The organism is Nocardia beijingensis NBRC 16342 (assembly GCF_001612785.1).
Taxonomy (GTDB): Bacteria; Actinomycetota; Actinomycetes; order Mycobacteriales; family Mycobacteriaceae; genus Nocardia; species Nocardia beijingensis.
The window spans coordinates 1-57,671 of record NZ_BDBC01000035.1 but is presented as its reverse complement, the minus strand read 5'-3'; the positions used below and the strand labels follow the sequence as shown (position 1 = coordinate 57,671).

48 protein-coding genes and 3 pseudogenes (1 of these 51 running past the window's edge) are annotated in these 57,671 nt (G+C 67.0%); 28 read left to right on the top strand and 23 right to left on the bottom strand.

What is annotated here, in order from left to right:
* The 5 genes from NB3_RS20935 to NB3_RS20915 all read right to left on the bottom strand — a co-directional run.
* Window positions 1-227, bottom strand: the 5' end (the start) of a protein-coding gene (locus NB3_RS20935; RefSeq protein ID WP_244892007.1) for a dihydrofolate reductase family protein. The gene continues 355 nt to the left of window position 1, outside the view; only the first 227 of its 582 coding nucleotides appear in the window; it begins with the start codon at window positions 225-227; its stop codon lies off the left edge, out of view.
* A gap of 68 nt (window positions 228-295) precedes the next feature.
* Entirely contained in the window at window positions 296-709 is a 414-nt protein-coding gene (locus NB3_RS20930; protein WP_067806036.1) for a hypothetical protein, read from the bottom strand.
* An 89-nt stretch (window positions 710-798) separates the two neighbouring features.
* Window positions 799-1,473, bottom strand: coding sequence for a response regulator (locus NB3_RS20925; protein WP_067806033.1), 675 nt, complete (start codon window positions 1,471-1,473; stop codon window positions 799-801).
* 4 nt (window positions 1,474-1,477) lie between these two features.
* Window positions 1,478-2,656, bottom strand: a complete 1,179-nt coding sequence (locus NB3_RS20920) for a sensor histidine kinase (RefSeq protein WP_157111924.1) — start codon at window positions 2,654-2,656, stop codon at window positions 1,478-1,480.
* A 568-nt stretch (window positions 2,657-3,224) separates the two neighbouring features.
* Window positions 3,225-4,178, bottom strand: coding sequence for an NmrA family NAD(P)-binding protein (locus NB3_RS20915; RefSeq protein ID WP_084823532.1), 954 nt, complete (start codon window positions 4,176-4,178; stop codon window positions 3,225-3,227).
* Between the two features lie 134 nt (window positions 4,179-4,312).
* Between NB3_RS20915 and NB3_RS20910 the strand changes: the two genes are divergently transcribed.
* Window positions 4,313-4,825 (top strand): winged helix-turn-helix transcriptional regulator, encoded by a 513-nt coding sequence (locus NB3_RS20910; RefSeq protein WP_067806026.1) that lies wholly within the window; start codon window positions 4,313-4,315, stop codon window positions 4,823-4,825.
* Between the two features lie 792 nt (window positions 4,826-5,617).
* On the opposite strand, the gene NB3_RS20905 is transcribed toward NB3_RS20910, so the two are convergent.
* Both NB3_RS20905 and NB3_RS20900 read right to left on the bottom strand, forming a co-directional pair.
* Entirely contained in the window at window positions 5,618-6,070 is a 453-nt protein-coding gene (locus NB3_RS20905; protein ID WP_244892006.1) for an FKBP-type peptidyl-prolyl cis-trans isomerase, read from the bottom strand.
* Window positions 6,071-6,199: 129 nt separating this feature from the next.
* Window positions 6,200-6,379 carry a DUF2786 domain-containing protein gene (locus NB3_RS20900; protein ID WP_067806023.1) on the bottom strand — a complete coding sequence of 60 codons (180 nt, stop codon included), beginning with the start codon at window positions 6,377-6,379 and terminating at the stop codon, window positions 6,200-6,202.
* Window positions 6,380-6,973: 594 nt separating this feature from the next.
* Here NB3_RS20900 and NB3_RS20895 point away from each other — a divergent pair.
* On the top strand, window positions 6,974-7,351 hold the full coding sequence (locus tag NB3_RS20895) for an RDD family protein (protein WP_067806020.1): 378 nt from the start codon (window positions 6,974-6,976) through the stop codon (window positions 7,349-7,351).
* A gap of 368 nt (window positions 7,352-7,719) precedes the next feature.
* Here the strand turns inward: NB3_RS20895 and NB3_RS20890 are convergent, their stop codons facing one another.
* Together NB3_RS20890 and NB3_RS20885 are read right to left on the bottom strand one after the other, a co-directional pair.
* The gene (locus tag NB3_RS20890) at window positions 7,720-7,902 is read right to left on the bottom strand and encodes a hypothetical protein (RefSeq protein WP_067806018.1); all 183 of its coding nucleotides are present in this window, start codon (window positions 7,900-7,902) and stop codon (window positions 7,720-7,722) included.
* Complete coding sequence (locus NB3_RS20885) at window positions 7,899-8,558, bottom strand: class I SAM-dependent methyltransferase (protein WP_067806016.1); 660 nt, start codon at window positions 8,556-8,558, stop codon at window positions 7,899-7,901. Before NB3_RS20885 ends, NB3_RS20890 begins: the two co-directional genes overlap by 4 nt.
* 85 nt (window positions 8,559-8,643) lie before the next feature.
* Between NB3_RS20885 and NB3_RS20880 the strand changes: the two genes are divergently transcribed.
* From NB3_RS20880 to NB3_RS20865, 4 genes are all read left to right on the top strand, one after another.
* Window positions 8,644-9,282, top strand: a complete 639-nt coding sequence (locus NB3_RS20880) for a TetR/AcrR family transcriptional regulator (RefSeq protein WP_169810725.1) — start codon at window positions 8,644-8,646, stop codon at window positions 9,280-9,282.
* Window positions 9,283-9,719: 437 nt separating this feature from the next.
* Complete coding sequence (locus NB3_RS20875) at window positions 9,720-9,923, top strand: cold-shock protein (protein WP_067806012.1); 204 nt, start codon at window positions 9,720-9,722, stop codon at window positions 9,921-9,923.
* 487 nt (window positions 9,924-10,410) lie between these two features.
* Window positions 10,411-10,725 carry a hypothetical protein gene (locus NB3_RS20870; RefSeq protein WP_157111922.1) on the top strand — a complete coding sequence of 105 codons (315 nt, stop codon included), beginning with the start codon at window positions 10,411-10,413 and terminating at the stop codon, window positions 10,723-10,725.
* A 317-nt stretch (window positions 10,726-11,042) separates the two neighbouring features.
* On the top strand, window positions 11,043-11,504 hold the full coding sequence (locus NB3_RS20865; RefSeq protein WP_157111921.1) for an LLM class oxidoreductase: 462 nt from the start codon (window positions 11,043-11,045) through the stop codon (window positions 11,502-11,504).
* Between the two features lie 204 nt (window positions 11,505-11,708).
* On the opposite strand, the gene NB3_RS20860 is transcribed toward NB3_RS20865, so the two are convergent.
* Entirely contained in the window at window positions 11,709-13,034 is a 1,326-nt protein-coding gene (locus NB3_RS20860) for a cytochrome P450 (RefSeq protein WP_067806004.1), read from the bottom strand.
* A 254-nt stretch (window positions 13,035-13,288) separates the two neighbouring features.
* On the opposite strand from NB3_RS20860, the gene NB3_RS20855 reads away from it, so the two are divergent.
* Genes NB3_RS20855 through NB3_RS20845 form a run of 3 tightly spaced genes read left to right on the top strand, consistent with a single transcriptional unit; the run spans window position 13,289 to window position 26,852 of the window.
* Entirely contained in the window at window positions 13,289-23,386 is a 10,098-nt protein-coding gene (locus tag NB3_RS20855; protein ID WP_067806001.1) for a type I polyketide synthase, read from the top strand.
* Window positions 23,383-25,779, top strand: coding sequence for a thioester reductase domain-containing protein (locus NB3_RS20850; RefSeq protein WP_067805998.1), 2,397 nt, complete (start codon window positions 23,383-23,385; stop codon window positions 25,777-25,779). The genes NB3_RS20855 and NB3_RS20850 overlap by 4 nt, the downstream gene beginning before the upstream one ends.
* A complete protein-coding gene (locus tag NB3_RS20845; RefSeq protein ID WP_067805996.1) occupies window positions 25,776-26,852 on the top strand; it encodes an alpha/beta hydrolase in 1,077 nt (358 codons plus the stop codon). The genes NB3_RS20850 and NB3_RS20845 overlap by 4 nt, the downstream gene beginning before the upstream one ends.
* Here NB3_RS20845 and NB3_RS20840 read toward each other — a convergent pair.
* Complete coding sequence (locus NB3_RS20840) at window positions 26,835-27,824, bottom strand: Gfo/Idh/MocA family protein (RefSeq protein ID WP_067806069.1); 990 nt, start codon at window positions 27,822-27,824, stop codon at window positions 26,835-26,837. The two genes, NB3_RS20845 and NB3_RS20840, sit on opposite strands and share 18 nt — an antisense overlap.
* A 116-nt stretch (window positions 27,825-27,940) precedes the next feature.
* Between NB3_RS20840 and NB3_RS20835 the strand changes: the two genes are divergently transcribed.
* The 13 genes and pseudogenes from NB3_RS20835 (at window position 27,941) to NB3_RS20775 (ending at window position 40,947) form a co-directional block, all read left to right on the top strand.
* On the top strand, window positions 27,941-29,230 hold the full coding sequence (locus tag NB3_RS20835; protein ID WP_067805993.1) for a glycosyltransferase: 1,290 nt from the start codon (window positions 27,941-27,943) through the stop codon (window positions 29,228-29,230).
* A 3-nt stretch (window positions 29,231-29,233) separates the two neighbouring features.
* Window positions 29,234-30,475: a glycosyltransferase gene (locus tag NB3_RS20830; RefSeq protein ID WP_307695195.1), complete on the top strand. Its 1,242-nt coding sequence runs from the start codon at window positions 29,234-29,236 to the stop codon at window positions 30,473-30,475.
* Between the two features lie 288 nt (window positions 30,476-30,763).
* Window positions 30,764-31,579, top strand: coding sequence for an SDR family oxidoreductase (locus tag NB3_RS20825; RefSeq protein WP_067805990.1), 816 nt, complete (start codon window positions 30,764-30,766; stop codon window positions 31,577-31,579).
* 91 nt (window positions 31,580-31,670) lie between these two features.
* The gene (locus NB3_RS20820) at window positions 31,671-32,897 is read left to right on the top strand and encodes an acyl-CoA dehydrogenase family protein (protein WP_067805987.1); all 1,227 of its coding nucleotides are present in this window, start codon (window positions 31,671-31,673) and stop codon (window positions 32,895-32,897) included.
* 2 nt (window positions 32,898-32,899) lie between these two features.
* Window positions 32,900-33,117: pseudogene (locus tag NB3_RS36705) on the top strand (SDR family NAD(P)-dependent oxidoreductase); the annotation flags it as partial.
* Between the two features lie 110 nt (window positions 33,118-33,227).
* Window positions 33,228-34,271, top strand: coding sequence for a phosphotransferase family protein (locus NB3_RS20810; RefSeq protein ID WP_067805982.1), 1,044 nt, complete (start codon window positions 33,228-33,230; stop codon window positions 34,269-34,271).
* Window positions 34,264-34,706 (top strand): annotated as a pseudogene (locus NB3_RS20805) (alcohol dehydrogenase catalytic domain-containing protein); the annotation flags it as partial. The gene NB3_RS20810 and the pseudogene NB3_RS20805, both read left to right, overlap by 8 nt.
* 147 nt (window positions 34,707-34,853) lie before the next feature.
* Window positions 34,854-35,543, top strand: a complete 690-nt coding sequence (locus tag NB3_RS20800) for a TetR/AcrR family transcriptional regulator (protein WP_067806063.1) — start codon at window positions 34,854-34,856, stop codon at window positions 35,541-35,543.
* A 642-nt stretch (window positions 35,544-36,185) separates the two neighbouring features.
* Window positions 36,186-37,070, top strand: a complete 885-nt coding sequence (locus NB3_RS20795) for an SCO6745 family protein (RefSeq protein ID WP_084823533.1) — start codon at window positions 36,186-36,188, stop codon at window positions 37,068-37,070.
* A 34-nt stretch (window positions 37,071-37,104) separates the two neighbouring features.
* Window positions 37,105-38,028 carry an alpha/beta fold hydrolase gene (locus NB3_RS20790; RefSeq protein WP_169810724.1) on the top strand — a complete coding sequence of 308 codons (924 nt, stop codon included), beginning with the start codon at window positions 37,105-37,107 and terminating at the stop codon, window positions 38,026-38,028.
* Window positions 38,029-38,161: 133 nt separating this feature from the next.
* Window positions 38,162-38,875: a DUF8020 domain-containing protein gene (locus NB3_RS20785; RefSeq protein ID WP_067805977.1), complete on the top strand. Its 714-nt coding sequence runs from the start codon at window positions 38,162-38,164 to the stop codon at window positions 38,873-38,875.
* A gap of 209 nt (window positions 38,876-39,084) precedes the next feature.
* Complete coding sequence (locus NB3_RS20780) at window positions 39,085-40,614, top strand: long-chain-fatty-acid--CoA ligase (protein WP_067805974.1); 1,530 nt, start codon at window positions 39,085-39,087, stop codon at window positions 40,612-40,614.
* Between the two features lie 147 nt (window positions 40,615-40,761).
* Window positions 40,762-40,947 (top strand): hypothetical protein, encoded by a 186-nt coding sequence (locus NB3_RS20775; protein ID WP_067805972.1) that lies wholly within the window; start codon window positions 40,762-40,764, stop codon window positions 40,945-40,947.
* Window positions 40,948-41,024: 77 nt separating this feature from the next.
* Here the strand turns inward: NB3_RS20775 and NB3_RS20770 are convergent, their stop codons facing one another.
* Together NB3_RS20770 and NB3_RS20765 are read right to left on the bottom strand one after the other, a co-directional pair.
* Complete coding sequence (locus NB3_RS20770; protein ID WP_169810723.1) at window positions 41,025-41,600, bottom strand: hypothetical protein; 576 nt, start codon at window positions 41,598-41,600, stop codon at window positions 41,025-41,027.
* A 133-nt stretch (window positions 41,601-41,733) separates the two neighbouring features.
* Complete coding sequence (locus NB3_RS20765) at window positions 41,734-43,089, bottom strand: MFS transporter (RefSeq protein ID WP_067805968.1); 1,356 nt, start codon at window positions 43,087-43,089, stop codon at window positions 41,734-41,736.
* A 129-nt stretch (window positions 43,090-43,218) separates the two neighbouring features.
* Between NB3_RS20765 and NB3_RS20760 the strand changes: the two genes are divergently transcribed.
* The gene (locus NB3_RS20760; protein ID WP_067806058.1) at window positions 43,219-44,436 is read left to right on the top strand and encodes an NAD(P)/FAD-dependent oxidoreductase; all 1,218 of its coding nucleotides are present in this window, start codon (window positions 43,219-43,221) and stop codon (window positions 44,434-44,436) included.
* Between the two features lie 115 nt (window positions 44,437-44,551).
* Here NB3_RS20760 and NB3_RS20755 read toward each other — a convergent pair whose 3' ends face one another.
* The 3 genes from NB3_RS20755 to NB3_RS20745 form a co-directional block, all read right to left on the bottom strand.
* On the bottom strand, window positions 44,552-45,706 hold the full coding sequence (locus NB3_RS20755; RefSeq protein ID WP_067805965.1) for an MAB_1171c family putative transporter: 1,155 nt from the start codon (window positions 45,704-45,706) through the stop codon (window positions 44,552-44,554).
* A 1-nt stretch (window position 45,707) separates the two neighbouring features.
* Window positions 45,708-46,220 (bottom strand): zinc metalloprotease, encoded by a 513-nt coding sequence (locus NB3_RS20750; protein WP_067805962.1) that lies wholly within the window; start codon window positions 46,218-46,220, stop codon window positions 45,708-45,710.
* A gap of 179 nt (window positions 46,221-46,399) precedes the next feature.
* Window positions 46,400-47,185 (bottom strand): SDR family NAD(P)-dependent oxidoreductase, encoded by a 786-nt coding sequence (locus NB3_RS20745; RefSeq protein WP_067805960.1) that lies wholly within the window; start codon window positions 47,183-47,185, stop codon window positions 46,400-46,402.
* A 79-nt stretch (window positions 47,186-47,264) separates the two neighbouring features.
* On the opposite strand from NB3_RS20745, the gene NB3_RS20740 reads away from it, so the two are divergent.
* Window positions 47,265-47,840 (top strand): TetR/AcrR family transcriptional regulator, encoded by a 576-nt coding sequence (locus NB3_RS20740; RefSeq protein ID WP_067805958.1) that lies wholly within the window; start codon window positions 47,265-47,267, stop codon window positions 47,838-47,840.
* Window positions 47,841-48,000: 160 nt separating this feature from the next.
* Here the strand turns inward: NB3_RS20740 and NB3_RS20735 are convergent, their stop codons facing one another.
* Window positions 48,001-48,741: an ABC transporter permease gene (locus tag NB3_RS20735; protein ID WP_157111920.1), complete on the bottom strand. Its 741-nt coding sequence runs from the start codon at window positions 48,739-48,741 to the stop codon at window positions 48,001-48,003.
* A gap of 538 nt (window positions 48,742-49,279) precedes the next feature.
* Complete coding sequence (locus tag NB3_RS20730; protein WP_067805956.1) at window positions 49,280-49,918, bottom strand: hypothetical protein; 639 nt, start codon at window positions 49,916-49,918, stop codon at window positions 49,280-49,282.
* A gap of 183 nt (window positions 49,919-50,101) precedes the next feature.
* On the opposite strand from NB3_RS20730, the pseudogene NB3_RS36315 reads away from it, so the two are divergent.
* Window positions 50,102-50,237, top strand: a pseudogene (locus tag NB3_RS36315) (type 1 glutamine amidotransferase domain-containing protein); the annotation flags it as partial.
* A gap of 165 nt (window positions 50,238-50,402) precedes the next feature.
* Here the strand turns inward: NB3_RS36315 and NB3_RS20725 are convergent.
* Complete coding sequence (locus NB3_RS20725) at window positions 50,403-50,978, bottom strand: TetR/AcrR family transcriptional regulator (RefSeq protein ID WP_067805952.1); 576 nt, start codon at window positions 50,976-50,978, stop codon at window positions 50,403-50,405.
* 87 nt (window positions 50,979-51,065) lie between these two features.
* Here NB3_RS20725 and NB3_RS20720 point away from each other — a divergent pair, with 87 nt between their 5' ends.
* Complete coding sequence (locus tag NB3_RS20720; RefSeq protein ID WP_067805950.1) at window positions 51,066-51,986, top strand: NAD-dependent epimerase/dehydratase family protein; 921 nt, start codon at window positions 51,066-51,068, stop codon at window positions 51,984-51,986.
* A gap of 210 nt (window positions 51,987-52,196) precedes the next feature.
* Here the strand turns inward: NB3_RS20720 and NB3_RS20715 are convergent, their stop codons facing one another.
* From NB3_RS20715 to NB3_RS20705, 3 genes are all read right to left on the bottom strand, one after another.
* A complete protein-coding gene (locus NB3_RS20715) occupies window positions 52,197-53,279 on the bottom strand; it encodes a fatty acid desaturase family protein (RefSeq protein WP_067805947.1) in 1,083 nt (360 codons plus the stop codon).
* 169 nt (window positions 53,280-53,448) lie between these two features.
* Window positions 53,449-53,763 (bottom strand): hypothetical protein, encoded by a 315-nt coding sequence (locus tag NB3_RS20710; RefSeq protein WP_157111919.1) that lies wholly within the window; start codon window positions 53,761-53,763, stop codon window positions 53,449-53,451.
* A 9-nt stretch (window positions 53,764-53,772) separates the two neighbouring features.
* Window positions 53,773-54,852, bottom strand: a complete 1,080-nt coding sequence (locus tag NB3_RS20705; RefSeq protein WP_067805943.1) for a zinc metalloprotease — start codon at window positions 54,850-54,852, stop codon at window positions 53,773-53,775.
* Between the two features lie 495 nt (window positions 54,853-55,347).
* Between NB3_RS20705 and NB3_RS20700 the strand changes: the two genes are divergently transcribed.
* Complete coding sequence (locus tag NB3_RS20700) at window positions 55,348-55,566, top strand: hypothetical protein (RefSeq protein ID WP_157111917.1); 219 nt, start codon at window positions 55,348-55,350, stop codon at window positions 55,564-55,566.
* Window positions 55,567-55,814: 248 nt separating this feature from the next.
* On the opposite strand, the gene NB3_RS20695 is transcribed toward NB3_RS20700, so the two are convergent.
* Window positions 55,815-56,729, bottom strand: a complete 915-nt coding sequence (locus NB3_RS20695; RefSeq protein WP_067805937.1) for an SDR family NAD(P)-dependent oxidoreductase — start codon at window positions 56,727-56,729, stop codon at window positions 55,815-55,817.
* A 494-nt stretch (window positions 56,730-57,223) separates the two neighbouring features.
* Here NB3_RS20695 and NB3_RS20690 point away from each other — a divergent pair.
* The coding region (locus NB3_RS20690; RefSeq protein WP_067805932.1) for a hypothetical protein at window positions 57,224-57,671 on the top strand (448 nt) is incomplete at its 3' end.

Sequence of the window (57,671 nt, the reverse complement as noted above, 5' to 3'; positions counted from 1 at the left end):
CCGGCGAAGTCGCCTGTCCGTCTACCTGTGATCACGGCGCCGGTTGCCATGGCTTCGTCGAACACGACTTGACTGTTGGGATGTTTGGGCCGGAATGCGTTGACTCCTTCCGCGCCGGGCTCGGCATCGCCGTCGAGCCAGTTCATCAGGCGCATGCCGTCGGTGCCTGCCGGGTTCTCGGCGTTGTCGTCGGGTCCGGTGATGAACCCGTCCAATGACATTGCCATGGTCAGAAATACTTGGGACATTCTTTACCCACTTCGTTATTGAGCGAGAGGTATTCGGGTGGTCAGGCCTACGCGTCATGGACCGGCGATGACCGCCATGTATTCAGGGCGGTGGCCCATGCCTCGTTGTCGTTGGACTCCATGAACTCTTTCCGGTCGATGAGCAGATAGATCTCGCCGACCGCGGTCGTGGTCGCCACGATAAGCGGTTTGCCGGAGTTGAGCAGGCCACCGATGAATCGGCCGTAGAGATCGGTGTACTTACGGGTTATCCCGGCTATATCGTTGCGCCGTATCACCAGGTCACTTCCATCGCTGTGCCATGGCGACAGTGTCAGCGCGTGCTCGGTGAGAGCGATCTGCCCACGATGGCGGAACAATGCCTTCTGGCTGACCGTTCCGGCGGCTTTGTCCGCAGTCGTATTGGCGTGCAGGTCGGTGGCGGTAGCACCGACGTAACTGCCTGCCCTGAGTACGGTCATGAGCGGATTCCTTCCGGCTGGCGAACTGCTGTACCGGATCAGTCTGTTCGTCACGGCGCAGACCTCGCATCGGACGAAAGGATATGCGCTTAGCGACCTTCGGATATTTCGGCGTCGTGGACGAGGATGGCGAGCTGCACGCGGTTGTTCACGCCTGTTTTGCTCAGGATGTGAGAGACGTGGGCCTTGATCGTGGGCAAGCTCAAATACAGTGCTGCAGCGATGGTCGCGTTCGATTCCCCCTGCCCGATGCGCATGGCGATCTGGAGTTCGCGATCGCTGAGCTCGGCCAGCCGGGCGCGCGCGAGGTCGCGTCGTGCGGTTCCGCTGGTGTCGTGAGCGGCGTGCAAGGCGGAAAGCACGGTGCGCGTGACCGCCGGTGAGAGTACCGAGTCACCGGCGGCGACTGCGTGGATGGCGGTGACGATGTCGGCGGGAGCGGTGTCTTTGACGAGAAATCCCGCCGCGCCCGCGGCGAGAGCATCGAGCACCAGCTCATCATCGGCGAAGGTGGTCAGCATGATGATCTGCGGTGGACGCGGTCCGCCATGGATCTGCCGAGCAGCGTCGATCCCGTTGCACACAGGCATCCGGATGTCCATCAGCACCACATCCACGCTCAGCGCGGCGACCGCAGCGACAGCCTCGACTCCGTTTGCGGCTTGGCCGCGGATTTCGATCTCATCGTGCCCGCCGAGCATGAACGCTAGTCCGGTCCGTACCAGCGGATCGTCATCGACGAGCAACACCCCGATCGGTGCCATAGCGTCAGTGGTTCCTTTCGATGGACGCGGGTGTGAGTGGAGTGGCGGGAAGGCGCGCGGCGATTCGGAACCCGCCCGCGTGCGCTGGGCCGTGCTCGAAGCTCCCGCCGACCAGCTCAACCCGTTCCCGTAGCCCGACGAGCCCTGCGCCGGCACCGGGAATCGATGGTCGGAGCATGCCTGGCGGCGCTGAATTTGTCACCGTGAGTTCCATCCATCCCGGTCCAGCCGACTCGAGCCGCACCTGTACGCGACTCTTCGGGGCATGCTTGCGAATATTGGTCAGCGCTTCCTGCACTATTCGGTAGATCGTCAGGCCGACCCGAGGGGCAACGTCATCGAGCGGCACCGCAGTGACGAGTTCGATTTCGTCGCCCTGCTCGGCCGCGGTGGCGATGAGCGTTCCCAGGTCGGCCAGTGTCGGCTGCGGCCTACGCCCATCGGACTCGTCGTCACGCAGTACGTAAATCGCTGCGTGAACTTCATCGAGCCCCTCGTGGACAGTGCGACGAATCGCAGCTGCCATCGCAGTGACCTGCTCCGGTGGTGCGTCGGCACGGTACTCGAGTGCACCGGCCTGCACTGCCAGTAACGAGAGTCGATGCGCCAAGATGTCGTGCAGCTCACGGGCGATACGCCGCCGCTCGACCAGGCGGGCATGCTCAGCGGTGGTTTTCCGGGCCCGCTCAGCTTCGTCGATCCGCTCGACCAGCACCGTGACGAGCTCACGACGGGCGCGAACAAACATCCCCCATCCGGTGAAGGAGAAGATCATAAAGGTGGCAATACCTGTGTCGACCCACAAATCTGATCCAGTGGAGCCGTACAGCGCCAGATTCGGAACCGACATCACCGAAAACGCCACAGCGACCCAGAGGGCTGTGCGCCAGCGACGGTATTCAGCCACTGTGAAGACCGCTACCAGCACAAGTCCGCCACTGAGTGTGGTGAATGTCGACACCACCAAGATGTAGAGGGCGAACCACATAGCGTGTCGACGGCGCCACCAGAGAGCAACGAATCCGATCACCCCCAGCATCCCATCGGCGTACCGCAACGCGATGGGATAACCAGCGATCCCCTGCACCAGGGAATCCTGCACCACCAGGCCGAGCGACAGTGCCAGGATGCTCATCACGACATTGATCGCCGCAGCGGTCAACGCTGATCGCGTCTTAACCACTCGCGGACCCTAACCCACCACGAAGCGGCGGCGGGCACCGCTGGCTGGTCGGGCAGTCAACCTCATGACTACCGGGCTGCCGACCGCCGACGCCTCAGAGCAGCGTGGCCTGGCCTCAACCGACTACAGCGAATAGACCAGGCCTACCGGCCATCATGACCGACCCCGACTACCGCCGATCACAGACGGACAGCGCTCAGCAACCCACGCACCACGCGATAAGCCTGAGCCCAGCCGGAGGAAGCCGTCGCGGATGTCTTCGTCGGGACCACCCAGACCTTGGAGGACGCCATCCAGACTGATGTGGTTCGCGACCAGTACGCGCATGTGAGTCTTTCGAATCGTTGGACGACACAACGTTTGATGCCGGTCGTGTTCCGAACTCATCGGTCCGTCGCTGTTCGACCTCGCAGCTCCCACACCACCGCGGCCCATCCCCATCTGTAACGCGGGTTCCCGGCCCGAGCACGTGCCTGGCGGTCAGACGGCGGTGTCGAGCTGGGTCAGCCCTCCGCGGCGGTCGCACGCCGTTCACTCTCGGCGCGCACACGCCCGGATCCGATGTGGATCAACGACCGGGGGCCGCAACGAATTGGTGACCGTGTTCGCGGACGAACTCGGCGAACGTCTGCGGCGAACGGCCGATGGCCTCGGCGAGTGCGGTGGTATCGACCGGCGGGGCCGAGGGCAGCTGGGAGAACACCGCGCCGATGGCCGAAATGTGCTGCGCCATCGCTGGATTGACAGATGGTTCGGTGCCAATGTGCGCGAGGGCTTCCAGTTCGCGCTGCCATTGACCAGCAGGGATGGAGGTGTATCGGACCGGTGTTCCCGTTTCTGCTTCGATGAGAGCGGCGATCTCGGCGTGGCTGTGCACGGTCGCCCCCTGCGGGTAGAGCGTGGTGCCGCGAGGGTATCGGACCGGGTCGGTCAGCGCGGCCACAGCGAGATCGGCGGCATCGAGACCGCTGATCCACGGCACCGCACCATCGCCGAAACTGTTGGCGAAGCTGTGGGTCTCGCGGATGGATCCGGCGTGCAACAGCACGATGTTCTCGTAGAACAGGGCCTTGATCCGCAAGATCGTCGGTTCCAGTCCCGCCCAGGAAAGCACCTGCTCGGCGGCCCATTGCGCGCGTCCAAGCCCACTGGGGTTGTCGGGGGCCGAGACCGCCATGGACATCACGACCAGTCGCGGCGTGTTCTCGGCGTGCCGGATCGCGGAGGCCAGATTGGCGGCGGCCTGCACGATGCCGGGAGCGACCGGATAGGTGAAATACACGGCGTCCACGTCCCGCACGGCCGCATCCAGCGTCCGGCGATCCAGCAGATCGCCCACGACGATTTGCGCGCCGAGAGCGCGAAGATGTTGTGCGCGTTCGTCATCAGCGCGGACAAGCACGCGTACCGCGTGGTCATGTTCACGAAGACGCCGCACGACATGTGAGCCGGTGCCGCCGTGTCGTCCGCCCGCACCGATGACCAGCGTGGTGGTTCGGGGGCTGTCGGAGGAGAAAGTCACAAGTGCGCCTTCCGGTCGTTCACCAGGGTGAGATGTGGCAGCTCGTGGTCCGGCCGCGACGCCCACGCTAGAACCAGTAACTACTATTATGCAAGTTACTGTAGGGTCACTATGGATGGCGAAAGGATCAGCAGGTGCGGCGAACGAGTTTTCAGGCGATGGGGTGCCCGATCGCGGGCGCTCTGGAGTATGTCGGCGACTGGTGGACGCTGTTGATCGTGCGTGATGCGCTGGACGGGTTCACCAGATTCGACGAGTTCGAACGCAACCTCGGCATCGCCCCGAATATGCTGACCAGGAGATTGCGTACTCTGGTCGAATCCGGGCTGCTCGAACGCAGGCGCTACAGCCAGTCCCCGCCCCGCTACGAGTACGTCATCACCGACAAGGGGCGAGACCTTTCTCCGGTCCTCGTCGCCCTGTACGCCTGGGGCCGCAAACACACGGGATCGGATGCGCCGAGCGTGGTCCTGACCGATCGCGACACCGGGGAGGAGATCATGCCCGGCCTTGTGGACCAGCGCAGCGGGCGCCCTCTCTCGGCCGTCGACCTCGCCTTCCTCGCCGGTCCAGGGGCCGACGGTTTCATGCGTGAACGTCTCGACCCCGAGTTACGGGCGGCGCGGCGCCGACGCGGCACCAACTGAGCGCACGTCTCCTTTGAAGGACTGCTGCCGGACGGAAAGGACCGCGCACTGTTCGGCAGCACCATCGGGGCCTGGAGGTTCACCGCTGTTGACCTCCCGCTGCAATTCACGACTGCGCAGGTAGCGGCACAGGAAGATCGTCTACTGGACCCGGTAGCGGTGGGGGAGTTGGAGATGTTTTGACGAGTATGAAGTGGCGGGCGTTGTTGGCAATGAGTGCGGAGGAGCGGGCGCGTCCGTGGGCGGAGCATCGGGAAGCTGTATCACGCGGCAGCGGTGTGAGGGCCATGATCGGTTCGGTGCCGTCAGCGATTTGCCGCGCGTGGGCGCACCGGATTGTTCCGGGCTCGCCGGTGGACTGACGTCTGGGTGACTGCGAACGGTCCCACGGGGTTCGGACTTGTTTCGCCATGCTTGGTTAGAGGAATTGTGACCCGCCTCGAGAAGTGCGGCGGGGTTGTGGGCTGGTCGCCTGGGACTTCGGGTCTCTGGCTCCTCGGTGTGGTCTGTGGCGTAGCCGCCTTGCCACCATCGGCGCACAACGATCGCTACCGGGGCCGACATCGATTCACGGTCTTCGAACGAGTCCCATTGCGTGAGTTGCCACGTCCCACGGTCCGCAAGATCGCCGTGGTCGTAGCCGAGGTGATCGGTGATCTCGCCGTCGAGGGCGGACTCGACCACCAGCTCGGTCAGCTGCTGCAATCCACCCTCGGCGCTGAACTGCAGCCCGCTCGTGCCGGCCTGGGCCGCCAACTGGGCCACCAGCTCGGATACGACATTCGGACAGGTTCAGGTCGCGATCAAATCGATCACGAAGACGAGCGTCTCCCCCGGCGCGACGGTGTCCGCGGCGCCTCGGTCGCCGTATGCGAGGTGGGGCGGGATGATCAGCTTCCTGCGGCCGCCGACTCGCATGCCTTGCACACCCTCGTCCCAGCCCTCGATGACCTGCCCGGCGCCCAGGGTGAATGCGAACGGTTCGCCGTGCTCCCAGCTCGAATCGAACTCCGTTCCGGTGGAGAATGTGACGCCCACGTAGTGGACTTCGACGAAATCGCCCCGTTCGGCCTGCGGACCGTCGCCGTCCCAGATCTCCACGATCACCAATTCGCTCGGCGGCGGGCCAGCGGGGATCTCGATCTCCGGCTTCCGCCGTTTCCCTACACCGCGCTCGCCGGGACGACCCAGGAGCCGGGTGATCCACCGCTGCCAGGACTTCTGCTTCATCTCTTCGTCGGACACCGCAACATCATGCCCAAAAGCATTGCGCTGCCACGAATGCGAGGCTGTGCGGCGTCCGCGCGCACGTCGTTGGCCGAGGCGATCGCGACGAACAACCGCACATACGTCGCCAGCCCACGGGTGCCGCGCTCACCGATCGAGATCTGCCGCGTCACCGGCATCGCCTTCGCCAGCCCCCGCGATCGAATGCTGGGTGGCCAGCCGTTGCGGCATCGTGAAGTACGCCTCGGCATCGTATTGGTTGTAGGTGCCCTCGGCTTTGCGTAGCAGCGCGCCGATGGGGCCGAGCATCTTCTGCGAGGTCGCCACAGCCGCAGGCCCCCGTCGCCGAACATGGCTGCGAACGCGAGATGAGCGCGCAGCAGGTCGACCGGGTGAGACGTCCCGTCGGCGGCGGGTGCGGCGTCGCGGACCTTCCGGATCTTCAGCAGTTTCGCGCCACGCAGCTTGATACCGGTCACCGGTGGTGGTGTGGTGCCGGGCCACGCACGCTGAAGCCCACGCCGTTCGCTGCGAAGACCCCGATCGAACACGTTGTGCAGAGGGAGACCAGAGTTGCTGTAAAAGCCGATCTGACCTCGAAGCAAGTATGAACCGATGGGACGGTCGGGCCATCTCTTCCGTTGAAATACCACTTTGACCACGGCCCGGCTCAGTGGTTGGTTGCGGCATGGTCAGGGGGCGAGGCGGTCGACGAAGTACTCGACGCTGCCGGTTTCCCCAGTCCCGCACGCGAGCCAATCTCCGCATCACTGGGGAGAGCTGCTGCGCTGCGCCACAATACGTCGCGTGAACGCAACACGCCCAGGTCCTCACCAAAGCCGATCACCCGCCCAGTCGCCTGAGCCTCGGCAGGTCGGTGTCCCGGCGGAGGCGGGAGAGAACCGCCTGGCCTTGGCTGCGATGACCGACGCCCTCGTCGCTTTGGTCGTGGGTTTCGCGTTGTCGCAACGTGTCTTTCATGCCTTCGACGGTGTCGCGGAGTTCCTGGGCACGTTCATTCCGTGTGTGCTGGCGGTGTCGTTCGCCAACCACGTCCTCGGCACGCTGCTGTTGCGGGGCAGTTTCGCGAAACTGCTATTCGGAATGCGGGTCCTCCGATGGAAGGACGGCCGCCGCCCGCGGCTGTGGCAGACCGTCGCACGATGGCTGTTCGGGTTCGTGGTGATCGGCCTGCAGTACCTGCTCGAAGGCGCGAGCGTCGGCCAGGCCTGCGGATTGCGCACGGTACGCCGACGCGACCAGCGCTACCCGGCCGACCAGTCGGCAGCGAATCGCTGAGCGCAGGTCGGCGGTGGTCGGTGAGGCGTTGACCGCCAGTATCTCGGCAGTCTCACGTGACCGTAGATCGCAGTAGTAGGTCTCCTGGTGCTTGCGATCGCGATGAGTCATGTGCGATCTGATGTCGATCGGAACGCCTGACGGCGCCTATCGCCGCAGGCACAACCGCGATGCCAGTGCCGGCGCATGCCGCAAAACCTCGATCACGCCCCACCTCCCCGAACTCGTTTCAACTAAGGGCGACCTTATGCCAATATGTGCGCAGATGCGAACCTATTGGCGAGTAGGTGTCGCGGACGATCACACGTCTCTGGCCGGTCGTGGCGGATGGGATGGATCGCGGTTCATCTCCGAGCGCGTTCTCGCGGCTATCTCGAGTGGCGGTGCAGCCATCGGCGGCCGACAGCGGCGAGCAGCAGATGCCCGCCCAGGATCAGGCCCACAGCGGTGACTCCGAGCCCGGCGATGCTGCCCACCCCCACGTGCACGGACAGGCCGATGACGATCAACGCACCAGCGAGGGCGCGCAGGATGCCTGTCGAGTGGCTCATCGAGTGGCTCCGGGTTTGCGGGCTGTGATGTATCGGATCCAGGGATGCAGGTCGCCTGAGCCGACCTGCTCGAATCCCGCATCGGCGACCATCGGCTCGAGCAAATGGATGGGATTGTGCTGCATCGAAGGACCGGTCAACGCGCCGACCAGGTGGCGGCCCAGAGGGTTGGCCGGTGGCCGGAACTCGCCGATCAACAGGTGGCCCCCAGGACGCAGTACCCGCCACATCTCCGCCAGCGCTGTCGCGCGCACATCCTCCGTAAGGTGATGCAGCATCAAGCAGTTGGTCACCACATCGAACGAACTGTCCTCGCCGGGAAGCGATTCGGCGACGCCGACGGAGTAGGTGCAATTCGGCTCTGCGGTGATCTTGCGGGCGCGCTCGAGCACCGCGGCCGACGCATCGACACCGACCACCGTCCCCGCGTCGGCGACCGCGGCCAAGCGGCGCGTCAAATACCCGGTCCCACAACCGATATCGAGCACCTGGTCACTCGGGCGGGCGTCGCTCAACTCCGCGAGGCGGCGATAGACCCGGTCGCGTCGTCCGCCGAAGAATACCGCGCCGAACAGATCGTAGGTACCGCCGTGGTCGATGGTGAGTCCCGCGGTGTCCGGGTTCGGGGTGTGATGCATCAAATGTCCGAGGCCCATGGCCCCTCCTTAACTTAGTGACGACTAAGATATCCATAACTTAGTCGCAACTAAGTTGATGGGCAAGGGCGGATACGATGACTGCATGACACGCGCATCCTCCGATCCCGCCGAAGGGCGGCGCACTCGATTGCGCGCCGCCGACCGGCGCGCGTCGATCCTCGGCGCCGCCACAGTGGTGTTCGCCGAGTCGGGATTCCAGCGCGCCACCATGGCGCAGATCGCCGCCCGTGTCGGTGTCACCGAGCCGGTGCTGTTCCAGAATTTCGGCTCCAAAGCCGCGCTCTACGCCGCTGTCGTGGCACACGCCTCCGAGCAGATGTGCGCCATGATGCGCACCCTCGCCTGCGAAACCGACTCCGTCGCCACGTTGCTGGCCCACCTGCTCAGCCCCGGCCACATCGATGAACTACACGCACCCGGCTCGCTCGGAGTGATCTTCGCCGACGCCATGACCATGACCGCCGAGCCCGCGGTCGAGCAAGCGGTCCGCCACCACATGGGCGAACTCGCCGACGTCTTGGCCGAGGTGATCACGCAAGGCCGGCGAGCCGGGGAATTGCGCGCGGACCTCGACCCGCAAGCAGCCGCGTGGGCGGTGCTGTCCTTCCTGGCCGGACACCGCTTCCGCGCCGCCGTAATGCCCGACCGGCAACGACTCGAAACCCACATCGCCCACCTGACACTGCTCGCACTACTCGACGACGGCGCCGGCAAAGTCTGATACCGGCCTCCCCGGCTGTCTCGATCGGTGCGAGGCGTTGCGGCCGCGGATGGCCTCGAGTCCTGCGGCACCACCGGGCTGGGCGGTGTTTCGCACCGTAGCCTTGCCGCTGTGGCTCCTATTCGCCCAGGGACATCGGCGCGGTGAAAGGGCCTCCGCCGTGATGCGATTCGAGACGTGTCGCAGTTCCGCTCGATCGTCGAACGAGGCGTTGTGGCGGCCGGTTGAGGAGCATTGCCGACGTCTCGGACCCGAACTCCGCTTACGCCCCTCAGCGGGCGCGCCGAGCAGCCGCGGCTGCGGCTGCCGTAGGCCGGACCCTCTGATCACTTCGTGATGCGAGCGAACGGCGACGGTCGTGGCATAGTAAGAGGTTGAGTACGGGCTTCTCACCCAGAATTTGCTCGGCTCACTACAGAAAAGAAGTTGTTTACAGCATGGCTCAAGGCAGTGTGAAGTGGTTCAACGGTGAAAAAGGCTTCGGCTTCATCGCTCAGGACGGAGGCGGCCCGGACGTCTTCGTGCATTACTCGGCCGTGAGCGGCTCGGGTTACAAGTCCCTCGACGAGGGGCAGCGTGTCGAGTTCTCGGTGGAACAGGGGCAGAAGGGCCCTCAAGCCCAGGACGTCCGCGCCATCTGACGCGCGATCGCGTGATCGTTGGTGAAGAGCTTCGCACCGAGGTCGGTGCGAAGCTCTTTTCGTTGAACCAGTACACATTGCCCCGTGTCCGCGGCGATGTCTGCGAGAGCCGCAGTTCGACCTGGATTCCTACACCGACTGACCGGTGGCCCACCACCCCGTGGCTGTTGGTCGCGGGCTATGGAGCAGTGCCCTGAGTCGCCGTGTGCACTCAAGCTTGGAAAGCCACTGCTCGAGGGTGATGGCGGCCTGCCTCCCGGCTGCTGTCGCGCGGCGAGTCGCAAACCTACTGCCGTCGGGCTCTGTCCGTCATCTACGACGGCGGTTGTCCACGAATCGCGACAGCACCTTATCGACCGGAAGGCGTTGTCCATAAACGCCGACGGCACCGCTTGGTGACTCTGGCGAACGCGCGCCCAGCGGCAATATAGGACGTTTGCCAGGCGCCCAAGCGACTGTCCCTCGCCCCGCATAGCATATGGTCATTATGAACGGCCGGGAGATCGTAGCTGCGGGTTCGTGGCTGTATGCCGACTCCGTCTACATGCCGGTGTTCGTCCTCCGTCTCGACTACGACTTCTGGTACGAGGTGGCCCGAGAAGAGGGCACACTCGCGGCCGACGAGGAGCCGTTGCTTGATTCGGCCGGGCATGCCTACTACGTGTCGTTCAAGGGTCTCGGCAACGATGCGTCGTTCTGGCCTGATTCCGGGCCGCACCGTTCGCTTGATGAGGCGCGGATCACGGCAGAATCGCGGGTACCCTCTCCGATCACTTGGCAGTCTGGTGAATCACTTCCATGAAAGATCATTGCTTGAAGCGGCGCGATCCGTCTGGCACACGTGCCGCAGCCCTCTCTGAAATCGGCTTCACAGCGCGTGGGATGAAGCGGAAGCCCGGCGGGGTGGTTCCCTGCCGTCATGATTTCTGAAGATCTCCGAAGAGTGTAGGTGACAATACGCCACCAGAATTGGCGAACAAGTGACGTCACAGTTCGCGGACGAAGCCAGCCGTCGCTCTACTGATGTGCTCTGCGCCTCAACTCTGTTCGATATCGCAGCCCGATACATGACGACGGGGGCGCAGGATCGGCGCGGCAGTTTGTGGACCAGGGCCGAGGATGCTGGAACTGGCGGCGCGACGGACGTGGGGTGCGCACCCGTACTTCGTTCCGGTAGCGCATACGGCAAGAGCCAGAGAGGTGCTGGGGCACAAGCCATTTCTTGGCGTGGAGCAACCGGTGGTTCTGGACACCGATGTCAGCCGTGCTCGGGAAGTAGCACGCGCCTATGTCGCGGCATATGCGTCGGGCGCGCCGCACCAGGCCGCCAACCTGCGCAGGCTCGGCTTCGGCGACGACGACATCAGCGAACCCAGCGGTCGGCTGGTCGATGCGAACATGGCCTACGGCGATCTGTCCGCGATCGAGGAACGGATAGGTCAGCACCTGGCGGCAGGGGCTGACCACGTGTGCTTGCAGGTTGTGGGCACCGATCCGACCACGCTGCCGTTGGCGGCATGGCGCGAGCTTTCGGCAATAGTGCCGACCCAATCGGCACGTCGGACCGCTGTCCGACTGTGATGGTTTCGCCGGAAGAATCCCAGTGCAGCTAGATCTGCGCCTTCGCCCGAACGCGCACGTCGCTGCGGAGATGGAGGTCGCGCGCCGGCGAGCACGCGCATCGCGGCCGCCCGAAACACCCGCTGACTCGGTACGAAGCCACCCAGTCGTATTTCCCAGGTGACGGTCTATGTACAGGTAACCGCGTTCGCGTGCATCCATCCCTCAGCGCGGGCGGAGTGTGATGCGGGCGTTGTGGGCGGGGCTGAGGCCGGTGTGGTATCGGCGCGGTGGTTCGACGGATCCGGGTGTGGAGTCGATGCGGCGGTGCTGCAGGACGGTGCGGAAGAGGATACGAGCTTCCAGGAGAGCGAAGTTGGCACCCAGGCACCGGTGCGGGCCGGCGCCGAAGGTCAGCCAGGTGTGTCCCTTGGGTCGCTCGTCGAGGAAGCGTTCGGGCCGGAAGACCATCGGATCCGGGTAGTGCCGTGGTGATTCGTGGATGAGCAGGATCGGGACTATGACGATGGTGCCCTTCGGGATGTGGACACCGTTGATCACGGTGTCGCGCAGCGCTCTTCGTCCCGTGAACGGGGACACCGGGCGCAGCCGCATCGTTTCGGCCACCACGGCGTCGAGGTAGGCGTCGAGGCGGGCCTGGTCTCCCGCGTCGGCCGCCGCGTCCAGTTCCGCCATGGCGTGCGGGTGGCCGGCCAGCATGGCGGCGATCCAGCCGAGCGTGATGGCGGTGGTCTCGTAGGCGCCCAGCAGGATGCCGCGCATGTTGCGGGCCAGCGCGGGGTCGTCGTGCTGATCCAGTGCGGTGCCGACATACCGGGACAGCACGTCTTTCCGTTCACCGTCCCCGGGCATGGCCCGACGCGCGGCGATCTCTTCGATGATGACGGCGTCGACCTCGGACTGGCGGCGACCGAGGGGCGGGTAGGGCGGGGTGTAGCCGCCGAGCAGCGGGGTGAGCAAGGTGACGGCGAGAAAACCGCGACTTTCGATCTCCCCGAACCACCGGCGCACCGCCTGCTTCAGCCGGTCCCGGCGGGCCGGAGCCGCGTCACCGAAGACGACCCCGAGCAGCACACCGATGGCCAGGTCGTAACCCACCTGCAGGAATTCGAACGGTGTACCGATCGGCCAGCTCGGAAGTTCGCGTTCGACCACCTCCACCATGAGATCTTCATAGGACTGGAGTGCTTTGTGCTGGAACGGCGGAGCGAACAGCCGGCGTTCGCGGCGGTGCTCGTCACCGTCGAGGAAGATCAACGTCTGCTTGCCGAACATCACGTCGTGGCTGGAGAGCCGGCTCAGCACCTGCCCGATCGAGAAGTCGTCGTGGTTGGCGAACACTTCTCGTACATCGTCCATATCGTGAGTGACCAGCATGGGGGGAAATCCCGGCGGCGAGACGACGAAACGATCCCCGAATTCCAGCAAGGGAGACCGGTGGGTGCCGGGGCGCATCAGTCCACCGATCTGCGCAATGCGGCCGGTGCGGAGTCGGGGAAGTTCGCGAAGCGATACAGGGGCGTGTGACACCCAGCCATCCTCACCGTCTGCTCGACGACCCGCAAATGTGAAATTCCCACAGCCTCAGAGGGTCTCGCGCGACCCGGTGCCCCCAGAATTCGGGGCACGCGGCGACGGCGCCGATATTGCCAGCGGCGGCAAGAGGCGTAACGATGGCTATATTGTGTGCGCTTTCATTCAGAATGCGCCGTCTGCCGTTCCTCCCTACGCCAAGGAACCAGGACCGGCTGAATCCCGAGTCTTACCGTCAGAGGAAGTAGTTCGTGCGCAACACTGTCGTCGAGACACTCTTCGCCCAGGTCGAGAGCCGGTCGGCCGAGTTGGTGTACCGGTTCCTGGACAGCGGTGACGTCGACGGTGTGGTCCGCGAAATCCGGTATGGCCACCTGGGTGTGCGTGCCCGGGCGATCGGCGCCGCACTCCAGGACTCGATGCCGCGGCGGGCGCTGTTGCTGTATCCGGCCGGCCCGGAGTTCATCGAGGCGTTCTTCGGCTGCCTGGCGGCCGGAGTGGTCGCGGTTCCCGCGCCCCTGCCGGAATGGGAGAACCGGTCACTGCACCGGCTGCGCCGGATGGTGGCGCATGCGGATGTCGATGTGGCGCTGGCCTCGCGGCGTATCGTCGCGGATTCGGCCGCGCTGCATGCACAGATTCCGGAGCTGGCCGGCGTGCCCTGGCTGGCCACCGACGAGATAGCCGACGACCACGGATCACAATGGCGCGAGCCGGATCTCGGACCCGACTCGGTCGCGTTCATCCAGTACACCTCCGGCTCGACCAGCGCACCCAGGGGCGTGCTGCTCACCCATCGGAACCTGCTGCACAACCAGCAGGCGATCGCCGCCGGGCTCGGCCACGACCAGGCGACGATCGAGTCCTGGGACGGTGCGCTGTTCGCCAGCTGGCTGCCGATGTACCACGACATGGGACTCATCGCACCGATACTGCAGACGGTCTACCTCGGCGGGAATTCGGTGCTGATGTCGCCCCTGCATTTCCTGCAGCGCCCCGAGCGATGGCTACAGGCGATCTCGGCATACCGCGCCCACACCAGCGGCGGCCCCAACTTCGCCTACGAACTGTGCCTGCGCCGGATTGCGCCGGAGCGGATCGATCGACTCGACCTGAGCCGCTGGCGGGTGGCGTTCAACGGGGCCGAGCCCGTGCGCGCCGCGACGGTGCGGCGGTTCACCGAGACATTCGCTCGGGCCGGCTTTCGCGCCGAATCCCTGCAGCCGGTCTACGGCTTGGCCGAAGCCACCTTGATCGTGACCGCGTCGTCCACCGGCGAGACACCGACACTCGTGGAGGCCGAACAATCCGGTGCCGCACACCGCACTCGCAGGGCGGAGCTGGTCGGTGTCGGGCAGCCGCCCGAGGGAATCTCGATAGCGATCGTCGACCCCGAGCACGGTACCGAGCGTGCCGACGGGGACGAAGGTGAGATCTGGGTCGCAGGGGACAGCGTCGGCGCGGGATATTTCCGTGACGAGCAGGCCACCGCCGAGGTGTTCGGGGCGACGCTGCCCGGTGATGATCGCCGCTTCCTCCGTACCGGGGATCTCGGGTTGCTTTCCGGCGGCGAGCTGTTCGTGACCGGAAGACGCAAGGATCTGATGATCATCGACGGCCGCAACCATTATCCGCAGGACATCGAGCTGACCGCGGAGGCGGCGCACGACAGTGTCCGCGCCGGATGCGTCGCTGCCTTTGCCGTGGAGGTCGGAGCGGGCGGCGAGCAGCCGGTCGTGGTGGCCGAAGTGCGTGGCGCGGACCCCGGTGAGTTGGCCGAGGTCGAGGGCGCCGTGCGGGCGGCGGTGGCGACGGATCACGGGCTCACGCCGGCGGCCGTGCTGCTGATCCGGCCGGGCACCATCTACAAGACCAGCAGTGGGAAGATCCAGCGTGCAGCGTGCCGGGCGGCGTATCTGTCCGGCGAGTTGATCGCGCTGTCGGCGGGTCCGGTGCGGTCGCCGGAGGACGAGCTGGACGACTACACAGCGGAGACGGGGAACGAGTTGTCCGCGGATCGGCCCGTGGCGGAGCCGTCCGCCGAGGCGGTCCAATCCTGGCTGGTGACGGCGATCGCGCGACAGGCGGCGCTGGATCCGGAACGCATCGACGTGCATCGGCCGATGGTCGAATTCGGTTTGGGCTCGGCCGATCTGGTGGAGCTGGTGGTCGACCTGTCGGACTTTCTCGGACGCTTCATCGACACGAACCTGTTCTTCGATCACCCGACGATCGCCGAGGTGGCCACGGCACTGGCCCCCGCCACCGAGCGCGAGCCGGACCCGGCCGGTCCCGAGGCGGCCGTGGTCGATGTGGGCGCAGGCGACGACGCGGACGACGACGCGATCGCGATTCTGTCGATGTCGTGCCGATTCCCCGGCGGTGCGGATTCACCCGAGGCACTGTGGCGGCTGCTGGACAGCAACGGTGACGCGCTCACCGAGGTGCCCCCGGGCCGTTGGGATATCGACGGTCTGTACGACCCCGACACCTCGGCGACAGGTAAGGCGTACACCTTCCGCGGCGGATACGTCGACGGCATCGATCGCTTCGATGCCGCCTTCTTCGGCATCGGCCCGCGCGAGGCCGCGGTGATGGATCCGCAGCAGCGCATGATGTTGCAGCTCAGCTGGGAGGCGATCGAACGGTCGGGTCGCGATCCACGCACCCTGCACGGCAGCGCGACCGGCGTCTACCTCGGCGTGTACAGCACCGGCTATCTGGCCGACGCCGCGCCGGAACAACTGAATGGCCAGGTCGGGACGGGACTGTCGCCGAGCGTCGCGTCCGGCCGGATCGCCTACACGTTGGGGCTGCACGGTCCGGCGGTCACCCTGGACACGGCCTGCTCCTCGTCCATTGTCGCGATGCATCTGGCGATGCAGGCACTGCGCGCGGGGGAGTGCGATCTCGCGTTGGCGGGCGGGGCCACGCTGCTGATGTCACCGACCGCCCATATCGAATTGTGCCGGTTGGGTGTGCTGTCGCCGACGGGCCGGTGTGCGCCGTTCTCCGCCGATGCCGACGGGACGGTGTGGGCCGAGGGCGCCGGCCTGCTGCTGTTGAAGCGTCTCGGCGACGCTCGCCGTGACGGCGACCGGGTCCTCGCGGTCATTCGTGGCTCCGCCGTCAACCAGGACGGCCGCAGCCAGGGGCTGAGCGCGCCGAACGGCGCGTCCCAGGAGCAGGTACTGCGCTCGGCACTGCGGGTGGCGGGTCTGGCTCCGCATGATATCGACTATGTCGAGGCGCACGGCACGGGTACGGCGCTCGGAGATCCGATCGAGGCGCGCGCACTGGCGCGGGTGTTCGGGCCGGGTCGTGACCCGCGGCGGCGGCTCGGTATCGGCTCGCTGAAATCCAATGTGGGCCATACTCAGGCCGCGGCGGGCGTGGCCGGCGTCATCAAATTGGTGCTCGCACTGCAACACGAACGAATCCCCGCCACCCTGAACGCGGGTGTGCCCTCAGCGCAGGTCGATTGGGCGCGAAGCGGTGTGACGGTGCAGGCCGAGCCCATGCCGTGGCGCAGGGGCGATCGGCCGCGGCGCGCCGGTGTGAGCGCTTTCGGGCTCAGCGGCACGAACGCGCACCTGATCCTCGAGGAGGCTCCGTCCGAGCCCGCGGTCGTACCCGGCACGATGATCGACGACCGGAGCGTGGCGCTGCTGCCGATCTCCGCCCGCAGTGCGGCGTCGCTGCGCGGTCAGGCCGAACGGCTGCTCGGCCTGGTGGTCGCCGATCCGCGACTGGAACCGGGCCCGGTCTCGCGCGCATTGGCGTTGCAACGTACCCAGTTCGAGCGGCGTGCGGTCGTGGTGGCGGGCGATCGGGACGAGATGGTGCACGCGCTGCGCGATCTGGTGGACGGTCGGTCCTCGCCGAATGCCGTCGTCGGCGACGGTCCGGTGCTCACCAATGCCAAGACGGCATTCGTCTTCCCGGGGCAGGGAACGCAGTGGGTCGGCATGGCGCGCGATATGCTCGCCCGCTGCGAGGAGTTTCGTAGCGAATTCGTGAAGTGCGACAAGGCGTTCGGCGTGCATCTGGACTGGTCGCTGAGCGACCGGCTGACCACCATGACCGCCGCGGATCTCGCTGATTTCCCCGTCGTGCAGCCGCTGCTGTTCGCGACCATGGCCGCACTCGCGGCCACCTGGCGGGCGGCGGGCGTCACGCCGGATGCGGTGATCGGCCACAGTCAGGGCGAGATCGCCGCCGCCTACTGCGCCGGTGTCATCGAATTGAGCGATGCCACACGGATCGTCATGGCGCGCAGCCGGCTGATGCAGAGCATTGCCGAGCCTGGCGCGATGGCGATGATCGGCCTGCCCGAGGCCGAGGTGGCCCGGCGGCTGGCGGACTTCGGCGGACGGGTGTCGATCGCGGCGGTCAATGTGCGTCGCTCCACGATCGTGGCGGGCGAGCAGGCCGCGGTGGAAGAGCTGCTGGCCGAGATGGACCACGCGGGTATCTACACGCGCCTCGGCGCCGCCGGCCCCGGATATGCCGGGCACTGCGGCTTGATCGAGCCCATCCGCGATCCATTGACGGCGGAGCTGGCCGGTATGACCGCGGATTCACCTGCGACGGCGTGGTATTCGACGGTATCGGGCGAACTCATGGCGAACGAACCGATCGGGCCCGACTACTGGTATCGCAACGCTCGCGAGACCGTGCGGTTCGCGGCCACGATCGAGCGCATGATCGCCGACGGGTTCCGGTATTTCGTCGAGCTCGGTGTGCACCCGTCGCTGACCGCGGCCGTCCGGACGGTGGCGGAGGATCTCGCGCGCGAGGTGGTGGCCGTGGGCTCGCTGGTACGGGACCAGGACGGACCCACCTGCCTGGCCAGGTCGCGGGCCGAACTGTATGTCGCGGGCCGCGAACTCGACTGGACGCGACTGGTTCCCGAATACGAGCGGGTGGACCTGCCCACCTATGCCTTCGACGAGCGGCGGTTCTGGACCGACCCCGTCGGCCGCAAGACCGCTTCGCTCGGGCTGCAGGACCTCGCCCATCCCATTTTGGGTGCCGTTGTGCCGCAACCTGATTCGGGTGGGGTCACACTGACGGGGCGGCTGTCGCGTCAGCAGCAGCCGTGGGTGGCCGATCACGCGGGCCCCAACACGGTGCTGGTGCCCGGTGCGGCGTTGATCGAACTGGCCGTCCGTGCCGGTGACGAGGTGGACACCCCGGTGGTGCGGGAGCTGGTGTTGCGCGCTCCGATGCTCGTGCCCGATCGCGGAGCTGTGCAGATCCAGGTGGTGGTCGGTGGCGCCGACGCCGACAACCACCGCACGGTGCGCATCTACGCCCGCGAGGCACACGATCCGGATGCCCAGTGGACGCTGCATGCCGACGGCATACTGGCCGAACAGCCCGAATCTTCTCCGACGGAGGCGGATTCGTCGCAATGGCCGCCCGCGGAAGCAGTGTCCATCGACGTCGACCACCTGTACGCCGAGCTGCGCACGCGCGGGCACCACTATGGACCGCTGTTCAAGGCGATGCGGGCGGCATGGCGACGCGACGACGAAATCTTCGCCGAGGTCGAACTGCCCGAATCCGCGCACCGCGACGCCGCGACGTTCGGTATCCATCCGGCCTTGCTGGATGCCGCGTTGCACGCCACCGCGCTGTTGGCCGCCGACGGCGAGAATGCCCTGCTGCCATTCGTGTGGAGCGATGTCGCGCTGTGGGCCTCCGGCGCCACCGCGCTCCGCGTCCGGCTGACCCGATCGGGGACCGACACCGTCACCATGTCCGCGACCGACCGGTCCGGGCAGCCGGTGGTGTCGGTGGGGTCGGTGCTGTCGCGTGCGGTCGCCGCCGCGCAATGGAATGCCGCGTCCATCGCACCCGCCTACCGTCGCCTGTTCCGGATGGACTGGTCGGAGCTTGCGCTGCCCGCGCCGGACCGGACGCTCACGCTGGCCGAATGGGACTCCACGGTCCCGATCGCCGCTGACGCGATCGTGCTGCCAGTGGCCGAAGGCGAGTCGCCGAGCCGGGTGCACGACACGGCCCAGCAGATCCTGGCGACGCTGCAAACCATCCTCTCCGACAGCCGATTCGAGCAGACGACGCTGGTCGTGCGTACCCGCCGCGCGGTGGCGTTGCCCGGTGAGGACCATCCGGATCCGGCGGGCGCGGTGGTGTGGGGCCTGGTGCGCTCCGCACAATCGGAGAATCCCGGCCGGATCGTGCTGGTCGACACAGCCGACCCCGAGGTGGACATTGCCGCGCTGCTCGCCGCGCGGGAACAGCAGTTGGCCGTGCGCGCCGGGGTGGCGTTCGTGCCGCGACTGGCTCGACTGCCGGAGCGGGCGGGGCGAGCAGCGGAAGGCGGGGCGGCACTCGGCGAGGGCGCCGTGCTGGTCACCGGCGCTCCGGGGCGGCTCGGTTCGGCGCTGGCCCGGCACCTGGCCGACGCGTACGGGGCCCGAGATCTGGTGCTGGTCAGTCGCCGCGGTATCGATGGTCCCGGTGGCGGCGACTTGCGGGATGAGCTGGAGAGCCGCGGGGTGCGCGTGCGATTCGCGCGCTGCGATGTCACCGACCGGCCGGCCCTGGCGCAACTGCTCGACGGTATGCCGCTGGCCGGTGTGGTCCACGCCGCGTGCGTCCTCGACGACAGCACATTCGATTCGTTGACACCCGCGCAGCTGGACGCCGTGCTGCGTCCGAAAGTCGATGCGGCATACCACCTGCACGAGCTGACGGCGGATCGAAAGCTGTCGATGTTCGTGCTCTTCTCCGCGGCGGGAAGCCTGTTCGGCACACCGGGCCAGGCCAACTACGCGGCTGCCAACGCCTATCTCGACGCGCTGGCACTGCGTCGCCGGTCGCTCGGTCTTCCCGCGCAGTCGCTGGCCTGGGGCGCGTGGGAAGTCGATATGCACGACCACATGGCGCAGGCCGATATCCGGCGCATCGCGCGTGCCGGTGTCCGAGCATTCTCGGTGCCGGAGGGGATGGCCTGTTTCGATGCCGCGCTCCGGGCCGGTGATCCGGTGCTGGTCCCGTTGCTTCTGGACACCGACGTGCTGCGCCGCGCACCGGCCGTCCCGCCGCTGCTACGCGGACTCGTGCGCCGCGCCCCGCGCCGGGCCGTGACCGATCGCGCGGCCGTCGACGTGGCGGCGGGGTCGCGTTTCGCCGAACAACTGCGGGCCGTGCCGCGCGCGCAGGCCACCGCCCTGGCGCTCGCCGCGGTGGTGAAGTGGACGGGGGATGTGCTCGGCCATGCGGACACCGAGACGGTCGCGGCCGAGCAGCCCTTCCAGAGTCTGGGCCTGGACTCGTTGATGGCGGTAGAGCTGCGCAACAAGGTGCGCGAGCACACCGGAATCTCGGTGCCGCTCGGCACGATCCTCGCCGGGCAGAGCCTCACCGACCTCGCCGACCATCTTGTCGAGGAGGTGCTGCGGCAGGCCGCCACCGGAGCGCCGGACGACGCGGTCACCGAAGTACCCGACATCGAAGTGCTGCCGGTGACTCGCGACATGATGCGTCTGCTGCGGACCGAACAACTCGGTATCCCCGCCGCCGCGCAGACCGGCGGCGTCGCCGTGCGGCTACCCATGCCGGTCACCCGCCCCCAGCTGGAGCAGGCACTGGCACGGCTGGCCCGCCGACATGCCGCCCTGCGGACCACGATTCGGCCCAGCCAGGAGCACGGACGGCAGCTGGAGATCCGCCGCGAACCCGGCATTGTGGCAGGCTGGCGCGACCTCGACCGGCTCGACGACACCGTCGCGGGGGAGAGCTTCCGCGAACTGATGGCGCAGCCTTTCGATCTGGAGACAGGCCCGCTGTGGCGCTTCGAACTCCTCACTGCCGAAAGCGCCGATCCGGTACTGCTTTTCGGCGCGCATCACAGCATGAGCGATGTGCAATCGATGCTGCTGGTCGCGGGTGAACTGGCCGCGGAACTGTCCGGCGCACGGCTCGACGACGCCGTGACCAACCGCGATATGCATCAACTGCTCGCCGCGCAGTCGAGCAGGCGCGACGATACCGCGAGCACCCGATGGCGTGACGCCTTCGCCGGATCTCGTCGGCTCGAGCTGACCTTGGCGCGGCCGCGACCGGCCCAGCGCAGCTACGGTGCGGGATCGGTCGCGCTGGAGATGCCAGCCGGATTGCACGACAAGGTCGCGGACCGGGCCCGCGAACTCGGCATCACCCCGGCCGCGGTATTCCTCGGCGCGCTGACCGTTGTGCTGGCACGACGGCAGCATGTCGACCGGTTCGCCCTCGCGGTTCCGGTGGATACTCGAATGCACGCCGATGCGACCGATGCCGTCGGGTATTTCGGTGTGCCCGTGCCGTTCCCGGCCACCGTGGCGGCCGGTGATCTCGTCGGCGACGTGCTGCGGCGCACCGGCGAGCGGCTGCGGAAGCTGCTCGCGCCCGGCGCCGGTTTCGCGGATGTGCTCGCCGCGCTGACCACCGAGGGCCTGTACCGCGAGAACGCGCCGCTGGTCGAGGTGTATTTCAACTACCTGCGCGCCAATTCCGCGGTCGGTCGGGCCGCGGTGGTTCCGGTGAGCACCGGCTATTCCGATCTCGACCTCATGGTCGCGGTGCTGCCGGACTCCGGCCAAGTGTGGCTGACCTACAACAGCGACATCATCGACGCCGGGACCTGCGCAGAGTTCGGCACGGAGTACCTGAACACGGTCGCGGCCGCGGTCGCCGACCCCGGGGCGCCGGCTCGGCCCGGCACCACCGGGCAGCCGGTGTCCGGTCTTCGTGCGGCGCTGGGCGCGACCTTCGCGCTCGGCAGGCTGCCCGAGCTGATGGCCGCGGCCTCCGCGGATTCCACGGCGATCACCGTGGCGGATGCGCCGTACCACCATGTGCTGTCCTGCCTGCGTGACCCGTCGGGTGTCTTCGCGCAACCGTCGACGGCGCTGGGGATCGTGCTGTTGCGTGCGGCGGATCTGGAACGATTCGGCGCGGTCTCCGATGACCTGCTCGCCGAGCTCGCCGCCGAATATCCGGCGGCGGTGCGCGCGGTGGCCGAACGCACGCGTCGGCCGGTCATCGTCGGCATCCTGCCCTCGGCCCGCCCGGAGGAACGGTTGCGCGCGTGGGAGCGGCTCGTAGCCGGACGCCTGCGCGACCTTCCCGGTGTCGCGGTGCTGGAACCCCAGGAGTGGACGCGCCACCATCCGGTGGACAACCCCTTCGACGACCGCACCGAGATCCTCGCGCACCTGCCCTTCACACCCGAATTCCAGGCGGCAGTGGCGCTCACCCTCGTCGCGACCGCCGCCGCCGTGACGGAGCCCGCGCCGAAGGTGATCGCGGTGGACGGCGACGACACCTTGTGGAGCGGGACCGCGGGCGAGATCGGCTCCGCGGCCGTGGCTTTCGATGAGCCGCGCCGCGCGCTGGCCCGGCGGCTGTTGCAGTGGCGGGCGGCGGGAACGCTGCTGGTGCTGGTGACCAACAACGATGACGATATCGTCGCGGAAATCCTGGACAGGTCCGACAGCCCGCTGCGCCGCGAACATTTCGCCGCCGTCTCGACGGGCTGGCGCGGTAAGCCCGAGCGGCTGGAGGAGGTCGCTCGCACACTGCGGCTGGGACTGGACGGCTTCTGCTATCTGGACGACAACCCGGTGGAAGTGGCGCGTATGCGAGCACTGTTGCCGGAGGTGCTGTCGGTGACGTGTCCGCCCGCCGCTGAACTGGAGTCGTTCCTGGCGCGATTGTGGCCGATGGTTCCGGTCGCCACCACCGCCGAGGATCGTGCGCGGGCCGACTTCTATCGTCAGGAGGACCAGCGCGACATCGCGCGTGGCACAGCGGGATTCGAGGAATTCCTCGAGCAGCTGAACCTCGCGGTCGACATCGAGCCGCTGACCGATGCCACCGTGGACCGTGCAGGACAACTCGTGCGACGGACCACGCAGTTCACCCTCGCCGAGGTCACCGTGGACGATCTCGACAGATGGCGCGACGACGGCGAGGTGTGGACCGCGACGGCGCGCGACCGCTTCGGCGACTACGGCCTGATCTCGGTGCTCGCACTCCGGGCGGATACGGACACGCTGTGGATCAGCGGCTGGCACCTCAGCTGCCGCGCCCTCGGGCGCGGCGTCGAGGAGCGGCTGCTGAGCTGGGTGGCGGATCGAGCCGAGACGCTCGGCTGCTCCACGGTCCGGATGCCGGTCGAGCACACCGTCCGCAACGCGCCCGCGCGCCGATTGGCCGCGCGCCTGCTCGGCGGTGCCTCCGACGCACAACGAGTGGACGTGTCCGTGACACCGAATCGCCTGCGGGAGTTCCGGTCCTGGGACACGGCGACGAATGGAGAGGACGTGACAGGGTGACCGCTCCCGAGGAGCGAGCGAAGGTCCGCAATCCGGCCGTCGACCGACGCGTGCTGGGTGAAACCCTCGAACGAGGCGCTGCCGGACTGGACATCGCCACCCTGCTCGCGCGCGCGGGCGGCAAGGGCCAGGCCCCACTCGCCGAAAGCGATGGACGCGTGCCGCTCACGGAATCCGACGGAGGCATGCCGCTCGCCGAAACTCATGAACGAGTGCCGCAGGCCGAGACCTATGAACGCGTGGCGGTCGCCGAATCCGACGGTCCCGCGCCCCTCGTCGAGCACGGTGGCAGCGTGCCCCCGGCCGGACAAGGGGCGTCCGGAATGGACGCCGAGGCGTTGGCCGCGGCACTCACCGCGGTCGCGAATCGGTTCACCGCGACGACCATGGACGCGGACACCGACTTCTTCGATGCCGGCGGCAGCTCCATCGCCGCGGTGGAATTCGTCGCGGCACTCGCGCGTGAGCTGGACGTCCACCTGGATCTGGACACGGTGTTCTTCGACGCGCGACCCCGCAGGCTGGCGCACCGCTGGCTGGCCGAGCACCCCGAACCCGCACCGCCGCGCCCTGACGCCGAACCCGAGACCGATGACCTCGCCCAACTCTTCGCCGATCTCGCGGGCGCCGACCGGTTGCCGCTGGTGGCCGCGCCGGAGCGGGTCGCGCCGCGCCGCATCCTGCTGACCGGGGCGACCGGCTTCCTCGGCAGTCACCTGCTGCTCGACCTGTTGCGGCACAGCAGCGCCCACGTGGTGTGCCTGATCCGCGCCGACGACAATGACGCCGCCGCCCAACGGCTGGAGCAGGCCTTACGGCGCTTCGCGCTGCCGTGCAGCCGGGAGGTGCTGCGGCGCGTGACGCCGCTGGCGGGCGACCTGCGCCTGCCCCGACTCGGCCTGTCCGGCGAACAGTGGACAACGCTCGCCGCGGACGTGGACGCGATCGTCAACGCCGGGGCCGCAGTGGATTTCCTGCGTGGCTATCCATCGCTGCGCCGGACCAACGTCCTGGGTCCGCTGACCCTCGCCGAGCTGGCCTGCACCGACCGGCCGAAACCGATGCACCACATTTCCTCGCTGGCCGTGTTCAACGGATCGGATGCCGCCACGCTGGGCGAGGACGATCCGACCGCCAACGTCGCCGCGCTGCCCATCGGCTACGACCGATCCAAATGGGCCGCCGAGGCCGTGCTCCGCCGGGCGGGCGAACACGGGCTCGTGGTGACCATCCTCCGACCGGGCGGCATCGGCAGCCATCCGGAGACCGGCGCCCACAATCCGCGTGACCTCAACTCCGGAATCACCGCGGCGCTGATGCGATTTCGCACCGCACCGGGATTCCGCTACCTCAATGCCGCCCCGGTGGATTGGGTCAGCCGGGTAGCCGCGGAGATCGTCGTGACGCCCAACGCCTGGGGCCATACCTATCACCTCACCGGCGCGCCCACTTCACTCGATCAGGTGGTCGCCGAAACCACGCTGGCCGGTATGGGAGTTCGGGTGCAGCACTGGGAGCAGTGGTGCGATGACGTGGTCCGGGCGATCAGAGCAGAACCGGTACCGGAACTGGAATCGCTGGCGCAGGTGCTGCAGAGTCCCGTCGCCCGGCGGCAGCTGGCGGCGATGGTCACCGCGCCGCCGGCATCGGCCGCGCGCACCGAAGCGCTCGTGTCCGCCAACGGCCTGCCCGCGCTCGCGACACCCGGTCCGTCGGGACGCAGCCGGATGCTCGCGGCCCTGGCCGGCGTCGGGCCGCAGCCGGGTGATCAGCCCTATCTGCGGTTCAACGAAACACTCACCGGGGCTATCGGTCCTGTCGGGGAGACGGCGGACATCCCCTGCGATCTACGGCTGACGTTGTCCGTCGCGAGCAGCACGCAGCTGGTCACCGCTCGGACGATCGAGGTCACCGGCGAGCTCGCCTGCGCAGGCTTGGGCGACGAGCCGCTCGCCGTCGCGGGCACGGCGACGGTTCGGCCGCACGACGGGATACCGCTGCGCCACGAAACGCGGCATCCGCTCATGCATTACCGGCTGACGCTGCGTGATTCCTCCGGCGGCACCTGGTGGCTGGAGGGATACAAGTTCGCCGCCGCGCGACGACGCATGGTGCGGCAACTCGGAACACAGGAGATCGAGATCGGACGCACCGGGGAGCCCGCGTCGTACCGCGGCGAGGTCGCCGTGCCGATGCACACCTACCTTTCCGACCAGATCGACGGCATCCAGATCGATCCGCGACTGCCCGAACGGCAGCAGCGGCTGGCGAAACTGCTGTGGCTCGGCTGGTTCGGTGGCCAGCTCGGCAAAGGTCTGCTGGAACCGGTCCTCCGGGTCGGTGTCGACCTGCTGGATCTGCGCCGCGCCGCGCGTAGGGAGCACCGCCGATGACCGATAGGCGATCGATCGTGCCGCCACTCGGTGCCGAGGAGGTGATTTCCTTCCGAACCGCCGACGGCCTCGACCTCACGTTGCGTCGGAGGGGACCGGCCGACGCACCCGCGGTGCTGCTGGTGCACGGGCACGGCGTCTCATCGGAAATGTTCGCAGTACCCGAGATTCGCAATGTCACCGACGTCCTGACCGATGCGGGATACCAGTCGTGGCTGCTCGACTGGCGTGGCAGTTGCCGCCTGCCCTACAACGCATCCGGACCGGCCTACACCTTCGACGATGTCGCGCTCTACGACCTGCCCGCGGCGGTCGCACAGATCAGGGAGCGAATCGGAGACCGTCCGCTGTTCGTCGTGGCGCACTGCGTCGGCGCGCTGGCCCTCTCGCTGAGCATGACGGCCGGACTGCTGCCAGGACTGGCCGGCGTGGTCGCACAGGGCGTCTTCCTGACTCCCAAGGTCAGCACGTCGGCGCGGGTGCGGGTGCTGCTCGGCAGCGAACTGCTCGGCTCCCGGATCAGCCATATCGAATCCGACTTCCGCAAGGTGGGGCTCTGGTCCCGGCGCACCTTGCTGTATGCGGCGCTGTCACGCAAGGGTGACTGCCCGGACCCGACCTGCCGGATGGTTCAACACGGGTGGGGGATGGGCGCGAGGCTGTTCGAGCACGACCACTTGGACGCGCGCACCCACGACCGGCTGGCCGAATTGTTCGGCGTGATACCGCTCTCGGTACTGCCGCAGCTGCGGCAGATGGAATTGGCGCACGCCGTGGTCCGGTGGAACGTCGACGACGAGCGATACCGTGCGCTCCCGGAGAACGCGCTGGACCGGGCCGATCGAATCGACTGTCCGGTGCTGCTGTTGTCCGGCAGTCGCAACGAGGCCTGGCTCGATTCCAATAGGCTCTGCTACGAGGTGCTTTCGGTGCGCAACCCCGGTGTCGATGTCCGCTATGTCGAGATCCCCTCCTACGGCCACCTCGACACGTTCCTCGGCCGTGGCGCGGCGCTGGACGTGTTCGGACATATCGTCGATTTCTTCGACGAGACGTCAGCTCGGCTGGCGTAGCGGCAGGCCCGCGGTTCGGTAGATGGCATCGATGACGGTCATGGTGTGGACAGCGTCGCTCGGCCCGGTGGCGACCGGCTCGCCGCGCAGCACCGCGGCGGCGAAGGCGTCGAGTTGATAGTCGTAGGAGGCCCGATGCCCGAACCGCCGCACCCGCCTGCCGCCCTGCGAGCGGACCGTCAGCAGATGTCCGAGGTGCGGCAGCACCGGATTGACCAGTCGCATCCGCCCGCGTTCACCGATGACGGTGGCGCCGACGCGCAGCACGTCCGCCGACCACATCGAGCACTGGATGTGGCCGGTGTGTCCGGACGGGAAGCGCAGTTCGGCGATCATGGCCCGGTCGATCTGTGGTTCGCGCAGTTTCGCCTGCGCGCCGATTACTTCCGGGGTCTCCCCACCCAGCACACGGGCCATGTGCACGGCGTAGCAGCCCGCGTCCATCAGTGCACCGCCGGCGAGGGCGTAGTCGTAGCGGATATCGGAGAACTTCGGCAGCGGGAAGCACAGCGCGGCTTCCACCCGCCGCAGTGTCCCCAATTCGCCGGAGGCGATGATCTGTTCGGCGGCCGAGATCAGCGGGTGGTAGCGGTAGTGGAACGCCTCCATCACGACGCGATCGGACGCGCTCGCCAAGGCGGCGATCTCGGCTGCCTCGGCGGCGTTGGCGGTGAACGGCTTCTCGCACAGCACATGTTTTCCGGCCTGTACGGCGGCGCGGGTCCAGCGGCCGTGCAGGCCGTTCGGCAGCGGGATATAGACCGCGTCGAGATCGGGGGCATCGATCAGCGCCCGATAGCTGTCGTAGACCTGCGGGATGCCGTGCTTGCGGGCGAACCGCTCCGCACGCGCCCGGTCGCGGGCTGCCACCGCCGCGACGACGACCTCCCGGTTCCGCTCGGCCGGTTTGATCACCGACGCCGGCGCGATGCGGGCGGCGCCGAGGATCCCGATACGGAGTTCGGAGCGCATGTCTTCGGTCACCGGCAGACACTAACATCGGCACCGCGACGGCTGGGCTGCTCCAGCAGCCGGATCACTCGGCGCATGCGGTGGAATCGTACAGCGCCCCAACGGAAGTCGAGAGTATGCGTATCGCATTGTTGACCGCGGGAACCCGAGGCGACCATCAGCCGTATCTCGCCCTGGCCGACGAGCTCCACTCGCGCGGACACCAGGTCGAGATGACCGCCACCGAGAACTACGCCGATGTGGTGCGCCGCTCGGGTTTCGAGCCGCATGTCATCCCGTTCAACTCCGCGGAACTACTGGAATCGCCGGCGGCCAAACGCGCGCTGTCCTCCGGCAAGACGTTGCCGTTCGTGCGGATCATGCTGGATACGGTCAAGATCATGGCGGGCGAGCGTGGTGAGCGGATGCACCGAGTGCTCAGCGGCGCTTGCGAAGCGGCTGAGGTGATCGTGTCGTGTGCCTCTACGCTGCCGTGGGCGATGGAGCGTGGTGAGAAGACCGGACAGCGGGTGGTGGGCTGCCTGCCGTATCCGCTCGAGCGCACCGGTGAGTTCCCGTCGTCGTTCATGGTCAAGCAGATGATCTCGTCGCGGTGGCTGCGGTTGGCGAGCTACTCGGCATTCGAAGTGGCCTACGGCGTCGCGTATCGCCGGGTGGATCGGCGGGTGCGCGAAATGATGGAGTTGCCGGGTAAGCCGCGAAACCCGTTCCGGCGCATCCGCGAGGACGGTATTCCGCTGGTGCACATGGTGAGTCCGGTGCTGTTGCCGAAACCGGGGGACTGGCCGGAGCGGTCGACCGTCGTCGGTGCGCCCATCCTGCCCGCGCGCCTGCGCGACGCATGGGGTGAAGCGGTGGTCGATCCGGCGCTGATGGAGTGGCTCGACGAGGGCGAGCCGCCGATCTACTTCTGTATGACCGGTATGCCGATCCTCGATCCCGTCGGGTGCTGCGATCTCGTCGCCGCCGTCTGCCGCAGGCTGGGCGCCCGCGCGCTGGTGACCGTGCGAGGTGAGGGCTATCCCCGCGGTGTCGGGTACGACCGGAAGCTGTTCGTGCTGGATTCCTTCGACTACGACCGGATCTTGCCGCGATGTCGCGCGGTCGTCCATCACGGGGGCAGCGGCAACACCCATGACGTGCTGCGCGCCGGCCTGCCCGCGGTGGTGATCGGCGTGCACAGTGACCAGTTCTTCTACGGCTGGCGTATTTCGGCGCTGGGGATCGGGGCCGACTTCCCGTATCCGTCCCTGACCGAGGACCGGTTACACGATGCCCTGGTCCGGACGTTGACACCCGAAGCGCGCAGCCGGGCCGAGGAACTGGGCCGCAGGGTATCCGCCGAGAACGGTGTCCGCGCCGCGGCGGACGCGGTGGAACGACTCGCCGTCTCGGCATCGGCCTGAACCGTGCCGGAATCCGTGCACGTCGCGATCTTCACCGACTTTCACCCGGCGACGCTGGGTGGCGTGCAAACCGCGATGCGGTCACTGTGCGCCGGACTTCGGCGGCTCGGTCATCGCGTCACCGTATTCTGTGCACCGGCGCCCGGATCCGTGGCGGCGGATGCCGATACGGTGGAGCTCGGGGCGCTGCCGATATCGATGTCGAACGGGCTGCCGGTGGTCCTTCCGACCCGGGCCAACCAACGCCGGATCGATACCGCGTTCATCGAGCGTGGCCCGATCGATATCGTGCACGCGCTGACGACCTACGGCTGCGGGATCTCCGGTGCTCGCGCCGCCCGCAGGCATGGGATCCCGATCGCCCAGACCATGCAGAGCCGTGACGAAACGGTCATCGAAAAGTACTCACCGGCACCGTATCTGTCCGCGTTGACCATGCGCGTGGTGCACGGCTGGTTCGTGCCGATGCGCGGACAACAGGCACACGACGGCGACGGCCGGACCGCTCGGTTGGCGTGGCGTCCGCTGGTGGCGCAGGCCCAGGCGGCGGATCGGGTGATCGTGCCGACCCACCACTTCGCCCGCCGCTTGGCCGCACACGGCGTGGACCGGCCGATTCACGTGGTGTCCAATGGAATCGACGACGAGCTGCTCGAGCGGATCCGCGGCAGCGGCGACGCGGCGACGAATACCGACGCACCACTGCGTGCCCTGTGGTGCGGTCGCCTGTCCGTGGAGAAACGTCCGCTCGAAGCGATCGAGGTAGCCCGCCTCGTCGAGGAATGCACGCTGGACGTCTACGGCAGCGGGCCCCTGGCCGACCGGGCCCGCTCGGTGGTCGCGGGCGCGGATCTCGGTCGCCGCGTCCACCTGCACGGCGAGGTCGACCAAGCCGACTGCCTGAGCGCCATGCGCAACCACGACCTCCTCTTGCTCACCTCCGACTGCGATACCCAGGGCATGGTGCTGCTGGAGGCGATGGCGATGGGTCTGCCCGTCCTCTACTGCGATCCCGAACTCTCCGAGACGGTGCCTGCCGGGGGCGGCGTCCGTGCCCCCGACCGGTCGGTGGAATCGCTGGCGACCGTGCTGAAGGACCTCGCGCGGGACCGAACCCGACTGCATGCCATGCGCCGGGCACTGGCAGCGCACGCCGATGAACCGCGCCAATCCCGGCATACCACCCGCATTCTGTCGGTCTATGCCGAACTGCTGGGCGCGCCGCAAGGATTCGGCAGTGTGTGACTGTCGTCGGAGTTCCACTGGGGATGCGCCGGCCGGCCGGCCGAATCGATGATGATGGCAGGCACGTCGGCGACGACACCTGCATTGTGTTGACCACCCGGAGGTGCGGTCATGTCCGGCTCGCGATGAGGTGGCGCTCGAGCCGATCCTCGCCGCGTGGCAGACATTGAAATTGACGTCGACTTCAACTATACAGGTGCCAAGGGCCGCGTTGGGTCCAGCAGGTAGGAGAAGCCGTCCGTTCGGATGTGGCGGCGCGCCCACATCGACACGAAAGCAGGTTCGGTAGTGCAGGTTGCAGGCAAGGTCGCCATTGTCACCGGTGGCGGCGGAGGCATCGGCGGCGCTATCGCGCGGGCTCTCGCCGGTGCGGGTACCCGCGTAGTCGTCGCAGACCTGCACGCGGCTACCGCCCAGGCCGTCGCCGACCGGATCAACGCCGACCATCCCGGTACCGCGGTGTCCGTCGGCGCGGACGTATCGGACACCGAGGCGATTCGTCGACTCATCGCCCTGGCTGACGAGCACTTCGGTCCCGTCGACATGTACTTCGCCAACGCCGGAATCGTCGGTGCGCCCGGGCTCGAGGCCGACGAGGCCGCGTGGAGCCTGGCGATCGACGTGAACCTGCGCGCCCACATCCGGGCCGCACAGTTGCTGGTCCCGGCATGGGTGGAGCGGGGTGCGGGCTACTTCGTCAGCACCGCCTCCGCGGCGGGGCTGCTCACCCAGATCGGGTCGGCCACCTACGCGGTCACCAAGCACGCCGCGGTCGGTTTCGCCGAGTGGCTCAGCGTCACCTACGGAGACCAAGGGGTGCGGGTCAGCTGCCTGTGCCCACAGGGCGTCAATACGAAGTTGCTGTTCGGTGCGGACTCCGGGGGAGTCCTCGGCGCCGCGGCAACCCGCGCCGTCACCAGCGCCGGTGAAGTGCTCGAACCGGAGCAGGTTGCGGCCGACGTGATCGCCGCGATCGACAACGAGCGTTTCTTGATCCTGCCGCACCCGCAGGTGCTGGACATGTACCGGCAGAAGGCCGCCGACTACGACCGATGGCTGCGCGGCATGCGGCGCTACCAGACGAAGGTGCTGGCGGCGGACTGAGGTCCTTCCGCGGCATCGACCTCGTCGAGACTGTCGTCGGCCACAACGAGCGCCGCACGCCCGATTCCCTCCGAACCCGTCAGGAGTTCTCATGTCGCTGTTCGACATCTCCGAACGCGCCCAGCAGTTGCAGAACGAACTGCTGGATTTCATGGATGCCCACGTATACCCGGCCGAGACCGTGTACGAGGAGCAGATGCGCGCGGCAGGCGATCCACATTTCCATCCGCCGATACTCGAGGAACTCAAGGCCGAGGCGAGAAGGCGGGGCCTGTGGAACCTCTTCCATCCACACCCTGCCACCGGCGCCGGGCTGACCAACCTCGAGTACGCGCCGCTGGCGGAGATCATGGGCCGCAGCCACCTCGCGCCCGAGGCGTGCAACTGCAACGCCCCCGACACCGGCAACATGGAGGTCCTCGAGCTCTTCGGCACCGAGAAGCACAAAGAGAAGTATCTGAAACCCCTGCTCGACGGCACTATGGCGTCCGCGTTCGCGATGACGGAGCCAGGTGTGGCCAGCTCCGATGCCACCAATGTCGAACTGTCCATGGTCAAGGACGGTGACGAATACGTCCTGAACGGCCGGAAGTGGTTCGCCTCCAACGCCCTCCACAAGAACTGCAAGGTCATGATCGTCATGGGCAAGACCGATCCGGCCGCCCCGACGCACCGGCAGCAGTCGATGATGGTGGTACCGATCGACGCACCCGGTGTGACCGTGATGCGCAATCTGCCGGTCTTCGGTTACGCCGACCGAGAAGGTCACGCCGAGATCGACTTCAAGGACGTACGGGTTCCGGTCGAGGACCTCCTCAAAGGCGAGGGAGAGGGCTTCGCGATCAGCCAGGCCCGGCTGGGCCCCGGTCGCATCCACCACTGCATGCGTGCCATCGGCGCGGCCGAGCGCGCGCTGGAACTGATGTGCAAGCGCGCCCAGTCGCGCGTCACGTTCGGCAAGCCGATCGCCGACAACGCCAACATCCAGGACTGGATCGCCGAAGCGCGCATCGACATCGAGATGATCCGGCTACTCACCCTCAAGGCCGCATATCTGATGGATACCGTCGGCAACAAGGAAGCACAGACCGAGATCGCCGCGATCAAGGTCGCCGCCCCTGCCATCGCGCTGAAGATCGTGGACCGGGCCATCCAAGTGCACGGTGGCGCGGGCATCACCGACGACTTCCCGCTCGCCATGTCGTACGCGCACCTGCGGACCCTGCGCCTGGCCGACGGGCCGGACGAAGTGCACAAGCGCGCTATCGCCCGCCGCGAACTGCGCCAGTACCGCGACCTGCGACCGGAAGGTATCTGAGGATGACTCCCATCCTGTCGCGTGCCCGAGCGTCTTTTCCGGATCTGAGCGGCAGAACCGCGATCGTCACCGGCGCTTCGCGCGGCATCGGTCCGGCCGCCGCGCAAGCCCTCGCCGCCACAGGCGCGAATGTGGTGCTCACCTCTCCCAGAAGCAGGAGGAGGCCGACGCGCGGATCGTGGGTTCGGCGATCGGTGTCGGTGCGCACGCAGTCGGCGATCGCGTTCCTTGCCTCCGACGCGGCGTCCTGGGTCACCGGCGAGACATCGGTCCTCGACGGCGACCAGCGGCTCGGCGACGTGGTGCCTTACCGGAACGGAGCGACGCTCGGTGCCTGAGACCTCGGCGCGAGATGTGATCGGCATCGATCCGACGGCGGTCACCCGCTGGTTCGGCGACCTCGGGATCGAGTTCGCCGGCCGGCTGGGCTTCCACCGGATCGGTCTCGGTCAGTCCAATCTCACTTACCTCGTGCGGGACGACTCCGGTCGGCGCTGGGTGCTGCGCCGGCCCCCGTTGGGGCACCTGTTGGCCTCGGCACACGACGTCGCGCGGGAGGCGCGGATCATGTCCGCGCTCGCGGGCACTCCCGTCCCTGCACCGCGGATCCTCGGTGTCGCCGAGAAATCCGCGATCTCCGACGTGCCGTTGGTGCTGATGAACTTCATCGACGGCCAGGTCGTCGACACGATGGAGATCGCGGAGTCACTACCCCAGCGACGGCGACGCGAGATCGCGGAGTCCCTGCCGCGCGCCCTCGCGCACATCCACGCCGTCGACTTGGAGCAGACCGGACTGTCCGATTTGGCGAGCCACAAGCCGTACGCGCCACGTCAACTCGCGCGGTGGTCCAGCCAATGGGAGAAGTCCAAGACCCGGGAACTGCCCGAACTCGACGATCTGACCCGCAGGCTGACGGCCGCGGTGCCTCAGCAGACCGAACTCGCGCTCGTGCACGGCGACTTCCACCTGCGCAATGTGATCGTCTCCCACACGAGCGGCGAGATCGTCGGCGTGCTGGACTGGGAACTGTCCACGCTCGGAGATCCATTGGCCGACATGGGTTCTATGCTCGCCTACTGGCCCGAGCCGGGTGAGGACACGGGGGGTGACTTCCCGGTCTCCACACTCGCGGGATTCCCGAACCGGGACGAACTCGCCCGGATGTACCTCGACGAGACCGGCCGGGACCCGCAGGCGCTGAAGTTCTGGCACGCGCTCGGTCTGTGGAAGCTGGCGATCATCGCCGAAGGTGTCATGCGCCGGGCGACGGACACCCCCGCGAACAAGGCTGCAGCCGGCACCCCCACCATCGAGCGCATCGATGCTCTGATCCACAAGGCCATCGCCATCGCCGATGCGGCAGGGATCTGAATTGGTGAAGGTGTCGGCCGCTCCGGCCGACTTCCCGGACGTGCTGCTCTGTCGCGGCCAGTACCAGATCAAGCCGCCGCTGCCGTTCACTCCGGGTGTCGAGTTCTGCGGCGAGATCGTCGCGGTGGGAGCCGGTGCCGGACGGCGCCGTGGTCGCTGATCGGGTCGTCGGCACCACCGCACTGCCCAGCGGCGCGTTCGCGGAGTACGCGCTCATGAACAAGCGAATGTGCCGCCTGCGCCGATGGCCCTCGACGACGCGGAGGCCGCCGCGTCGAGCATCGGGTACCAGACGGCGTGGTTCGCGCTGCACCGGCGCACTCGGATTGCGGAGGGCGACTACCCGCCTGTGCACGCCGCCGCCGGTGCGTCGGCGGCGCGGCGGTCCAGCTCGGGAAGGCCGCAGGCGCCACGGTCATCGGCGTGGTCGGCGGGTGTCGGCCGCCTCGGCGACGGAAGCACCGTCGGTCGGCTCGTCTTCCAGTCCTGAACCGCGGCTTCGCCGCAGTGGTCGACGTCGCCGGCGGTTCGCCGCGGCATGACCTGGCGAGCTCCGATGGTCGCGTTGCTATAACTGTTCCCATGTCACGATCGACCGCCGGGGAAGAACACGAGGGTCCGCCGCCGTCCATGGCGAACCCCGCGCTGCTGCGCGAGCTTCCGGCTACCGGCCGGGGACTGCGGACGCGCTCGGCCTTGATCGCAGCCGCCCGTACGGTGTTCGAGCGTTCGGGCTACCTCGATACCCGGCTGGTCGACATCACCACAGAGGCCAAATGCTCGTCCGGCACCTTCTATACGTACTTCTCCAGCAAGGAGGAGATCTTCGCCGCTGTCCTCGAGTTGGCGCAGGAAGACATGATGCATCCAGGCATGCCGCATGTGGATTCCGACGCCGACCCGGCTGCGATCATCGAGGCGAGCAACCGGGCGTACTTCGAGGCGTACAAGCGCAATGCCAAGCTGATGGCGTTGCTCGAACAGGTAGCCAGCATCGACCCGGAGTTCCGCAAACTGCGTCAGCGGCGCGCGGAGGCGTTCGTGCGGCGAAACGCCCGCAGCATCGAGTCCCTGCAGGCGCGGGGACTCGCGGACACGGAAGTCGATCCGCTGTTGGCCTCGCGCGCGCTGTCCGGGATGATCAGTCGGCTCGCGTTCGACTACTTCGTGACCGGTGAAGGCACACCGGAGGATCTGAGGGTCGACTTGGACGAACTGACGCGCACCGGAACCCGGTTGTGGGTCAACGCGCTGCGCATCTCTCCGCTGTGACCCAGGCCCGTCGGAGCCACGAACCCGCCACGCCGTGATCGGTCAGCCCGCTTTCGCGGCAGCGATGCGGCAGGTAGGACCTCATATCCCTAGCCAACGCTGTTAGTCTCCGCGTGTGACCACCTGACGGCTGTGCACACCGATACGGGCAGCGAGTCCATCGGCGGAGTTGGCGAGCAGGCGGGCGCGTTCGTCGTCGGCGTAGTCCGCGCCGATGATTCCGTGATTCCGGCCCACCGGCCCGGGTCGTCCCCGACAAGGTCGTCGAAGCGCCCTGTGAGCCCTGCGTAGAGCGACAGCCGACACCGGCGCCGCCGGGAGTTCCGCCGTTCCGGCAGCACCGTAAATGACGTTGATTCCGGATCGAGACTTGACGTAGGTCACAACTTGATGTTGAGTTCAGTTTCAATCTTTGGCCCACCGGAGGGAGGGTCGAAGCCCAGATCCGAAACACGACGATCGAGGGAACTGCATGGCCCCACTCCTTACTGTGAACGATCTGTCTCGCAGGCTTCTGGTCGCGGGCAGGCCGCTTCGCGAGGTCGGTGTCGCACCCGCCCCAAGCGAGGGCGCCGGCCCGGTCGGCGAGCGGCGATGAGTTCCGTGACCTTTTCTCTGCCAGTCGAATTCGAAAGAATGACGATGTCCACTGTTTTGCCGGAGACCGCCCGGCTCACCTTCCGTGCTCTCGAACTGATTCACGGGATGATCTACTTCAGCCCGCACGGGCAGGAGTGCTATGCCGAAATCGGCTTGCAGGGGCGGGCCCGGACCTATTTCGCGCCCCGCTCGGCAGCGATGGGCCCGGTACCCGCGGAAGTCGCCGTCGTGACATTCTTCAATTTCAATCCGGTGGCGGTGCGCTCCGCGCTGCCCGCGGCCTGGCACACCGCCACGCCTGGGCAAGTCCTGGAGGCGCGGTACGAGGCCGTCGGCCGCTCGCTGCGTCAAGCATGGGGCGGAGACGTCGACGGTCCAACGGTTCGGGAGGCGGCCGATCTCGCACGCCGTGCCGCGGAACGCGCATGCGATCGGCCTCAGGGACGTCCGCTGTTCGCCGGACACGCGCAGCTGCCGTGGCCGGACGCTCCGCACCTGGTGCTGTGGCACGCGCAGACTCTGCTGCGCGAATTCCGAGGCGACGGACACGTCGCGCTGCTGTTCACCGAAGGCCTCGATGGTATGGAGGCGCTGATCACGCATGCCGCGACGGGGGCCATCAGCGCGGAAGCCCTCCGCGTCAGCCGGTACTGGAGCGAAGAGGAGTGGGCCGCAGGCACCGAGCGGTTGCGTGCTCGCGGGTGGCTTCTGGATGGGTCCGGACTCGCCCTCAGCGCGGAAGGGCGGCGGCGCAGGCAATCGATCGAGGATCGGACCGACCAACTCGCCGTGTACGCGTACGAAGCGATCGGACCGGAGGGGTGTTCGCGTCTGGGCGAGCTGGGCAGGCCGCTGACGAAGGCGGTTGCGCAGGCCGATCTGGGTTTCCCGGCCGAGCTGATCGCCCGGTACAGGGACGGCCGGTGACGGGGCGTCGAGGCTCGAGCAGGAGGAGATGCGGATGACGGTCGATATTGCGGCGTGGCAGGCGCTCGGATCTCGGCGGATCGCCACGAACGGGATCGAACTGCGGGTCGTCGATCATGGCGAGGGACCGGTGGTTGTCCTCTGCCACGGATTTCCCGAACTCGCATTCTCTTGGCGTCATCAGGTTTTCGCGCTCGCCGAGGCCGGGTATCGCGTGATCGCTCCGGATATGCGCGGTTACGGCGACAGCTCGCGGCCGTCCGAGATCGAGGACTACGACGTATTGACGATCTGCGCCGACCTGGTGGGACTGTTGAACGCCCTCGGCGTGGACGATGCCGTGTTCATCGGACACGACTGGGGTGCCGCGGTGGTCTGGCAGATGGCACTGGCCTATCCCGGCCGGGTGCGGGCGGTGGCTGGACTGAGCGTTCCACCGGCGCCGCGCGCGCCGATTCCACCGCTGGGGATTCTGCGTTCCCGGCTGGGAGATTCGTTCTACATGTGCTGGTTCCAGGAGCCAGGAGTCGCGGATGCCGTGCTCGCGCAGGACGTTCGATGGACACTCCTCAATAACGACATTCCCTCGCCGCAGGCTCTGGCGCGGCGGCCGAGCGGAGAACTACCGCGTCCCCCGTGGTTGTCGGAGGACGAGCTACAGGTATTCGTGGACGCGTTCGAGCGCACAGGCTTCAGCGGAGGACTGAACTACTACCGGAACATGGACCGGAATTGGGAGCTCACGGCCCCGCTCGACGGTCACGTCATCACTCGGCCCTCGTTTTTCCTGACCGGTTCCGAAGATGCGGTTCGCATGTTCATGCCGGCCGAAACGATGACATCGGTCCTCGCGGATCTGCGCGAAAACATTGTGATCGCAGGCGCCGGCCATTGGATTCAGCAGGAGCGGCCAGCGGAAGTCAACGAGGCGCTGGTGAAATTCCTCGATTCCATCTGATGTGGATGGAGTCGGGCGCGAGGCGCGGGAGCGGTCGGAGACGGTTTCGTCGGCGGAACCGAATCGAAACGTACCCGTGCGTGTTCGCAGTCTCTCGAACGTCTGGTTCGAGGCACAAAGAAGAAGGAAAAAGATGAGGAAAACGATTGCAGCAGCGTCGCTGCTCGTCTCGGCGCTCGGCATAACCGCCGCAACGGCCGGAACGGTATCGGCGGCACCGGCCGAGACCACGGCGGTCGGTTACAAGGTATCGGTCGGCGAGCGGTCATCGGTGATCGATCTCGCGGCCGGCTCGATCGCCGTCGAAGAGGGGGTGCTGAAGATCAAGTCCCCCGGCGGTGCTGTGGTGGCGGGTTCGGAATTGTCTTTCCGAGTGGATGATTTCGTCTTCCCGATCGCCGCCGAAATCCGCGACCGCACTGCTACCTTGACGCCGCAGTTCGACCTCGAGCACGCCGCCTACAAGCCGGTGGCGCTGCCCTACGAAGACCAGGCTCCCTGGAAGACCCAGTACGACCGGGAACAAGCCGCTTGGGCGCGACTGTCCTCCACGATCCTCATGGGCGCGACGATCGGTACCGCCGTCGGCGGCATCGGCGGCGCGGCGGTCGGTTGCGTGCTGGGCGGGATCGCCGGGGCGACCGTCGCTTCCGCGGCGATTATCGGCTTGTTCGGAGCCTTCATTCCGGCCGCCGCCATCGGATGTGTGGGCGGAATCATGGCCCTCGGCGCGCTGGGGACGTTGGCGGGCCAGCTTCTCGTCACCGCTCCGGTCGCGATCATGGCGGCAGTCCAGTACTTCACGACGATCAACCAGCCGATGCCGGCTCCGGCCCCGGCGAAGTGACGCCAACCCTGCCCAGCCGGTTTCCCCGGCTGGGCAGGGTCTGGGCTTTCATGACACACTTCGCCGCCCGCAATGCGCAGTCCATGAATTTACAGAAACGGGGCTTGGCTGACCTGTCGCAGGTTTTCCCTTTCGACAGTTATTGAACTTGACGCCAAGTTCAATTACGTTGCGAGGGGATTACCAGCTAGGCCAGAAGGAGGATTCGGATGGTCAACGTCGCCGGTCCGATGTGGAAGAACGCGCTCGATCGGCCCGAGGCGATCGCGATCAGGGCGCAGGGCGAGGAATGGAGCTATGGCCGGCTGAAGGACTCGGTGGCGGCCTTCGCCGGTGCACTGCGGGCCGCCGGGATCGACAGCCGCGACCGCGTACTGCTGGTGGCCCCGAGCGTCCCCGAATTCGTTGTTGCCTACCTGGGTGCGCACCTCGTCGGCGCCATCGTCATCACCATGAACACGATGGCGACCGCAGCCGAAATCGGTTATGTCCTCGACGATTCCACGGCACGCCTGGTGATCGCGTGGCACGAGGCGACAACATCGGCCGAGACGGCCGCGCGGGAGCGCGGACTCCCGCTCTGGGTGCTCGAGCCGGGCGCACAGCGTGATCGGACGGAGCCGCTGTCCGAACCCGTCGATCTCGCCCCGGATGATGTCGCGGTTCTGCTGTATACCTCCGGTACCACCGGGAAGCCGAAGGGCGTAGAGCTCACGATCGCCAACCTGCACGCCGCGTCGACGATCTTGATCGACTACCTCGGGGTGACGAGCGAGGAGCGGATGGGCACCGCGCTGCCGCTGTTCCACGTCTTCGGACAGTCGGTCGTCATGAATACCGCTCTGCACCTGGGTGCGTCGCTGTCGCTGCTGTCGCGGTTCGATCCCGGCCGCATGCTCGAGATGGTGCGCGCGGACGAGATCACCCTGATGTCGGGTGTCCCGACGATGTGGAACGCGATGCTGCACGCCGGTGGGGACTTCGGGCCCGAGCAGTTCGGGAGACTGCGGATGGCTTCGTCGGGCGGTGCCTCACTCCCGGGGGAGGTCATCCGAGCTTTTCGCGCCCGGTTCGGCTGCGAGATCATGGAAGGCTATGGGCTTACCGAATCGTCGGGAATAGCGACGTTCAACCCCGTCGGCAAGGACCCGAGGGTGGGCTCTGTGGGTCTTGCGTTGCCGGGGATGCGAATCGAAGTCCGGGACGCCTCGGGCTCGGTACTCGGTCCCGGTGAGGTAGGCGAGTTGTACCTGTCCGGCCCGACGATCATGCGGGGATACTGGAACCGGCCGGAGGCCACCGCATCCGACCTGCGCGACGGCTGGCTCGCCACCGGGGATCTCGGCAAGGTCGATGAGGACGGCTACGTCTACATCATCGACCGGGCCAAGGACATGATCATCCGGGGGGGCTACAACGTCTATCCCCGTGAGGTCGAGGAAGTGTTGTACGGGCACCCCGATATCGTCGAAGCGGCGGTGATCGGTGTGCCCGACGAGCACTACGGCGAGGAGGTGGCCGCGGTGATCGCACTGGCGCCCGGAGCGGAGCCGACACCGGATGAACTGCGGAGTTGGGCCAAGGAGCAGCTGTCGGCATACAAGGTTCCACACCTGTTCGCGTTCGTGGACCAGTTGCCGAAGGGCGCCACCGGAAAGATCCTGAAGCGGGCGATCGACTGGAAGTCGCTGCCAGGCCTGAACGATCCGGCGGTCAGGGGAGCGGTTGCCCATCGGTGAGCTGGGCGGCGGCGGACGCCGTCGAGGTATCCCCGCGCCTTGATGGGTGTGACGCAGGCGTCGGCAGGACAGGCCTGTCGTCCCTGCGTCACACGGGCTCGTGAAGTCTGTCCCGAGCCCGTGCGCGCACCCTGATGTGAAGATGGGGTGGGACGCAGGAAGTTGCTGGAACCGACTCTGACGACCCTGCCGCACAGCCTCGCTCGTGATCTGGTGACGGTGTCGCAGCGTCAGCGGCTGTTGTTCGGTGTGACCGTCGTTGTCGCGGATCGCGGCTATCTCACTGCGACGGTCGCGCATATCACCAGCGCTGGTTCGCCGGACCTTGCGTGACGGGGGGATTTGCTCGCGCTCGAAGACACGGTGACGAACATTCACCGCGCATTACTCGGGCCGGCTACGCCCGCCGGCTAGGACACGACGCTGTCGCCTGCCCCGGTGAGCTCGCAGGAAGCGTCGTCGCTGGTCTTGCCACCCTCGGAGACAATCGGCGCGAATGCCGTCGCGCAGTTGGCCGATGCGATACCGGAGGTGTTCGCCCTGATGGTGGAATATCGAAAGTCACCACACCCCGGCCTTGCACATCGACACCGCCGCCGCGCCCGGCGATTCCACGGGGCGATACCACTTTCCCTGAGCACCCTGTCGATCCCGTTGGCGTCCAGCGCCGTCCGGTCACGGCCCGCGCCACGCAGCACCGTCGGCGCGGTGAGGTTCAGGTCTCCCGTGGTCGGGTCGGCGTTGCGGCCCTGCACTTTCTGCGGGTCGGGCGGTAGCGCCAAAACATAGCGTCCGGGATCGGCCGCGGTTTCGTCCGCACTGGTGTCGACCGTGATCACCACTGGCCTATCCCCACCGGGCGCGCTGTCGGCGTGGGCCGTTCCGGGGAATCCGTCTGCGGTTCCAACGGGCAGGGCTGTGATGGCCGCAGCGCCGACCGCAGCAGCAGATGTTCTCGTCCTCATGAGGGTCTCTGATCCGATCATGAACCTGAAGTTGTAAACGCTCGCGTACAAGTCAGGTACGCGAGCGTTTACAACTATGCAGCAGGCCAACGCCCCGTGGTGGCGTTCACGTGGATCCTGTTGGCAGTTGTTCGGTTCGATCAGACGACGCTGATCAGGACGGAACGGAGACGGAGGCGTTCCCGCCGGCCGTCGCCGACTGCTCGGCCGACACGGTTTCCGGCAGTGCCCATGCGCAGCCGAACGTGCACAGCGCCATGACCATGAGGAAGGCGGAGACCGACGCTGTCGAACCGGTTGCCGCCAGCAGCGCGGTCATGAGGAAGGGCGTGCCACCACTGACCAGGATGGCGGCCAGCTGGTAGGCCAGCGTTATGCCGGAGTAGCGGATTCGGGGCTCGAACAGTTCCGCGAGATACGCCGCCAACGGGCCGTACACCAGCCCGGAGCCGATGCCGCTGCCGACAATGGTTGCGATCATGATCGCCGTGAGCGATCCGCTACCCACCAGCCAGAAGAAGGGGAATGCCCACAGCGCCATGAGCGCTGCCCCGACCAGTATCAATGGGCGGCGGCCCACACGGTCGGACAGCGAGCCGGCGAGATAGATGACGGGCACTCCGATGGCCGAGGAGAGCAGAGAGACGGCCAGCAGGCTGTTGCGGGCCAGGCCGAGTTCGCGCACACCGTAATCGAGCACACCGGCGACGCTGATGTAGAAGATGGCGTTTGTTCCGAACAGCAGCCCGGCGCCGAGCAGAACCCGCTTCGAGCGCGTGCGCAGTACTTCGAGAATCGGGGCCTGCGCGACCGCGGTCGAGGCCGCGGCGGCTTTGGTCTGCAGCCGGCGGAACTCAGGGGAGTCCTCGATGCGGAGCTGGATGAACAGCACCACCGGGAACAGCGCGGCGCTGGCCAGGAACGGGATACGCCAACCCCAGCTCAGAAAGTCGGCACCCTTGACGTATGCGCTGACCAGGAGGAACGCGCCGGTGCCCAGTAGCAGGCCCAAGGGCACGCCCATCTGGCCGAAGGTGCCCGCTTGGCCCTTGCGGTTCGGCTTGGTGGTTTCGGTGAGCAGCAGGGTGACCCCGCCCCACTGGCCTCCCACGGCGATGCCCTGGAGGAACCGCAATGTCACCAGCAGAATCGGCGCGGCCACGCCGATCGACTTGGAGGTGGGCAGCAGGCCGATCGTGCAGGTGGATGCGGCGACCAGGATCAGGCACGAGACCAGCGCCGGCTTGCGGCCGAAGGTGTCGCCGATGTGCCCGAAGATCAGTCCGCCCAGTGGCCGGGCGATGAAGCCCGCCCAGAAGGTGCTGAAGGACAGCAAGGTGCCCATCAGCGGCGACGCATGGGGAAAGAACAGCTTGCCGAATACCAAGGCAGCAGCTGTTCCGTAGATAAAGAAGTCGTACCATTCGATCGAACTGCCCACCAGGGCAGCGGCCATGAGGCGCCGTAATTTCTTCTGATCCGGGCTGCCGGAATCCGAATTCGGAGTCATACCAATCTCCAGGGTGAGAAACGAACCTGATGTGACGCGGGTCACGTCAGTGGTCGGCACGCTACTTGAAGTTGACGTCGGATTCAATAGGATCGCGAAGTTTAGAATGACGATGTGCAGCGCGTTGCGGTGACCGATCCGTCGCGTGTCGTGGTCCTCGGGTCCGGGTTCGCGGGTCTGTGGGCGGCGCTCGCCGCGGCCCGGCGGCTCGACGAACTCGGTGTGGCGGGCGGAACCGTCGATATGACGGTGATCAGTTCCACGCCGTACCACGACATCCGCGTGCGTGACTATGAGACCGATCTGAGCACATCTCGCATCCCGCTCAGCGTTCTTCTCGATCCGGTCGGAATCGAGCACATCATCGGCGAAGTGACGGCGATCGACGCTGTGGCGCGAATCGTGGAATCCACCGCGGGCGCTCATCGCTACGACCGGCTGGTGCTCGCGTTGGGCAGCCAGGTGGTCAAGCCCGATATCCCTGGCCTGCGGGAGTTCGGATTCGACATCGATACCCACGACGCGGCGACGAGACTGCAGGCTCACTTGCGCCGGCTCGCCGAGGGCCCCGCTGACCCGGCGGCCGCGACGGTAGTCGTCGTCGGGGCGGGTTTGACGGGGATCGAAGAGGCGACCGCGCTGCCCGCGATGCTCGCCGACGTTTTCGCCGCGCGTGCCGTCCCACCGCGGGTCATCCTGGTCGACCGCAACCCGTTCGTCGGCTCGGACATGGGTGCATCGGCCCGACCGGTCATCGAGGCGGCGTTGGCCTCCACCGGGATCGAGACCAAGTTGGGCGTCGGGGTGGTGTCCATCGATGAACGCGGCGTGACGCTGTCCTCGGGTGAAATGGTGCCCGCCGCCACTGTCGTCTGGTGTGCGGGCATGCGGGCCAGCCTGCTGACCGCGGACTTCGGCGTCGACCGTGACCGGCTGGGGCGACTCCCCGTCGACGACTATCTTCGTGTCTGCGGTGTTCCCGGGGTATTCGCCGCAGGCGACGTCGCTGCCGCGAGAATGGACGACGATCATATGTCGGTGATGTCCTGCCAGCACAGCCGCCCGATGGGCCGATGGGCCGGATACAACGTCATCGGCGACCTTCTGGGCGAGCCCATGAAGCCGTTGCGGATCCCTTGGTATGTAACGGTTCTCGATCTGGGACCGGCAGGAGCGGTGTATACCGAGGGGTGGGACCGCCATGTGGTCGCATGCGGCGAGGAGGCCAAAGACACCAAGCGCGCCATCAACACCCGGCGTATCTACCCACCGTTGAACCGCGACCGCGACGCATTGCTGGCCGCCGCCGCACCAGACTTGCAGGCCGCACCGGAGTACGGACACTGAGACCACGTCTCATGTGGCGCATTTCATCCCCGGCCGAGCGCGCCGCTGCTTCGGCCGTCGGCTTCCCCTCCGTCGCACCCCCGGGTTTTCGGTTTCCGCGCATCCGGGCGCGACGCTACGGCGACTCCGTCAGGTTGCGAACTCCTGGCCATGCCTCGGCGAGTGCGAGTAGCCGGCGCAGCTCCGCGGTGAGGTCCCGTGCCCCCGGTTGGACTTGGTGCCGGGGTGTGGATCGGCTCTTGTTCGGGGGGTGGCCGGCGGCTTTGGCGGCAATGGCCTCGGCGACGCGTCGGGCATGGATATGTGGGTCAGCGCTGGTGGCGGCAGGGTCGTCGGGCCCTGCGCTGTAGCGCTCGAGGTGCAGCAGGCTGTCGCGGATCTCGACCGTCATGCGGTGCAGACGGATCGCCGGGTCCGTTCGGTCCCGCATCTGCAGGACGATTTCGGGTACGGCTGCGGTGAGGTCGGCCCACATCGGACGTAGGCGGCGGCAGTATCGGCCGGCGCGGTCCCATCCGTAGCGGGTGAGCAGGGTGCTGATCAGCGGCACCGTGACTGCGGCGGGAGCGCCGACGGCCGAGAGAAGGAAGCCGCTCCAGGCTTTCCAACGCATCTGGGGATCGAATGACGGCCGGCCTGTCAGGACATCTCCGATGGCCTCGAACGGGTAGATGACCGCCACGGCCGCGAGGCCCATCGCGGTGCAGAGCACCACTGTGTAGAGTGCGCGTTCTTGCCAGGTGGCGTCGCCTGCGGCGCGCAGCTCGCGCACACTCGCCCGGCCGACGAGCAGGGCCGTGGCGCCGAGCGGCAAGGAGAACGCGACCCAGACCACGACAGCAGGCCAGCCGAGGGCTTGGTCGATCAACTGGTCTGCTCGGCGCGCGGGCGTCCCCGCGATCAGGATGACGGCGGTGGCGGTGATCGTGACGAGGTGATATTTCCGCTGCCTGCGCCACGTGTGGGCGGGATCGGCGCCTGCCCACAACTTGGCGATGCCGTAGATGTAGGAGACGGCCAACACGGTTGCTCCCAGGGAGAGCTGCTGGGCGAGGTGCACCACGTCGCCGGCGTCGCCGGGCAGCAGCCGGGCCAGCGACCGTTCGAACCATGCCTCACGCAACAGGTGTTCGAAGACAGCGGCGGCGAGCGCGCGGTTGACGAGCGCGTCGACGATGCTGTCCCGCAACAGCCAGCACCGACCGGCGAGCACCATGGTGAGACCTGCCAGCACAGGCCAGGTGATCAGACCCGGGATCGGCGAGGTCATCTCATCGGTGCCGGTGTCGGAAGAAGGTGGAGCGGAATCGGCTCGCCGACCGCTTCGGCAGCATCGCTTCCACCAGCAGCAGGTCGGCGAAGGTTTCGGCGGCGCGCTCGTGCTCGCTGTCGTAGTCCTGGCGGCGCAGTACGCCGCGGATGGTTTCCAGCGACAGCGAGGGCATCAATTCCCGCAACGGCAGGTCGGCCGCGGCATCATCGGGGCCGCTCGTGTTCCCTCCGTGGCCGAGCAGCATGTGACCGATCTCGTGGGCGATGATGTGATCGGCATGCCATTCGGTGTCGGCCCCGTACATGATCACGTCGTCACCTTCCCGGGCGATCCACAGACCACTTCCGGTGCCGCAGCCGCCGCCCGAAAGCGCGCCGATGCCGATAGGGCACAATGTGATCGGGCGCTTCCGGTACTCCGCCACCCGGGCGATGTATTTCGTTATGTCCCATGGGTGCGGGATCGGTACCAGCAGGCCCAGTTCCTCGAATCGCGCGGCGAGATCCTCCATTACGCCTTTCCTCCACCACGTGACCGATGCCGATATTGCGACGAGCGTAGTACCTACAGCGCACTGTCACGGAAGGAGGTTGTCGCGCAACCTTTCTCGCCTCGCTCAGGCTCCCCGAGCTGTTGCGCGAGGCCGCCATCCATGCCGCGACCTGTGTCCGGGGGTGAAACCGTACAACCTCATTTCGCGGCGACCAATCTACGGGTCAGGCGAATCGTGGTGCGGCGCGGCAGGTATCGCGGCAGACGCGCGGACACCGCGTTCGCCAGTCCGGATACCACGCTCGGCCGGGGCGCGTCGCGGTCCAGTTCGCGGAGTGCCGTGGCCACCACCTGCTCCGATGTCTGCCGTCGGCCGACGCCGGCGGCCTCGCCCGCGACATCGAAGAACTCGGTGTCGGTAGCGCCCGGGCACACGGCGAGGGCGGTGACGCCACTGCCTTCGAGTTCGCCCCACAGCGCCTCGGTGAACGACAGCACGAACGCCTTCGTCGCGCCATAGACGGCCATGAACGGGATCGGTTGGAACGCCGCGGTGGAGGCGATGTTGATCACCGCTCCGTCGCCGCGCCGAATCATGTCCGGCAGTACCGCCCGGGTCAGTTCCGCGACGGCGGTGATGTTGACGGCGATCTCCTCGCGCGTTCGCGCCGAGTCGTGGTCGACGAGCGGGCCGTGGGTTGCGAAACCGGCATTGTTGACCAGCAGGTCGATCGGGTTGGCCTCCGCGCTCAGCGCGTCGGCGAGTCGCTCGACGTCCGCGGGAATCGAAAGGTCGGCGGTGACGACCCGAGCGCGAATACCGAAGGTGCGTTCGAGATCTGTCGCCAGCTGGCGCAGCCGATCCTCGCGCCTGGCCACCAGGATCAGGTCGCAACGTCTTTCGGCCAAGGCGGTGGCGAACGCCGCGCCGATCCCGCTGCTGGCGCCGGTCACGACCGCGGTCGCGCCTTCCCAGTTCCTCATGTTTGCCTCCCTAAGGTGAACAGGTGTTAAGCTAGCAATACTTAACAGCTGTTCAGTGAGGCTTGTCAAGGGAGGCTCGATGACCGATACACGTCAGCGACGAGTACGTGGAGAGGGCGAGCGGCTGCGCGCGGAGCTGGTTGCCGCCGCGATCGAACTGCTGCTGGAACCGCAGGCGTTGCCGACGCCGTCACTGCGGGCCATCGCCCGGGCCTGCGGCGTCGCGCCCAGCGCGGTCTACATGCACTTCCCGTCTCAGGACGCGCTGAACTACGCCGTGACCGAGGAACTGTTCGGTCGGCTGCGGCAGGCGCTGGACGCCGCAGTCCCTGCGGACGGCACTCGGGCCGACCGACTGCGCTCGTTGGTCGATGCCTATCTCACCTGGGCCGAGAGCCATCCGGGCGCCTACCAATTGCTGTTCGAGCGTCCCGATCCCCCGATCGAGTCCGGCACCGGGCCAGGGCTGGATCTGCTGGACCGTCTCACCGATCTGTTACCCGCCGCCGAGAAATCCCCGGACCTCGCGCTGCGTGTGTGGTGCGCCCTGCACGGCGTGGTTTCGCTGCGTATCCACAAACCTACGGCCCCCTGGACATCGGAACCGCATTCCGACGCATGGGCTGTCGTCGCAGCCCTCGCCGGCCTACCGTGAGCTCTCGGCCGGGGGCGGCGATACCACGGGAGATTTCCTTCTCGGAATGTAGATCGGGCGCTGTGGGCATGGACGGCGCTGCTCGTCCCAACGGCGCAGCAGTTCCGCCCGTGCAGTACGCCCCCCGGGCACCGTGTTGCTGCTTGCGGTGAACCCGTCGCTACTGCGGTGTGCGATGGACTTTCGATCGTGCGATCAGTTCAGTGGTCACCGCGACCGCGGTCGCTTGGGCCAGCAGCAGGCCGGTGAGAATCAGCATCTGTACTGCGGCGGCTTGCAGGGCTGAGCCGCTGGTGAGCAATACGCCGACGAAAGCGCCGGGCAAGGTAACCAATCCGACGGTGCGGGTCTGATCGACGCCAGGGAGCAGGGCGTCACCAGCGCTCGGTCGGATGACCTCTAGTCGTGCTTCCCGTTCGGTGAAGCCCAGACTCATCGCCGCCTCGACTTCACCCCGGCGTAGCTCGACGGTGTCGAGGGCACGACGTGCCGCGAGCGATGTCGCGGTCATTGTCCCGCCCAGTACGATCCCGCCGATCGGGACCACTGCGACACCGGTGAGTGGGACCACGCCGGTGATCAGCATCAGCGGCAACACGGTCCCGATTCCCGCCCCGAGCGCGAGGGTGAGCCACATCCCCGACCAGCCTGCGCAGCATCGCTGCGCGGCGGTTGCCACCGCGGCGGCGAACATGACGGCCAGCACGAGCACCGCGGACCAAAGATGGGAGAGTGCCGCAGCCAGGACCAGCGCGACGACTCCGAGTTGCACCGCGCCGCGGGCCGCGGCGCGCGGCGCCACCGACGGCGGTCCCACTTGCGCCACCCTGTACCACGCGGCTGTGAGGGCGACCATGCACACGCACAACGCCGCAAGCTTCAGGTCGGGCTCTACGATCATGTGCGCCAGCGCCCCTTCCCAGTGGCCCTGCGGCCTGCCTGCGTTGGTTGGAGGTTGCCCCGGTGCTACCGGACGCCGTGAAGGGTAGTCAGCGGCATCGGCACGACTGCGGACACGGCATCGGTGCGGGAAGAGGCGAGGAGGGCCCCGGCGGTCACTTCGGCAGGCCGGTGAAGTCGCTGCAGCCGGCAGAGCCGACCCGGTGACCGGAACATGGCAATGCCCTCGGCATAGCTGCGGTTCGAAAGCACTGTGCGACAAGCTTTCAGGTCATGATCTGGCCGTGGGTTCGAGTAGCCCCACCATCCGACGAACGCTCGGCGCACGGCCTCGGGGAGTCGTTTACGCCCGGACGCGACGACGGCCATCTGGGTGCGTGCGGCACTCCGGTCTGGGCGCCGCACCAGATGACCGCCGGATCGGCACCGCCGACCATGCGGTCACATTGGGGAAATGCGCGAACTCGAAGAGTCGCGCACGGATCCGCTGCGCGCAGACGCTCGGCGCTTCTCGACCGCACTCGACGTTGGAGGCGAGGTCAGCTGCGATACAGCCCGGGTTTGTTCGCTCGCAGCCCCGGTGTGGCTTCGTCCCGGGAGACGGGTTCCGGGCCCGGCACGTCGGCTACGCGGCGCTGACTGTCGACCTCGGCGGCTCTGGTATCGACCTCGCGTCGCGCGAAGGCGATATCGCGTGCGCTGCGCACGGACAACCGGCCGAGTGAGGCCGCGGCGAAGAACAGGATCAGCGCTCCGAGACCATAGAAGTAGGCCAGTTGCAGCAGGGCCCGTTTCAGATCGGACGTGGCGACGGGTTCGCCCACATTCCCGATGTTCAGGGTGTCCGCCAGTATCGGCCCGATCACGAACCACAAGCCCGCCGCCGCTGCCAGCCACGCCCCGAAGCTCGCCACGAGCCGGTTGCGGCTGACCAGCATGAGCAATCCGCCGATGATCGCGGCGACGCCGGGCAACACCTGGAGCCACCCGCGCGCCTCCGTCCACACCCACGGGTCGTCCGGAGTGAACGCGAAGTCGAAGTAGGGTCCGATGAACGGGATGAGCGCGCCCCAGAAGCCCAGCAGCAGCACCGCGAGTCCGCCGAGGGCTCCCCGGCTACGGGGAATTCGAAGGGGACGGCCGTGGCCTGCGTGAACGGTGTCGCCGACGTCTCTCATGACGCCTCCATTCGTCGAAGTAGGTTGCATATGCGGCCTACCCCTTGCGCACCGCCATACGCACGGAAACGCGTGCAGTCCGCTGCCTGCGGTGATCGGCGGTTTCGAGGGCCATCGGCGGCCGCACGGATCACGTCACCGGCCGACCCGATCCAGCCGCTGCGCTACTACGAGCGCCGTGGGCTGCTCGCCGAACTCCACGTCGTCACCAACGTCGGCCACTACGACGACCCCGACCCGCGCAACTGGGCTGTGGCTCTCCGAACTCACGCACGCCTGGCACGTGTTCGACGAGGCGAGCTTCGAGCAGACCCTGATCCGCGCCCACTGCTCGTGCTCGACTCCCCACGGGGCGGAGTGAAGCCGTGGAGTCGCTCGGTCGATGCCATCGACTCTCCCCCGATGTAAGCGAAGGATCCTCGCATGGGATGTAAGCACTGTCAACAACGGAGGCGTGAGGCGCGGGGCGGGTCCGTGAGACGCGTCAGGAGCCGACCGACGCGATCGCGAGGAAGGCACTGCGCACCCGCTCGGCGACCTCCTCGCCCGACGCCGCCTGCAGCTTGCCGTCGAGGTACAGGCAGGCCAGTCCATGAGCGAGCCCCCAGCTCGCCGATGTCAGGGCCGAGGCGTCCGCCTCGGGGAAGACCTGGTCGAGCGCGTCGGCCAGCAACTCGTGCAGGGCGTCAGCGGCCTTGACCCGCTCGTCATCCGCATCGTCGCACGGCTTGCCGAACATCACGCGGAAGAGAGCCGGGCGCCGCAGCGCGAAGGCGACGTAAGCGACCGCGAACTCGGCCAGGTCCGCGAGTGAGGCGGGCGGGTTGCGACCCTCGCCAAGGTCCGCCAGGAGGTCCCGGAAGCCCTCGACGGCCAGTGCGGACTCCAGTGCGTCGCGGTCCTTGAAGTGGCGGTACGGCGCCGTCGGCGACACGCCTGCCCTGCGCGCAACGGCGCGGAGCGAGAAGGGCTCGCCGGCCTCGAGCATCTCCATCGCGGTCGACAGCAGTGCTGCCCGCAGGTCGCCGTGATGGTAGCCACTCTTCTCGGATGTTGACATTGCTTACTTCGCCCTTCTACGCTCTGTTAGCACCGTAAACATAGCGCACGTCCGGAGGAACCGACCTCATCACCTCGAGGAGACCAAATGCAGACCGTCCTCGGCGCAGGCGGACCGATCGCCGACGGGCTCGTGAACGAGCTCCACCGCAACCACACCAAGGACATTCGCCTCGTCAGCCGCAGGCCGACGCAGGTCGACGACACCGATGAGCTCGTGGCCGCGGACCTCACCGATGCCGAGGCCACCAGGCGTGCTGTCGCGGGCAGCCGGATCGCCTACCTCACCGTCGGCCTGCCCCTGGACTCGGAGCTGTGGGAGCGTCAGTTCCCTGTCATCATGCGCAACGTCATCGACGCCTGCGCCGAACACGGGACGAAGCTCGTCTTCTTCGACAACACCTACATGTATCCCGGAACGTCGGCGCCCCAGACCGAGTCGACAGCATTCGCACCGGGCGGTCGCAAGGGACGTGTCCGTGGCGAGCTCGCCACCATGCTGCTCGCGGCCATCCGGGCCGGCCGGATTCAGGGCCTCATCGGCCGCGCCCCCGAGTTCTACGGTCCCGGCTCGACCAAGAGCTACACGAATTCGTTGGTGTTCGACCGAATCAGGGCGGGCAAGCGGCCGTTCGTCCCGGTCGACGCCCACGCCGAGCGCTCCCTGATCTGGACCCCCGACGCGAGCCGGGCGCTGGCCCTGCTCGGCAACACCCCGGATGCCTACGGCCAGACGTGGCACCTACCGATCGACCCGAACCGGCAGTCCTACGCCCAGCTCATCGAGATCGCCGGCGAGGTCACCGGCCGCAAGATCGGCTACACGGTGCTGCCGATGCTCGCTTTCCGCCTCGGGCGCCGCTTCGTCGAGCCGCTCGACGAGATGTACGAGCTGCTCGGCCGCTACCGCGACGACAACATCTTCGACAGCTCGAAGTTCGCGGCCCGCTTTCCCGACTTCCAGGTCACCACCTATCGGGAGGGAGTGGAGCGGATCCTCGCCGACTGACACTCGATTTCGCGAGCGAATGGTTCACCGAGTTGATCGAGCGGGCGATCCATGGCGTCGGTAGGCCACCGTCCGACTACGTCCGCTCATGGCGCGTACCGCGCGGATGTGCACTGGTCAGTGCAGCAATCGGAAGACCAACGGGCTTTGGGACTTTCGTCGGATGGCGATGTGAAGCACCTGCGGGGTGCTTCCAGGGCGCGCTTGTGTTCAATTCCGTTGTGACACTTCGGTACCCGGGTGTCGATCGGGGGTGCGCAGAGGAGCGCCGACATGGTGCAAGTGTCTCAGCGCCTCGCGGTACGAGGAGATCAGCCCGGTTTCGTGGTAGGGCACGCCTATTTCGGTGCAGTAGTCGCGGACGATCACCTGGGCATGACGCAGGTTCGGCGTCGGCATACTCGGGAACAAATGATGCTCGATCTGATAGTTGAGCCCGCCGAGGGCGAGGTCGGTCAACGCGCCACCTCGTACGTTGCGGGACGTCAGCACCTGTCGACGGAGGTAGTCGGGGCGGTCTTCGCCGGTGAAGGTGGGCATGCCCTTGTGGTTGGGGGCGAAGATGCAGCCCATGTACAGGCCGAAGAGGCCCTGGTGGACAGCGAGGAACGCGAAGGCTTTGTCGGCGGACAGAACCGCGAACAGGGCCGCCAGGTAGGTGGCGAAGTGGACCAACAGCAATACGCCCTCCGATCCACGGTTTTTGAGCGATCGATTTCTCAGCGCACGAACGCCCGCCACATGAAGGTTCAGGCCTTCCAGCAAAAGGAGGGGGAAGAACAGGAACGCCTGCGCCCTCCCGATGAGACGAGGCAGACCGCGGCTGGACCGCGCTTGCTGCTGTGACCAGACCAGAATGTCGGGCGCGACATCGGGGTCGAGTTCCTCGTGGTTCGGATTGGCGTGATGCCGAGTGTGCTTGTCCTGCCACCAGCCGTAGCCCAGACCGATGCCTGCGTTGCCGACGACTCTTCCCACGAGCTCCGTCGGCTGCCGTAAACGGAAAACTTGGCGATGTGCGACATCGTGCATGACCAGCGCGATCTGAGCGAACGTCACCGCCATGAACGCCGCGACCAGCAGCGTCCACCATGAATCGCCGATGAGGACGAACGCTGCCCAGCAGGCTGCGAACGCGACCCCGACGAGGCTGAGCCGGACGGCGTAGTAGCCGGGACGCCGGTCCATCAGCCCTGCGTCGGAGATCCGGCGCAACAGACGGGCGTAGTCGCCGTCGGCGCCGCGCCGCGGCGACCGTGGAGAGGACTCGGGGACCAAGGCAGGTGTCGTCATAGATCTTCCTGAGAGCTGAGCCGGAGACGCCACCTCCATCCGTCGACGATGTCGGCCGGTCGATGTCGGAGCGGGGCGCGGATTTCGATACCCCGAAGTTATCGGCCGGATTCTCGTTACTCGTAACCCTCTGGTATGAGATGGAATCGGACTGCGGTGTGACATCTGATTACCCGGTGTCCACCACAAGGGCGTCCCCGTCGCGTCGCAGCGTACGTGTAGTGGGCTCCGCCGCGTCTTCGGCGGGAAAAGACATCGAGTAACGGCCGTCCCCGAGGTCACGCCAGGAGCCGGTCGTCACCCTGGCCCGGTCATCGGCGCCGGGACGGTATTCGACGACGGTGCCGTCTTCTCCGAACTCGAGGCCGCACCGGCCCCGTGACCGGGGAAACGGGAAGTCACGTGGCCGATAAATCGACACCGTGGCGGTGTCCTCCTCGTGGGAGTGCACCCATATTCCGAGGATGGGGATCGGTCCGGTCACCGGCGATCCTCACCGGGTCCCCGGCGCCGACCAGTGAGGCGCTCGGGCGAGGACGCCGTTGATCTCGTCGAGCAATGAACGCAACAACGCTACCTCACCCTCGAGGTCGGCGACCGCACCCGCGCCGCCGGAGGAACTCGAATTCGTCGATGGCACGGAACGGGGTGCGCCCGCCTCGCCGCGTCCGGGCGTCGTCTCCGCGGCCATGGAGGACACCGCCGGTCGCAGATCCCCGGCCGGAGCGCGAGCGGCGACCAGGAACGAGGCCCTCGGCCCCTCCAGGCACGCGTTCATCCGCAAGGATTGGCCGGTGGTGAACATGAACATCGCCGCGTCGTCGGTGTAGTCCATGTAGTTCATGAACATGTCGCCATCGGGACCGTTGTTGCAGGAGATGTGCGGGAACTGGGGTTTGCCGAAGTTCTGGGCGGCCTGGTTGGGCGTGTCGTCGACCAGATCGCCACCGGAGCAGCCGCTTCCGTCATCGCCCCAGATATGGCGCAGACTCAGCCAGTGCCCGACTTCGTGCGTCGCGGTGCGCCCCAGGTGGAACGGCGCGGTGGCGGTTCCGATCGTGCCGAAGCAGGTTGTCGCGATGACGACGCCATCGGTGTCGACGGGACCGCCAGGGAATTGCGCGTAACCGAGAATCGAGTTTCCGGGCGCGGTCTGCGGATCGGCGCACACCCAGAGGTTGAGGTATTCGTCGCTCGGCCAGGGGTCGGCGCCGCCGGTCGCGGTGGCTTTCACATCGTCGGCTTCGGCGCTGAAGAATGTCTTCGCGGTGGCGGTCCGGGTGATGCCGTCGGTCGCATTGCCATCAGGATCGGTTGTCGCCAAGGCGAATTGAATGCGACAGTCCGCGATGCGGTCGGTCCAGACGGTCGGCACGCCGACGCGGTCGAGATTGGTCGCCCGGAAGTCCTGGTTGAGCACCGTGATCTGGCTCTCGACCTGGGCCGCGCTGATGTTCTCGGCCGGGAACGCCGGATTATGGACGACGTGGACGACCACGGGGATCGTGATCGGACCGGTGTGCATCGGTGCGCGCGTACGGGCTTCGTAGGCGAGCGCGCGGTTCTCGAACATCGCCGAACGCTGTCGGTAGCTTTCGCTCTGTTGGAGCAGCTTGTGGTGAACTGCCATGGTGCCGCACAATTCGCGGCGTCGTGCACCAGGTGTAGGAAGATCGGCCATCACATATCCTTTCGCGAATCAGGCGGGATGAAAATCGCTCGGAAAGGATGCTTCGCCGATTCTGCGGCCGTGACACGAGTAGCAACTACCTGCATCCGACCTCGCGCGGCAAATTCGTACAACTGTGAAATATGTGGCGGATCGGTGACGACCCCGCCACGCAGCGGGGGAGTAACGTCGCGCGCCGGTCGGCACCGGACCGCACAGGGCGAGGTCCCCGAACGCCAGCGATAACCCCGCCCTCCGTCCCGATGAGTATCCCCGCGTAGGAACACGTAGCCGACTACTCGTGAGACGACGGCATCCGAGGCGAAGACTCGGGAATCTGATCGTCCGTTGCGGGGCGGTTTCGCAGGCAAAGAACGTTTACGCGAAATGGAGGAAATCATGACCGCGGGTATGGATTCGGCAGTTGTTCACACGGCGAACGAGGCAGCCGATATCAAGAAAGAGGATCTGCTCGATCAGACTTCGTGGGTAGCGCATTTGTGGGCCGACGTCCCCGCGGCCATCAGCTACGCGAACTCGCCGCCGCTCTCGCAGGCGGGCACCATCGTCTTCAATATCCGGGACAACGGCCAGGTGTGGACGTATGACCTGCACTGACTCGCGTCACCGGTGAATCGTGGATTCGGTTCCACACTTGCGGGCTGTCGTGTGACTGGCATGAGTCGCCCGGCTTGGTGTGCGAAGTGGCGTCGGCCTCGTCCGCGGGGTCGTCGCCGCTGGTCGTGATTATACCGGAACAGCTATGGCGCAGAGCGGAACAGGATAGTGCCCAGCCGTTGGTGGCGGCGGGCGGGCCGACGCGTTGGTTCGGGCACAAGATGCGACATCGGAGCTGTGGAATCCCTTCAGACAGGGAATGCGACTCCGGTCAAATCCTCCGAGATCTTCCACAAGCGTTGCTGGATCGCCGTGTCGTGCGATTGCGAACTGGATTCGACGATCTTCGGGTAGCCGCGGGTCTCCAGGAATCCGCCCGGTCCGTAGTACTGACCGCCGAGCACGCCGGGATCGGTTGCTGCGCGGAGGATCGGCAAGGCGCCCATCGCTGGGGTCTGTGTGACGATGGGCGCGACAACAGGCACGAGCGCGCGCAGCGCGGCGGGCATGTTGCGCATCAAGTCGGTGTTCGCGGCACCGGGGTGGGCCGCGACCGCGATCGTGGTACCGGTACCGGACAGCCGGTGTTGCAGTTCGTAGGTGAACATCAGGTTCGCCAGCTTGGATCGGCCGTAGGCGGCGACCCGGTTGTAGGAGCGTTCCGAGTGGAGATCGTCGAAGTCGATTCGCGCCCGGATCCGATGTCCCACGCTGCTGACCGTGACCACCCGTGAGCCCGGCACGGGCAGCATTCGGTCGAGCAGCAGCCCGGTGAGCGCGAAGTGTCCCAAGTGATTCGTGCCGAATTGCAGCTCGAAACCGTCGCTGGTGGTCTGCCTCGGCGGGTACATCACCCCGGCGTTGTTGATCAGGAGGTCGATCGCGGCATGGGCGGATCTCAGCTGTTCGGCAGCGGTCCGCACGGATGCCAGCGAGGTCAGATCGAGCTGTTGGACGGTGGTGTCCGCGCCGGCAACCGCGTCGGCGATCCGGTCCGCGGCATGTTTGCCCTTGTCCACATCGCGCACCGCCAGCACCACCGAAGCCCCGTGCGCGGCGAGCGCCCGGGCTGTCTCGAACCCGAGCCCGCTGTTGGCGCCGGTGACGACCGCCAGCCGTCCCTTCTGGTCCGGTATGTCTTGTTCGGTCCACCTGTTCGCCATCTTTCCTCCCGAGCATCGGTCGATCCGCCGGGTCCTCCGACGAACCCGGCGGGGTTGGACGCACACTGACACCGTCGCGCGGCCGGTGCGGTTGCGCAAGGGGTGACAACCTCCGCACACCCAAGAAGACGGCAAAGGCCTCGAACGCCGAGCCCTCTGCGCCGGAGGATGCACCCAGTCGCACCGAAGCCTTGCGCCTGGCGGGGCCGAAGTTCATGCTTCATCAAGAGGAACACCGCACACGTCGAGGGCGATCATCCGCTCCGGACCATTTCGGGCAGACGGCGGTGCTGGGCCTGGTGTCGGCGAACTCTACGGCGTGCGCGAACACCTCGAAGGAGGGCCTCGCTCAAATCTCTCACCTCCTGATTTCGAACCAGAGCCGTCGATGCCGACGGGAGCAACACGGGCCCGCGAGACGCGCGGCGATTCCCGCGGACGCGATGCCTGAACCGCGACTTCGACCCATCACCCCTCGAGTAAAGGAGCAGGCAATGTCCACCATCCACTTCAAGGAAACAACCAACTCGACTCCGGAGCAGTTCGTCGCCGCGCTCACCGATTTCGGGCCCGGCCGCTCGCAGGTGTTCGGCAACAGCGCCGACGAATACCTCGAAGTGCACAACCAGGGCCGCCGTGAGGCCGACGTCACGGAAGGTTCACGCGGCATCTGGGAACGTCTGCACTACGACTGGTCGAACCCCGAGCGCGTCGTCATGACGACCACCGACTCGAACGTATGGGGCGGCCACTCCGGTCACACCTACACCTTCCACCGAAGGCCCGACGGGAAGACGGACCTGGATGTCGTCATCGTGCGCGAGGGCAAGAACCTCAAGGGCCGGATCCTGGAAGTCGTGGTCGGGACCGTCGGTAAACGCGTCCTGCGACAGGCCCTCGACAAGACCGTCAAGGCCATCGAAACCCGCGACAACGGCGGGG

Bases quoted from the DNA above. Each gene is read 5' to 3' on its own strand.
- NB3_RS20730 (WP_067805956.1), bottom strand. From the start codon at position 49,918: ATGAGAGACGTCGGCGACACCGTTCACGCAGGCCACGGCCGTCCCCTT.
- NB3_RS20695 (WP_067805937.1), bottom strand. From the start codon at position 56,729: ATGGCGAACAGGTGGACCGAACAAGACATACCGGACCAGAAGGGACGG.
- NB3_RS20725 (WP_067805952.1), bottom strand. From the start codon at position 50,978: ATGTCAACATCCGAGAAGAGTGGCTACCATCACGGCGACCTGCGGGCA.
- NB3_RS20845 (WP_067805996.1), top strand. From the start codon at position 25,776: ATGACCGATAGGCGATCGATCGTGCCGCCACTCGGTGCCGAGGAGGTG.
- NB3_RS20740 (WP_067805958.1), top strand. From the start codon at position 47,265: ATGACCGATACACGTCAGCGACGAGTACGTGGAGAGGGCGAGCGGCTG.
- NB3_RS20795 (WP_084823533.1), top strand. From the start codon at position 36,186: ATGTCCACTGTTTTGCCGGAGACCGCCCGGCTCACCTTCCGTGCTCTC.
- NB3_RS20875 (WP_067806012.1), top strand. From the start codon at position 9,720: ATGGCTCAAGGCAGTGTGAAGTGGTTCAACGGTGAAAAAGGCTTCGGC.
- NB3_RS20820 (WP_067805987.1), top strand. From the start codon at position 31,671: ATGTCGCTGTTCGACATCTCCGAACGCGCCCAGCAGTTGCAGAACGAA.
- NB3_RS20790 (WP_169810724.1), top strand. From the start codon at position 37,105: ATGACGGTCGATATTGCGGCGTGGCAGGCGCTCGGATCTCGGCGGATC.
- NB3_RS20870 (WP_157111922.1), top strand. From the start codon at position 10,411: ATGAACGGCCGGGAGATCGTAGCTGCGGGTTCGTGGCTGTATGCCGAC.
- NB3_RS20895 (WP_067806020.1), top strand. From the start codon at position 6,974: ATGACCGACGCCCTCGTCGCTTTGGTCGTGGGTTTCGCGTTGTCGCAA.
- NB3_RS20745 (WP_067805960.1), bottom strand. From the start codon at position 47,185: ATGAGGAACTGGGAAGGCGCGACCGCGGTCGTGACCGGCGCCAGCAGC.
- NB3_RS20865 (WP_157111921.1), top strand. From the start codon at position 11,043: ATGCTGGAACTGGCGGCGCGACGGACGTGGGGTGCGCACCCGTACTTC.
- NB3_RS20785 (WP_067805977.1), top strand. From the start codon at position 38,162: ATGAGGAAAACGATTGCAGCAGCGTCGCTGCTCGTCTCGGCGCTCGGC.
- NB3_RS20735 (WP_157111920.1), bottom strand. From the start codon at position 48,741: ATGATCGTAGAGCCCGACCTGAAGCTTGCGGCGTTGTGCGTGTGCATG.
- NB3_RS20765 (WP_067805968.1), bottom strand. From the start codon at position 43,089: ATGACTCCGAATTCGGATTCCGGCAGCCCGGATCAGAAGAAATTACGG.
- NB3_RS20780 (WP_067805974.1), top strand. From the start codon at position 39,085: ATGGTCAACGTCGCCGGTCCGATGTGGAAGAACGCGCTCGATCGGCCC.
- NB3_RS20700 (WP_157111917.1), top strand. From the start codon at position 55,348: ATGACCGCGGGTATGGATTCGGCAGTTGTTCACACGGCGAACGAGGCA.
- NB3_RS20770 (WP_169810723.1), bottom strand. From the start codon at position 41,600: ATGATCGGATCAGAGACCCTCATGAGGACGAGAACATCTGCTGCTGCG.
- NB3_RS20835 (WP_067805993.1), top strand. From the start codon at position 27,941: ATGCGTATCGCATTGTTGACCGCGGGAACCCGAGGCGACCATCAGCCG.
- NB3_RS20750 (WP_067805962.1), bottom strand. From the start codon at position 46,220: ATGGAGGATCTCGCCGCGCGATTCGAGGAACTGGGCCTGCTGGTACCG.
- NB3_RS20880 (WP_169810725.1), top strand. From the start codon at position 8,644: ATGACACGCGCATCCTCCGATCCCGCCGAAGGGCGGCGCACTCGATTG.
- NB3_RS20720 (WP_067805950.1), top strand. From the start codon at position 51,066: ATGCAGACCGTCCTCGGCGCAGGCGGACCGATCGCCGACGGGCTCGTG.
- NB3_RS20705 (WP_067805943.1), bottom strand. From the start codon at position 54,852: ATGTTCGAGAACCGCGCGCTCGCCTACGAAGCCCGTACGCGCGCACCG.
- NB3_RS20925 (WP_067806033.1), bottom strand. From the start codon at position 1,473: ATGGCACCGATCGGGGTGTTGCTCGTCGATGACGATCCGCTGGTACGG.
- NB3_RS20840 (WP_067806069.1), bottom strand. From the start codon at position 27,824: ATGCGCTCCGAACTCCGTATCGGGATCCTCGGCGCCGCCCGCATCGCG.
- NB3_RS20885 (WP_067806016.1), bottom strand. From the start codon at position 8,558: ATGGGCCTCGGACATTTGATGCATCACACCCCGAACCCGGACACCGCG.
- NB3_RS20755 (WP_067805965.1), bottom strand. From the start codon at position 45,706: ATGACCTCGCCGATCCCGGGTCTGATCACCTGGCCTGTGCTGGCAGGT.
- NB3_RS20930 (WP_067806036.1), bottom strand. From the start codon at position 709: ATGACCGTACTCAGGGCAGGCAGTTACGTCGGTGCTACCGCCACCGAC.
- NB3_RS20890 (WP_067806018.1), bottom strand. From the start codon at position 7,902: ATGAGCCACTCGACAGGCATCCTGCGCGCCCTCGCTGGTGCGTTGATC.
- NB3_RS20715 (WP_067805947.1), bottom strand. From the start codon at position 53,279: ATGACGACACCTGCCTTGGTCCCCGAGTCCTCTCCACGGTCGCCGCGG.
- NB3_RS20800 (WP_067806063.1), top strand. From the start codon at position 34,854: ATGTCACGATCGACCGCCGGGGAAGAACACGAGGGTCCGCCGCCGTCC.